The organism is Dactylosporangium sp. NPDC000244 (assembly GCF_040300725.1).
In the GTDB taxonomy this organism is placed as follows: domain Bacteria; phylum Actinomycetota; class Actinomycetes; order Mycobacteriales; family Micromonosporaceae; genus Dactylosporangium.
On sequence record NZ_JBEPEH010000030.1, the window covers coordinates 87,860 to 145,530 of the forward strand.

General features: G+C 71.3%; 44 protein-coding genes (1 of these 44 cut by a window edge). 14 read left to right on the top strand and 30 right to left on the bottom strand.

Annotated features, from left to right (window positions below):
* Window positions 1-468: 468 nt before the first annotated feature.
* Window positions 469-837, bottom strand: a complete 369-nt coding sequence (locus ABT369_RS36900) for a hypothetical protein (protein WP_350619276.1) — start codon at window positions 835-837, stop codon at window positions 469-471.
* A 374-nt stretch (window positions 838-1,211) separates the two neighbouring features.
* Between ABT369_RS36900 and ABT369_RS36905 the strand changes: the two genes are divergently transcribed.
* The 5 genes from ABT369_RS36905 (at window position 1,212) to ABT369_RS36925 (ending at window position 11,700) form a co-directional block, all read left to right on the top strand.
* Window positions 1,212-2,102 (top strand): ferredoxin reductase domain-containing protein, encoded by an 891-nt coding sequence (locus tag ABT369_RS36905; RefSeq protein WP_350619278.1) that lies wholly within the window; start codon window positions 1,212-1,214, stop codon window positions 2,100-2,102.
* Window positions 2,103-2,756: 654 nt separating this feature from the next.
* Complete coding sequence (locus ABT369_RS36910) at window positions 2,757-3,236, top strand: CAP domain-containing protein (protein ID WP_350619280.1); 480 nt, start codon at window positions 2,757-2,759, stop codon at window positions 3,234-3,236.
* Between the two features lie 1,409 nt (window positions 3,237-4,645).
* Window positions 4,646-5,944, top strand: a complete 1,299-nt coding sequence (locus tag ABT369_RS36915) for a glutamate-cysteine ligase family protein (RefSeq protein WP_350619282.1) — start codon at window positions 4,646-4,648, stop codon at window positions 5,942-5,944.
* Window positions 5,945-5,973: 29 nt separating this feature from the next.
* The gene (locus tag ABT369_RS36920; protein WP_350619284.1) at window positions 5,974-6,912 is read left to right on the top strand and encodes a ribose-phosphate diphosphokinase; all 939 of its coding nucleotides are present in this window, start codon (window positions 5,974-5,976) and stop codon (window positions 6,910-6,912) included.
* Between the two features lie 813 nt (window positions 6,913-7,725).
* A complete protein-coding gene (locus tag ABT369_RS36925) occupies window positions 7,726-11,700 on the top strand; it encodes an ATP-binding protein (RefSeq protein WP_350619286.1) in 3,975 nt (1,324 codons plus the stop codon).
* Between the two features lie 613 nt (window positions 11,701-12,313).
* Here ABT369_RS36925 and ABT369_RS36930 read toward each other — a convergent pair.
* Window positions 12,314-12,961: a hemerythrin domain-containing protein gene (locus tag ABT369_RS36930; RefSeq protein ID WP_350619288.1), complete on the bottom strand. Its 648-nt coding sequence runs from the start codon at window positions 12,959-12,961 to the stop codon at window positions 12,314-12,316.
* A gap of 518 nt (window positions 12,962-13,479) precedes the next feature.
* Window positions 13,480-13,875 carry an SRPBCC family protein gene (locus ABT369_RS36935; RefSeq protein WP_350619290.1) on the bottom strand — a complete coding sequence of 132 codons (396 nt, stop codon included), beginning with the start codon at window positions 13,873-13,875 and terminating at the stop codon, window positions 13,480-13,482.
* A gap of 69 nt (window positions 13,876-13,944) precedes the next feature.
* On the opposite strand from ABT369_RS36935, the gene ABT369_RS36940 reads away from it, so the two are divergent.
* Window positions 13,945-15,126, top strand: a complete 1,182-nt coding sequence (locus tag ABT369_RS36940; RefSeq protein ID WP_350619292.1) for a cytochrome P450 family protein — start codon at window positions 13,945-13,947, stop codon at window positions 15,124-15,126.
* A gap of 513 nt (window positions 15,127-15,639) precedes the next feature.
* Here the strand turns inward: ABT369_RS36940 and ABT369_RS36945 are convergent.
* From ABT369_RS36945 to ABT369_RS36960, 4 genes are all read right to left on the bottom strand, one after another.
* Window positions 15,640-16,239, bottom strand: coding sequence for a hypothetical protein (locus ABT369_RS36945; RefSeq protein ID WP_350619294.1), 600 nt, complete (start codon window positions 16,237-16,239; stop codon window positions 15,640-15,642).
* A gap of 89 nt (window positions 16,240-16,328) precedes the next feature.
* Window positions 16,329-16,685, bottom strand: a complete 357-nt coding sequence (locus tag ABT369_RS36950) for a tetratricopeptide repeat protein (RefSeq protein ID WP_350619296.1) — start codon at window positions 16,683-16,685, stop codon at window positions 16,329-16,331.
* Window positions 16,686-16,720: 35 nt separating this feature from the next.
* The gene (locus tag ABT369_RS36955) at window positions 16,721-17,551 is read right to left on the bottom strand and encodes an alpha/beta hydrolase (RefSeq protein ID WP_350619298.1); all 831 of its coding nucleotides are present in this window, start codon (window positions 17,549-17,551) and stop codon (window positions 16,721-16,723) included.
* A 790-nt stretch (window positions 17,552-18,341) separates the two neighbouring features.
* On the bottom strand, window positions 18,342-18,728 hold the full coding sequence (locus ABT369_RS36960; protein ID WP_350619300.1) for a VOC family protein: 387 nt from the start codon (window positions 18,726-18,728) through the stop codon (window positions 18,342-18,344).
* Window positions 18,729-18,778: 50 nt separating this feature from the next.
* Here ABT369_RS36960 and ABT369_RS36965 point away from each other — a divergent pair, with 50 nt between their 5' ends.
* Both ABT369_RS36965 and ABT369_RS36970 read left to right on the top strand, forming a co-directional pair.
* Window positions 18,779-21,139 (top strand): hypothetical protein, encoded by a 2,361-nt coding sequence (locus ABT369_RS36965; protein ID WP_350619302.1) that lies wholly within the window; start codon window positions 18,779-18,781, stop codon window positions 21,137-21,139.
* Between the two features lie 782 nt (window positions 21,140-21,921).
* Window positions 21,922-22,410: a hypothetical protein gene (locus tag ABT369_RS36970; RefSeq protein WP_350619304.1), complete on the top strand. Its 489-nt coding sequence runs from the start codon at window positions 21,922-21,924 to the stop codon at window positions 22,408-22,410.
* Between the two features lie 505 nt (window positions 22,411-22,915).
* On the opposite strand, the gene araA is transcribed toward ABT369_RS36970, so the two are convergent.
* The 7 genes from araA to ABT369_RS37005 are packed head-to-tail and all read right to left on the bottom strand — an operon-like array spanning window position 22,916 to window position 31,224.
* On the bottom strand, window positions 22,916-24,397 hold the full coding sequence (gene araA, locus ABT369_RS36975) for an L-arabinose isomerase (RefSeq protein WP_350619306.1): 1,482 nt from the start codon (window positions 24,395-24,397) through the stop codon (window positions 22,916-22,918).
* Window positions 24,394-25,059 (bottom strand): L-ribulose-5-phosphate 4-epimerase, encoded by a 666-nt coding sequence (locus ABT369_RS36980; protein WP_350619308.1) that lies wholly within the window; start codon window positions 25,057-25,059, stop codon window positions 24,394-24,396. Before ABT369_RS36980 ends, araA begins: the two co-directional genes overlap by 4 nt.
* The gene (locus ABT369_RS36985; protein WP_350619310.1) at window positions 25,056-26,669 is read right to left on the bottom strand and encodes a ribulokinase; all 1,614 of its coding nucleotides are present in this window, start codon (window positions 26,667-26,669) and stop codon (window positions 25,056-25,058) included. The genes ABT369_RS36980 and ABT369_RS36985 overlap by 4 nt, the downstream gene beginning before the upstream one ends.
* Entirely contained in the window at window positions 26,666-27,670 is a 1,005-nt protein-coding gene (gene yjfF / locus ABT369_RS36990; RefSeq protein WP_502891863.1) for a galactofuranose ABC transporter, permease protein YjfF, read from the bottom strand. Before yjfF ends, ABT369_RS36985 begins: the two co-directional genes overlap by 4 nt.
* Window positions 27,667-28,704: an ABC transporter permease gene (locus tag ABT369_RS36995; protein WP_350619312.1), complete on the bottom strand. Its 1,038-nt coding sequence runs from the start codon at window positions 28,702-28,704 to the stop codon at window positions 27,667-27,669. Before ABT369_RS36995 ends, yjfF begins: the two co-directional genes overlap by 4 nt.
* Window positions 28,701-30,206, bottom strand: a complete 1,506-nt coding sequence (locus ABT369_RS37000) for a sugar ABC transporter ATP-binding protein (RefSeq protein ID WP_350619314.1) — start codon at window positions 30,204-30,206, stop codon at window positions 28,701-28,703. Before ABT369_RS37000 ends, ABT369_RS36995 begins: the two co-directional genes overlap by 4 nt.
* Before the next feature lie 22 nt (window positions 30,207-30,228).
* Complete coding sequence (locus ABT369_RS37005) at window positions 30,229-31,224, bottom strand: ABC transporter substrate-binding protein (protein WP_350619316.1); 996 nt, start codon at window positions 31,222-31,224, stop codon at window positions 30,229-30,231.
* 306 nt (window positions 31,225-31,530) lie between these two features.
* Between ABT369_RS37005 and ABT369_RS37010 the strand changes: the two genes are divergently transcribed.
* The gene (locus tag ABT369_RS37010; RefSeq protein WP_502891866.1) at window positions 31,531-32,517 is read left to right on the top strand and encodes a LacI family DNA-binding transcriptional regulator; all 987 of its coding nucleotides are present in this window, start codon (window positions 31,531-31,533) and stop codon (window positions 32,515-32,517) included.
* Between the two features lie 105 nt (window positions 32,518-32,622).
* Here ABT369_RS37010 and ABT369_RS37015 read toward each other — a convergent pair whose 3' ends face one another.
* Complete coding sequence (locus tag ABT369_RS37015; protein WP_350619320.1) at window positions 32,623-33,663, bottom strand: LacI family DNA-binding transcriptional regulator; 1,041 nt, start codon at window positions 33,661-33,663, stop codon at window positions 32,623-32,625.
* Window positions 33,664-33,964: 301 nt separating this feature from the next.
* Here ABT369_RS37015 and ABT369_RS37020 point away from each other — a divergent pair, with 301 nt between their 5' ends.
* Entirely contained in the window at window positions 33,965-35,251 is a 1,287-nt protein-coding gene (locus ABT369_RS37020; protein WP_350619322.1) for a hypothetical protein, read from the top strand.
* 20 nt (window positions 35,252-35,271) lie between these two features.
* Here ABT369_RS37020 and ABT369_RS37025 read toward each other — a convergent pair whose 3' ends face one another.
* The 9 genes from ABT369_RS37025 to ABT369_RS37065 all read right to left on the bottom strand — a co-directional run bounded on the left by ABT369_RS37025 (window position 35,272) and on the right by ABT369_RS37065 (window position 44,677).
* Window positions 35,272-35,862: an HIT family protein gene (locus tag ABT369_RS37025; protein ID WP_350619324.1), complete on the bottom strand. Its 591-nt coding sequence runs from the start codon at window positions 35,860-35,862 to the stop codon at window positions 35,272-35,274.
* A gap of 8 nt (window positions 35,863-35,870) precedes the next feature.
* Window positions 35,871-36,785, bottom strand: a complete 915-nt coding sequence (locus ABT369_RS37030) for a formylglycine-generating enzyme family protein (protein ID WP_350619326.1) — start codon at window positions 36,783-36,785, stop codon at window positions 35,871-35,873.
* A gap of 2 nt (window positions 36,786-36,787) precedes the next feature.
* Window positions 36,788-38,185 carry a sulfatase family protein gene (locus ABT369_RS37035; RefSeq protein WP_350619328.1) on the bottom strand — a complete coding sequence of 466 codons (1,398 nt, stop codon included), beginning with the start codon at window positions 38,183-38,185 and terminating at the stop codon, window positions 36,788-36,790.
* A 1-nt stretch (window position 38,186) separates the two neighbouring features.
* Window positions 38,187-39,776 (bottom strand): sulfatase family protein, encoded by a 1,590-nt coding sequence (locus ABT369_RS37040; RefSeq protein WP_502891864.1) that lies wholly within the window; start codon window positions 39,774-39,776, stop codon window positions 38,187-38,189.
* Complete coding sequence (locus ABT369_RS37045) at window positions 39,671-40,657, bottom strand: aliphatic sulfonate ABC transporter substrate-binding protein (protein ID WP_350619332.1); 987 nt, start codon at window positions 40,655-40,657, stop codon at window positions 39,671-39,673. Before ABT369_RS37045 ends, ABT369_RS37040 begins: the two co-directional genes overlap by 106 nt.
* Entirely contained in the window at window positions 40,654-41,427 is a 774-nt protein-coding gene (locus tag ABT369_RS37050; RefSeq protein ID WP_350619334.1) for an ABC transporter ATP-binding protein, read from the bottom strand. The genes ABT369_RS37045 and ABT369_RS37050 overlap by 4 nt, the downstream gene beginning before the upstream one ends.
* Complete coding sequence (locus ABT369_RS37055) at window positions 41,424-42,185, bottom strand: ABC transporter permease (RefSeq protein ID WP_350619336.1); 762 nt, start codon at window positions 42,183-42,185, stop codon at window positions 41,424-41,426. Before ABT369_RS37055 ends, ABT369_RS37050 begins: the two co-directional genes overlap by 4 nt.
* A 33-nt stretch (window positions 42,186-42,218) precedes the next feature.
* The gene (locus ABT369_RS37060; protein WP_350619338.1) at window positions 42,219-43,364 is read right to left on the bottom strand and encodes an ROK family transcriptional regulator; all 1,146 of its coding nucleotides are present in this window, start codon (window positions 43,362-43,364) and stop codon (window positions 42,219-42,221) included.
* A 152-nt stretch (window positions 43,365-43,516) separates the two neighbouring features.
* Entirely contained in the window at window positions 43,517-44,677 is a 1,161-nt protein-coding gene (locus ABT369_RS37065; RefSeq protein ID WP_350619340.1) for an LCP family protein, read from the bottom strand.
* A 537-nt stretch (window positions 44,678-45,214) separates the two neighbouring features.
* Between ABT369_RS37065 and ABT369_RS37070 the strand changes: the two genes are divergently transcribed.
* Window positions 45,215-45,889, top strand: a complete 675-nt coding sequence (locus tag ABT369_RS37070) for an FHA domain-containing protein (RefSeq protein ID WP_350619342.1) — start codon at window positions 45,215-45,217, stop codon at window positions 45,887-45,889.
* Window positions 45,890-46,067: 178 nt separating this feature from the next.
* On the opposite strand, the gene ABT369_RS37075 is transcribed toward ABT369_RS37070, so the two are convergent.
* Window positions 46,068-47,357 (bottom strand): M20/M25/M40 family metallo-hydrolase, encoded by a 1,290-nt coding sequence (locus ABT369_RS37075; RefSeq protein WP_350619344.1) that lies wholly within the window; start codon window positions 47,355-47,357, stop codon window positions 46,068-46,070.
* A 307-nt stretch (window positions 47,358-47,664) separates the two neighbouring features.
* Between ABT369_RS37075 and ABT369_RS37080 the strand changes: the two genes are divergently transcribed.
* Entirely contained in the window at window positions 47,665-48,639 is a 975-nt protein-coding gene (locus ABT369_RS37080) for a hypothetical protein (RefSeq protein WP_350619346.1), read from the top strand.
* 440 nt (window positions 48,640-49,079) lie between these two features.
* Here ABT369_RS37080 and ABT369_RS37085 read toward each other — a convergent pair whose 3' ends face one another.
* The 5 genes from ABT369_RS37085 to ABT369_RS37105 form a co-directional block, all read right to left on the bottom strand.
* Window positions 49,080-49,214, bottom strand: coding sequence for a hypothetical protein (locus tag ABT369_RS37085; protein WP_350619348.1), 135 nt, complete (start codon window positions 49,212-49,214; stop codon window positions 49,080-49,082).
* On the bottom strand, window positions 49,178-50,560 hold the full coding sequence (locus tag ABT369_RS37090) for a sensor histidine kinase (RefSeq protein ID WP_350619350.1): 1,383 nt from the start codon (window positions 50,558-50,560) through the stop codon (window positions 49,178-49,180). Before ABT369_RS37090 ends, ABT369_RS37085 begins: the two co-directional genes overlap by 37 nt.
* Window positions 50,561-51,065: 505 nt before the next feature.
* Entirely contained in the window at window positions 51,066-52,181 is a 1,116-nt protein-coding gene (locus tag ABT369_RS37095) for a cellulose-binding domain-containing protein (protein WP_350619352.1), read from the bottom strand.
* Between the two features lie 516 nt (window positions 52,182-52,697).
* Window positions 52,698-52,847 (bottom strand): hypothetical protein, encoded by a 150-nt coding sequence (locus tag ABT369_RS37100; protein WP_350619354.1) that lies wholly within the window; start codon window positions 52,845-52,847, stop codon window positions 52,698-52,700.
* Window positions 52,844-53,650, bottom strand: coding sequence for an SAM-dependent methyltransferase (locus ABT369_RS37105; RefSeq protein WP_350619356.1), 807 nt, complete (start codon window positions 53,648-53,650; stop codon window positions 52,844-52,846). The genes ABT369_RS37100 and ABT369_RS37105 overlap by 4 nt, the downstream gene beginning before the upstream one ends.
* Window positions 53,651-54,023: 373 nt before the next feature.
* Here ABT369_RS37105 and ABT369_RS37110 point away from each other — a divergent pair, with 373 nt between their 5' ends.
* Both ABT369_RS37110 and ABT369_RS37115 read left to right on the top strand, forming a co-directional pair.
* Window positions 54,024-54,932, top strand: coding sequence for an EcsC family protein (locus tag ABT369_RS37110; RefSeq protein ID WP_350619358.1), 909 nt, complete (start codon window positions 54,024-54,026; stop codon window positions 54,930-54,932).
* Between the two features lie 208 nt (window positions 54,933-55,140).
* A protein-coding gene (locus ABT369_RS37115) for a tetratricopeptide repeat protein (RefSeq protein WP_350619360.1) crosses the window boundary here: on the top strand, window positions 55,141-57,671 show its 5' portion. It continues 1,045 nt past the right edge of the window; only the first 2,531 of its 3,576 coding nucleotides appear in the window; the start codon lies at window positions 55,141-55,143; its stop codon lies off the right edge, out of view.

Sequence of the window (57,671 nt, forward strand, 5' to 3'; positions counted from 1 at the left end):
CCGACGCCGACTCGTACCGCTTGGGACAGCAGGGTCTTGTGGCGGCAGCCTGCCGCCCCGGCAACTTCTGCGCCGCGACGCCTGGGTTGCGCCCTTTCCCTCGTCTTCCCGCGTCGCCGAAGATCGCGGCGCCGCAGACTCAGAGGGTGACCAAGATCGGCCCAACGGCAGGCCCGCCCGACTCTGCAGGCCCGGCCCATTCGATCACCGCAGGCCCTTCGGGCGCGTCGGGCCCCTCCGCCACCACGGGCCCCTCTGCTCCTGCTGCCCCCGCCCCTACGGCGGTTTCAGCAGACGGCTTCAGCACGGGGATCCCAACCACCGCAGCAACGTTGCAGCACGTCCTGACCGATCTCCTGGTTCGCTCAAACCAGGCCATGGATGCGGCATTGACCCAAATCCTAGCGAAATTGACGACACTTCAACGCAGTCCGCGCCAGCCCCCAACTCCACCACCGCCTCCCCCACTCACCCCACAGTCACCCAACACTGCTCCACCGTCACCACTTCCACCCGCCACCTCCACACCTTCCCCGCTCGCACCCACCGTTTCTTCACCGTCACCGTTCCCACCCGCCACTTCCCCACCGTCATCACTCGCACCCGCCGCTTCTCCACGGCCGCCGCTCCCAGCCACCGGTTCTCCACCGTCACCCGTTCCAGCCACCGCCTCCCCACCGTCACCACTCCCACAGCCTCCGCCGCCAGACCTGCCTTCATCCACGCAGCAGCCGGCTCCACCACCATGGCCGCGACCACCTTCATCACCGGCTCAGCCGCCCCCATCGCCATTCCGGCCGCCATCCGCCTTCGGACCGTCGGCACCTCCACCGACACCCGCCGCGGCGCCACCCACACCAGCCACCACCGATCCGCCCCGGACCCCCAACATCCAGTGGTCACCCTCCGCACCCACGTCAGCACCAGGAGTCCCCCAGACGGCCGATCCACGCCTGTCACGGTTGTCGGCACCCTGGGTAGGCATCGGCACTACGGATCGAACAACCACCCCGCCCACCCTCACCGCCGATCGGCCCCCAACCTCGACCGGCGTCGACCTGCCACCCACCCCCGCCCGCAACAGCCAGCCGACACGCACCTGGGAATCCATCGGCGGCCTGGCGGCACCGAGCGAACGGCACGCCCTCGACGACCTCCACGCCCTGTTACCAACCGACCCCGCAGCTCGCCGCGAAACGATCCGCGAGGCGGTGACCTGGCTGGTCGACAACCTCGGCAACCCCGGCATGGTCGCCGCCCGCTGCTCCGACCTGGGCCCGGCGATCACCGCCCTCGGCATACCACCCCAGCGCCTCGATGCCCTGGCGATCCTGCTCATCGACGCCCTGCGTGCCAACCCGCCCGCACCCCCGCTCCGCGCCGACGAGGAGGCGGCCCTGCGCGACGCCGGACGACTCGCCGCCCGCTGGACGGCAAGCGGCGCGGCCGGCGCGGCCCACGAGCCGGTCCGCTGGAGCGCGGTCGTGACCAGCCACGACCGCCTCCGAGCCGACCTCGCGGTGCTACGACTCCGGACCTACCTGCCGTACCCGTGTCCACCCGGCACACGCGCCGTGGCCGAGGTCCGCCGCCTCCCCGGCCGCCGGCGCGAGTGCTGGGTGGGCAACCTGCCCGACACGGACCGTACGGTCGAGCTGCACATCCCCCTCTACCGCGACGATCCCGTAGGCGCCGAACTGGTGGAGCGCACCGCACCCGGCGACCGAGTCACCTTGCACCTCCCGGTCGGCGACCCGGCACCGCTGGACGATCACCGTCCGCTGCTCCTGATCGCCGACCGCGACGCCATCGCCCCGATCCGGGCCACCCTGATCGCACTACGCACCGCGCTACCCGCCGGCACCGAGCGCAACGTGATCGTGCACTGGCCGTCGCCGATCGAACGCGACGTGTACCGCCTGGCCGACCTCGCCCCGCCCGGCACCGTCGTCATCCGCGACCACTTCACCGACGACGGCCGCGACTGGTCCGAGCACATCGCGTTCGTTGCCGGCACGGCGGCCTCGACCGCCACGGACGCAGCCCGGCTGCGCGATGCCGGCGTGCCCATGGAGCGCATCGTGACCGCCGTGGTCGGCTGATCGCGTTACCGGCGCGGCGGCTCGGCTACCGCTGACGCATCCGCGGCTGCGCGATGCCGACACGACCCGGCAGCGCATCGTGACCGCCGTGGTCGGCTGATCGCGTTACCGGCACGGCGGCTCGGCTACCGCTGACGCATCCGCGGCTGCGCGATGCCGACACGACCCGGCAGCGCATCGTGACCGCCACCGACGGCTGATCGCCGCCTCGGCCTCGATTGCCGGCTGTGCGCGCTACGCATCTGAATACTCAGCCGGTCCCGGGCTCGGGCGCGGCCGATCGCCTGACGTCGGGCATCTTCCGCTCTTCCTGCCCTACACCTGCGTTCGGACAGCCTCTCACCCACGCCCGGCTGTCGGCCTGTTGCACGCGTTCCCGTCGTGGGGTGCACAGCCGACCACGGGGATGCCTAATTGCCGCAACATAGCCGCCACGCACCGTGCTCGCGGCGGGCCCAGCAATCGGCCGAAGTTAGGGCTACCTGTCGTGGTCGGCCCGTCACCCTGGCGAGTGAATTCCGCAGGGCGCCGCGAGGGGTTCGCAAGCGTTCCGTAGCGCATCAAAGGTGCAGAAGCGGCATTTCGGCAAGATTCAGTACGGAAAGCCGAGTCCTGCTTACTTTCAGGCCATCTGCGCTACTTCGTGGAGGTGAGATGGGATTCCGGAAGGGTGTCGCCGTGACGCTCGTCGCGGGTGCGGTCGCGGCGGGTGCGGCGGTTCAAGCCGGGCCGGCGTTCGCTGGCGACTACGGCATGGTTCGTGGAGTCATCGCCCTGACCAACAGCGTGCGCGCACGGGCCGGGTGCGGGCCGGTGACCTCGAGCCCACGCCTGAGTTCCGCCGCGTGGTCGCACTCGCGGGACATGGCCGGACGTGGCTACTTCTCGCACGGGTCGCCTGGTGGCGGCTCACCCGGCAGCCGGGTCAGGGCCGCCGGGTATCGCTGGTCCTCCTACGGCGAGAACATCGCCTGGGGCCAGCGGGACGCACGGACCGTCATGAACGCGTGGATGAACAGCCCCGGCCATCGGGCCAACATCCTCAACTGCCGGTTCCGTAACGTCGGCGTCGCCGTGGTGTACAACGCCAGCGGCGTGCCCTTCTGGACCCAGGACTTCGCCAGTCCCTGGTAGTGCACACGGGCCCGGCCCCGGAGGACACCACCCACGGGGCCGGGCAGCGGGCGAAATTTTCCGCGACGGGAATGTGTCGACGGAGTGTAGTGAGGGAAGTACCGGCTGAAACACGTCGGCGAATTGCCGGTCGCTCAAATTCTCAACACGATCAGTAGTTTGTTGACTACTACATGAAGCGATGGTCGTTACCCGTGCGGTCGACCAGATCTCGGACGGTGACACCTTCGGCACCGCGGGACGATCACGCCGGGTGACGGTCGCACGAGCACGGCCAGCAGCCCGCGGCGACCGGGACGGGCCACACGCATGGCGCCAGCAACCGGCCGAGGACCAGCCGGGATGCGAACACGTCGAGCCGCGACGGCCAGCGGGATCCGGGCCGGCCTCGCCTCGACAGCCCGGGGGCGAAGGCGAGTCGGGGCACAGATCGGCCGGGACCAGATCCGCCGAAGCGCACCCATCACTCGCAGCGACCAGCGGGAGCGACCAGCGGGAGCGACCAGCGGGAGCGACCAGCGGGAGCGACCAGCGGGAGCGACCAGCGGGAGCGACCAGCTCGCACCGCGCGGCGCCGCGATCGCGAGTTGCCGACCGAAGACCGGCCGCGATCCAGGCACGCGACACCAGAGCCGCACTGGTCGAGAGGCCAGGCGGATCCCGTCGCAATGCTGGCCACCAAGGGGCGTCGCACCGTCCGCGGAAGGAACCGGCCGCACCGGCGACACGCCGCCGAGGACGCGGCGCACGACTGGAGCATCACGGACAGCGAGGGTACGCACGACAGGCGCGACAGGGGGTGCACGAACGCCTGACGTACCGGGATCGACACGCTCCGCAATGCTCGCCGAAAATGTCGTTCTGGAATGCATCCAAATGCGTCTGCCGAGAAATTGCGCGCCGTGAATTTCAGGCCGGGCCGCTGATGGGGATGCGCAGCGGCGGTACCAGAGGAAACGCTTTCACGGGCGGCCTGGAAATCGATTCTTTTGACCGATGAACATCGATCAACCGCGGGCAGGTGTGACGAAATTGCGGTCGTCGCAAGATCTCGCGCAGCCGCGGGCACGGACCACAGATCTTGCCGACTTCCAGCGGCTTCCCATCCAGAGTTCATCGCGCGTTGTCCTCGACCGCTGGACAGAACGCCCGAATGACCCCCTAATTGAATGCACCTCGCCCGGCACCCCGCCGCCGGTCGGGTTCGTCGCCGCACCCTGCACCGCCCGCCGCTTTACCGCTCCAACCCGCCCGCTTCGCGCGCAGCACACCGCCGCATACCAAGTGCACCACCGCACCGCCTTACCAAGTGCGACGCCCCGCCGCCTGGCTGGTCGCACCTGAACGATCACTTACCTCATCCGTAACACCACCCTGGGTAGCACGCACCCTTCTTCCGGGAGGCCGCCGTGAACGACACGACATCCGCCATCCTCCTCACGGAGACCACCGCCTCCGCGTACGTCGCCGCCGCCGGGTTCCGGGTCGGGCCGGTCGGGCGCGTCGGGGTGGAACTCGAGTACTGCGTGCGTGATCCGCGTCGGCCGCTGCATCGCCCGGCGCCGGCCCGGCTGCTCGGGCTGGTGGCGCATCTGGGCAACCCGCTGCCGGGCGGCAGCGCGGTGACGATCGAGCCGGGCGGCCAGCTGGAGCTGTCCAGCGGGGTGGGGGCGTCGCTGACGGAGTGCCTGAGCGCGCTCGCGGGCGACCTGGCGCTGGTGCGGGCGGCGCTGGCCGAGCACGGGCTGCACCTCGACGGGACCGGCCTCGACATGCTGCGCCGGCCGCGGTTGGTGACGAATCATCCACGCTATGTGGCGCTGGCCGAGTACCACGACCGGTCGGGCACACGAGGACGCACCGTGATGACCAATTCCGCCTCGATCCAGGTGTGCCTCGACTCCGGTACCGATGGATCGGGCGCCGACGCCGACGACTGGTCGCACTTCGCGCGGCGCTGGTGGCTCGCGGACGCCATCGGGCCGGTCATGATGGCCGCCTTCGCGAACTCCCCGCACGTCACCCGGGCCGGCCGCCGCTGGGCCTCCTACCGCCAGGCGCTGCGATTCGGCACCGACGCCAGCCGCACCCGCGCGCCGCGGCGCACCGACGACCCGCGCAAGGCCTGGGCCCGCTACGCGCTCGCCGCGAAGGTCGCGATGGTCGCGCCGGCCGAGGACGACCCGGCCGCCGGGCCGGGCGAGCGCTGGCACGTGCCCAGCGGGCTGACGATGCGTGACTGGCTGCGCGGACACGGCCCACGCCCGGTGACGCTCACCGACCTGGAGCGCCACCTCGGCACCCTGGTACCGCCGGTGCGACCGCGCGGCTACCTGGAGTTGCGGATGATCGACCAGCAGGCCGGCGACGACTGGGTGGTACCCGCGGCGGTGGTCACCGCACTCCTCGACGACCCCGAGGGTTCCCAGGCCGCGGCCGACGCCACCGAGCACCTGCGCTCGCCGCTGCGCCGGCACCGCGACTGGCTCGCCGCCGCCCGCGACGGGCTCGCCGACCCGGCGACGGCGGCCGCCGCGCTCGCGTGTTTCACCGCGGCCCAGTCGGTGCTCGCCCGCAGTGGCGCGCCCCTTCCGGTGCGTGACGCCGTGGCCCAGTTCGTCGACCGTTACGTACTGCGAGGACGCTGCCCCGCCGACGATGCGCCGCAGGAGCGAACGCGCCGAATGGGTGTGGTATCAACGGGATGACCAGGCCCCGGCTTCGAGGAGTCCCGCCCGTGCGCGACATCGCCGTGTTCAGTGGCAGCGCGCACCCCGAGCTCGCGGAGGAGATCTGCGCGCAGCTCGAGGTGCCGCTGCTACCCGTCCGGGTAGATCGTTTCGCCAATGACTGTCTTGAGGTACAACTGCAGGCCAACTGCCGCGAGCGGGATGTGTTCCTGATCCAGCCGCTGGTGCCGCCGGTGCAGGAGCACCTCGTCGAACTGCTGCTCATGCTCGACGCCGCACGCGGCGCGTCGGCGGCGCGGACCACGGTGGTCATGTCGCACTACGCGTACGCCCGATCCGACAAAAAGGATGAACCGCGCATCTCGATCGGCGGACGCCTCGTCGCCGACCTGCTCACGGCCGCCGGCGCGAGCCGCGTGCTCACGCTGACCCTGCACTCGCCGCAGGTCCACGGCTTCTTCTCGGTCCCGGTCGACCACCTGCACGCGCTGCGCGAGCTGGCAGGCCACTTCCGCGGGCACGACCTGTCCAACGCCGTCGTCGTGTCACCGGACCTCGGGAACGCGAAACCTGCTTCTGCATTTGCGCGAATGTTGTCGGTACCGGTTGCAGCCGGCGCCAAACAGCGCTTCTCCGACGATCGTGTGGTCATCAGCACCGTGATCGGCGACATCGAGGGCCGCGACGTGATCGTCCTGGACGACGAGATCGCCCGCGGCAGCACGGTGTTCGAGCTCATCGACCGGCTCCGCGAGCGGGGCGTGGCGAGCATCCGGGTGGCGTGTACGCACGGTCTCTTCACCGCTGACGCTCTGCAACGCTTGCAGGCCGAGGAGGACGTCCTGGAGATCGTGTGCACGAACAGCGTCCCGTTGCCGAAGGACAAGTGGGTCCCGAAGCTCCGTGTGCTGTCGATCGCGCCGGCGATGGCCGAGGCGATGCGCCGCATCCACAACGGCGAGTCGGTCAGTTCGCTGTTCCACTGAGCCGCGCTGCTCCGCCCAGCCGCACCGTTCCACTGCGCCCCGCTGCTCCACTGCGCCGCGCTGATCCACCCAGCCCCGCCGTTCCACCCAGCCGCATTGATCCACCGAGCCGCGCTGTTCTTGAGCCGGCGCCCAGCCGGACCGGATGGTCGCCACGGGCGGTTACGGCGCCACTGCTGGGCGGACGTTTTTGATTCCGCACGAGCCGTTCACCCGTCCCGCACCCACGGTGCACATCCGCCACACCAGCCTCGACATCACCACCGCTGCCCACCAGAACCTCGGGCCGGTCGATGACGAAGCACTTGCCGGCCGGGCTCCATCACCCGGACACGGACGGGTGAACGCCGGCCGCACCAACGGGTGATCGGTCCGTGGATGGCACCGCACGGCCCGATGCGTTACCCGGACTCGGCTTCCGCAGCGAGTCCGGGTTTCGCGTCTCGGCAAGCACGCTCCGTCTTCATCCGCATCCCAGCGCACGCACACCGTGCTCCCGGAATCCCGGCCCGCGCCACCTCACTCCGCGTCACACATCACGCGCTGCGGGTGGTCACGCCCGGCCACTCGCGCCCCGCTGGACGATCCGAATCTGCGCTCGCCGGGCCAAAGCGGGTGTCCGATCTCCGCAGATCGGTTGTCCACGGGGTGTGACCATGATCGGATGCCGTGAGATACCTGTTTCTGGCGCCGACGGTAAGTGAGCCCCGATGTTCGTGACGTTCCGTGACTGATGCGGCACGCGGCGGTGACCGCTATGACGGATCGGCCGCGGCTTCCGGTCGAGCGGCGGGGAGTAACCGGACGCCGACCGTGCGCGCCGACGTACTGGGGCCGCTGCGGATCGAGGTCGGCGGCAACCCGGCCGACGCGGGCGGGCCGCGGCAGCGGGCGGTGCTGGCGCGGCTGGTCGCCGCGGGCGGGCACGTCGTGCCGACGGATCGCTTCATCGACGACCTGTGGCAGGGCGAGCCGCCGCCGAAGGCCCTCGCGGCGCTGCAGGTGTACGTCTCGAACCTCCGCCGGGCGCTCGAACCCGGACGGGCCCCGCGCACGCCCGCAACGGTCGTGGTGTCGATGGCGCCCGGGTACGCGCTGCGGTTGCCGGACGAGCAGGTCGACGCGTGGCGGTTCGAGTCGCTGCTACGGCGCGGGAGCGAGCTGAGCGAGTCCGACCCGCGGGAGGCGGACCGGCTGCTGCGGGCGGCGCTCGACGCGTGGGCCGGTCCCGCGTACGCCGAGTTCGCCGACGAGAGCTGGGCGACCCCCGAGGCCGCGCGCCTCGAGGAGCTGCGCCTCGCCTGCGTGGAGGCGGCCGGGCGGGTCGCCCTGCGGCTCGGGCGCGCGGCCCTCGTCGTGCCGGAGCTCGACCGGCACGTGCAGGAGCACCCACTGCGCGAGGAAGCCGTGCACGTGCTGGCCACCGCGCTGTACCGGGCGGGACGGCAGGCCGAGGCCCTCGCCGCGCTGCGGCAGGCCCGCGACCGGCTCGCCGACGAGCTGGGCGTCGACCCCGGCCCGGCGCTCCGCGCCCTCGAGGCGGACGTCCTCGCACACGCCGAGCACCTGTCCGCCGACACTCCGCCACCGCCGTCCGCTCCGGCCGCGGATCGGCGGCCGAACGACACGATCGGCACCGAGCGCGAGCCGTTGGGCACACGGAGCGATCCCGGCGGGCGGGACACCGCGATCACCGTCCACGGCCAGACGCCGGACTCGCCGCAGGGCGCCGAGGCCGTCGGACGCGACTCGGAGCTCGCGGCGCTCGGCGCGGCCGCGGAGGCGGTGCAGCGGGACGGCCTGCGGATCGTGTGGCTGGGCGGAGAGGCGGGCGCCGGGAAGTCCACGCTGGTCCGGACCTTCTCGGCGGCGATGGCGGAGCGTGGTTGGCAGGTCGCATGGGGTCGCTGCCCCGAGGTCGATGGGGCGCCGCCGGCCTGGGCCTGGACCGAGGTGCTCGCCGGCTGGGAGTCGGATGCCCCGGCCGGGGTGGGCGACGAGCGGCTCTCACCACTGCTGGAGGGCCGCACGGGCGCGGCCCAGCCCGGTCTCGCTTCGAAGCCGGCCGGAGACGCCACGGCGGACCCGTTCCGACCCGCATCGCCGCCGAGCGGACACGCGGTTGTGGGCCGGCTGCCGGCCGCTCCGACGCACGGTGACCGCACCCAGGCCCGTCGCTCGCCATCGCACCCCGCGGACGCGTTGCGCGTGGCCTCCCCGTCCGACGGGCACACCGCAGCGGGCCGGTTCGAGGCCGCAACAACGCCGGGCGTACGCGCCGCAGCGGATCAGTTCCAGCTCGCACAGGCCGTCGGTGAGCGGCTCGGGACCGGCGGGGCGTTGCTCGTCGTGCTCGACGATGTACATCGCGCCGATGGCGAGACGCTGCAGGTGCTGCGGCATGTCGCCGTCGCCCTGGCGGGGCGCTCCGTGCTCATCGTCGCCACGTTCCGCACCGGGGAGGACCATCCGCAGCTCGGAGCCGCCCGCGCCGCGCTGGCTGGGCCGCGGTCGATGGAGCTGCTGCTCGGCGGGCTCGGGGCGGACGCGGCGGCACGGGTGCTGGCCGGGCATCTCGGTGCGCCGGTCGATGCCGAGGTCGCGGCGGTCGTGCACGAGCGCACCGGCGGGAACCCGCTGTTCCTGGCGGAGACGGCACGGTTGATCTCCGCGGAGGGAGCGGGCAGCGCCGTACGGGCGATTCCGGCCGGGATCGGGCACGTGCTGCGGCGAAGGCTGGCTCGGCTGCCGGCGGCGGCGCAGACGGTACTGCGGCATGCCTCGATCCTCGGGCGCGACGTCGACATCGACGTGCTGGCGGAGGCGTTCACCGAGGACGAGGACGCTGTGCTCGACGGCCTCGAGGCCGGGGTGCTGGCCGGGCTGCTGGAGGAGCCCGCGCCCGGCCGGGTACGGTTCGGTCACGCACTGCTACGAGATGTGCTGTACGACGACATGCCGCAGCTTCGTCGCCGACGGTTGCATGAGCGCGTCCTGAACGTGCTGGAGCGGACCAATCCCGGCGACGTCGCGGCGCTCGGCCACCACGCGCTCGCCGCGGCGACCCCGGCTTCGGCGGTGCGCGCCGCCCGGCACGGATCGGCGGCGGCGCGGCAGGCGGCGGCGTACTTCGCACATCGCGAGGCGGCCCAGTTGTATGCGGCGGCGCTGGATGCGCTCGGGCTGCAACGGCCGGGGTCGGGTGACCAGGGCACCGACACGGCGTCGCTGCGCCTGGATCTGTTGTGCGGGCTGACGTCCGCTCGTGCGAACTCCGGTGATGCGATCGGGGCCCGCACGGTGCGATGGGACGCGGTGCTGGCGGCGGCCGCGGTGGCGGGCATCGAACCCCGCGGCGTCGTCGGCTTGACCGCCGGGAGCGGCGCCGCGAGTCCAGGTGCCGGGCTCGGTGGAGCTGGAGATCCGGGTACAGGGCGCGGTGGGGCCGGGGATCTGGGCGCCGGGCTCGGTGGGGCCGGGCTCGGTGGGGCCGGGCTCGGTGGGGTTAGGGATCTGGGTGCCGGGCGCGGCGGGGGTCATCGGCGTGCACGGGCCGCGAGCGACGCCGATTTTCCGGCCGCTGGGCCGGCCGCCGCGGAGGCGGCCGCGCAGCGGTGGAACAGCGGCGGCGAACCGGATGTGCACGCACGGTCATCGGCCGACCTCGCCGGGTCGGAGTCGTTCGTCCAGGCATTGGCCGCGGTTGCGGATGTCGAACCGCTCGCTCGTGCGCTCGCGGCGTTCGACGCGCCCGTCGCGTGGTCGATTCGCATTGCCCGGGCCATCGACCGGCCGCTCGTCGAGCTGCTCGAGCGGACCCTTGCCCGCGACGACCTTCCCGCCGGGCTGCGCGCGCGGATGCTCGTGACGCTGGTGTACGAGCTCGAGGGCGACGAGGTCGAGCGGTGTGCCGAGGCCAGCGCGGAGGCGTTGCGCATCGCCAGGAGCGAGGGTGACGCTCTGGTGCTGTGTCAGGCACTGAATGCACGGTACTTCGCGGTGCTCAATCCGCAGCGGCGGCACGAACTCCCCGCGGTCGGGACGGAACTCCTCGCGGTCGCCGAGCAGGCAGGGCTGCTCGGGTTCCAGGCGCAGGCGCATCACGTGCTGTACCAGGCGGCGCTGGAGCGCAACGATCTGCGGCTCGCGCAGGAGCACCTCGATCGGGCGCTCGAAAAGTCGACCGCCGGCCAGCTGGGCGTGACACTCTCCGTGATGGCGATCCTCGGTGCGATCCGGGCCGTGCTCGCCGGTGACCACGCGACCGCGGAGCGGATCTACACCGAACTCGGGGAGCGGATCGAGGCGGCCGGGCAGCCGAACGCGTACCTGGTCAGCATCATCGGCGTCTTCTTCGTCCGGCTGACGCAGGGGCTCGGGCACACCTACCTGCCTGTGCTCGAACCGCTACGGACGCTGTCGACCGCGGAGTCCGAGGCCGGGGAATTCCTCGCCCGGGCATACGTCGACGCCGGGCGGCTCGATGAGGCGCGGGCGGTGTGGAGGCCGGACACGCCGGTGCGGGAGGACTACTACTGGCTGGCCATGATGGGACTGCGCGGGGAGAACGCGGCCGCCCTCGGTGACCTCGCCGTGGCGGCTGATTGCTACGCACAGTTACTGCCGTGGGCCGGGCAGTTCGTGGGTCTGGCCAGCGGGACGGTGCCGGGGCCGCCGGTCGATCTCGTGCTCGGCAAACTCGCGGTCGCGCTCGGCAGGCCCGCCGATGCGCACTTCGAGGCCGCGAAGGAGCTGGCGGCTCGCACCGGCGCGACGCCCTGGATGTGACCCTCTGGGTGTGACGTTCTGCATGTGACGGCCTGGATGTGACGGCCTGGATGTGACGGCCTGGATGTGACGCAGACGAACATGTTCGGTGCGCCGGTTCGTGGCCGCCCCGAGCGCGTTCGTCACGCTCCCCACATACGAGGCGTGACCATGCGCTGACACGGTGCCCCGCGTGCCCGGCCCTCGTGCGACTCGCCGGTCGATGCTCGGAAGGTGTTGATCGGCTGGCGCGGCCTTCATGTGGCCACCCCGTCGTCAACCACAGACGTCAACCACAGACGTCTGACGCGGCCCTCATGCGGCCACGCCATCGTCAACCGCAGATCGTCCGGCGGGCCTCATGCGGCCACGCCGCCGACAACCACAGATCGGCTGGCGCGGCGTTCATGCGGGGCACGAGGTCGTCAACCGCAGCTCGGCTTCTCGCGGCTGAGTGCAGCCCGATCGCGCCGACACGCGATCCGAAGGCCGACGACCGGCTTTGGGCCGGTCGTCTCGGACGGCTGCCGATGCCGGCCGCTGTGGAGAAAGCCCCGGAGCCCGTTGGCTTTCCCCCGGTCGGCGGCCGGACGGTGTCAGTCGTGTGGCGCGGGACGGTGCGGCCGCGAAGGCGTCAGCCGAAGATCGCCTTCTCGCGGCGGAGGAAGCCGGGGCGGACGGTCGCCAGGATCAGACGCAGGACCGGGCCGGCCTCGCGGAGGAGCTCGGCGAGCTCTTCGGCGGTGGCGTAGCGCTCGATGCGCGGCAGCTCGAAGCCGATCTTGCCGCCCTTGCGGACACCGGCCTCGACTCGCTGCCACTGCTCGCCGGAGACGTAGCGGCGAATGACGGGGAAGATCGTGCGCTCCTCGTCCTCGATGTGCTCGTCCAGGAGGTCACGCAGCGTGGCCAGCGAGTCCGCGAGCCTTGCGGCGGTATCGCGGTCACCGGGCGTGGCGGCGAGGGCAGCGGACTGTGTGCGGATGCGGTCGAGCAGCGGGTCGAGCTGGGCGTGGTCGTCGGTGAGCTCGGCGAGGTCGATCTCGGCGCCGGCGGTGGCCTGCAGCACCGGCCACAGGATGTCGTCCTCGGCCTGGTGGTGGTGGTGGATGCCGGTGCAGAGCGTGGTCAGGTACTGGTGGATGGCCTTGGCACGAGCGGGAGTCGCGGGAACCCGGCCCTCCGCGATACCGCGCGTGACGTCGGCGAAACGGCGGGCGTCGCCGCGCATCGAGCGGTGGTTGATGGTGATGCCGAGGAGATTGGGCGCGGATTGCTTCATGCCGTACAGCAGACGGCCCAACGGTTGGCGATCACTTAATGGCGGCTTGGTGGGTGTCCCGCACGCTCGACAAGTGCGAGCCGGGGCCGATGGGCTTCAGGACTGCGAGCGGGCGGGATCGGGGTGGACTTCGCTCGTTTCGGCGCATCGAATGCGCGAAAGCAGCGGTCAGTTCAGCGCCACGTGCGCCAGACCAGCAGTCAGCTCGACACGACCTCCGCAAACCACCGGTGGCTCGGCGCGACGTGCGCGAACAGGGGTCAGTTCAGCACGACGTGCGCAAACCGCGGCCGGTTCGGGGCGACGTGCGCAAAAACCAGCGCTGAGTTCGGCACGACGTGCGCAAAAACCAGCGCTGAGTTCGGCACGACGTGCGCAAAGGCGGGGGTCGGTTAGGCGCGACTTGCGCACAAGCGGCGGCAAGTCCAGCCCGTGGTGCGCGTGTGAGTCGCGGCCAGCGCGATTCGCCACGGACAAAAGCGCTGATCAGCGTGGCGCGAGATGCGGCTGAAGTGCGGTCAGCGCGACTCGACGATTCGCTTCAGGGCTTCCAGGTCGGCCAATACCAGAGCGCTGTCACGGGCGAAGTCCGCGTCGGACATGTCGGGCTGGCGGCGCAGCGTGAAGGTGAGCTCGCTGCCGTCGTCGTGCGGGACCACCCTGACCGGGTTGCGGAAGACCTCGCCGGTCGGGAGGTGGACGTCGTGGTCGAGCACGCCGAACGGGTTGTCCGTGGCGAACGTCAGCTCGATGCGGCTGTCGCCCGACACCGCGAACCAGCGGTCGCCCTCGCGCTCGACGGCGCTGCACAGGCCCGGCGCCCATTCCGGCAGGTGAGCCGGATTCTTGGCGTATTCGTAGACCTCGCCGGGAGCGCGAGCGATGTGGACGCTGATGTGTTTCGACTCGCTCACCACCCGCCCATCCTGCCACGATCGAGTCGGTAACTCCCGGTCCCGGCTCGGATTGGTTACCGTTGATGTGTGACGACGCCAGTGCAGTTCACGCAGGAATTCTGGAACAACCCCCATCCCGTGTACGCGCAGTTGCGGCAGGAAGCGCCGGTGCACCCGGTGACGTTGCCGAACGGGTTCGAGGTCTGGCTCGTCACGCGGTACACGGACTGCAAGGCGGCGCTGACCGACCCGCGGCTGTCGAAGCGCCAAGGGGCCGGGGACAACGCCCGGCAGCTCAGAGCGTCGACGAGTACGCCGCTGACCAAGCATCTGCTCGCGTACGATCCGCCCGATCACACTCGGTTGCGGCGGCTGGTGTCGAAGGCCTTCACCGCTCGGCGCATCGAGGAGTTGCGGCCTCGTGTCGGAGAGTTGAGCGCGGCGCTGATCGAGGCGCTCCGGGGCCGGGACGGCGCGGATCTGGTCGAGGATTACGCGGTACACCTGCCGATTCAGGTCATCTGTGAGCTGCTCGGGGTGCCGATCGAGGATCAGGCCGCCTTCCGGCGGTGGACCTCGGTGCTGGTCTCGGCGTCGGCCGGCGGGCCGGGTGTGCCCGAGGCGGCGGCCGCGTTCCTCGGATACATCCTGGGGCTCATCGAGCGTAAGCGGGCGACTCCGGCGGGTGACCTGCTCAGTGCGCTGATCGCGACCCGGGACGAAGGTGACCGGCTCAACGAGGACGAGCTCACGTCGATGGCGTTCCTGCTGCTGCTCGCGGGGCACGAGACGACGATGAACCTGATCAGCAACGGGATGTTCACGCTGCTGACGCATCCGGAGGCGCACCGGCGGCTGCGGGAGGATCCCTCGCTCGTGCCGGCGGCGGTGGAGGAGTTCCTGCGGCTGGAGAGCCCGGTCGAGACCGCAACGACACGGACCGCGACGGAGCCGGTCACGTTTGGTGGCGTCACGATTCCGGCCGGGGCGATGGTGGCGATCTCACTCCTTGCTGCGGATCGTGACCCAGAGCGATTCCGGGAGCCGGGCGCGTTCGTGCTCGACCGCGGGGACAACCAGCATCTGGCGTTCGGGCACGGGATTCACTACTGCCTCGGTGCGCCGCTCGCTCGGTTGGAGGCGCAGATCGCGTTCACGGATCTGCTCGCGGCGTTTCCGGGGATGCGGCTCGCGGTGGCGCCCCAGGAGGTGGTGTGGCGGACGGGCATCCTCATCCACGGTCCGGCCGCGCTGCCGGTGACGCTCTGAGTAGTCGCGGCGGGGCTCTGCGGTACGGGCGGGGAGCCGTCCAGCGTTGCAGTGAGGCCTGCACGAGCAGTGAGGGCCGCACTCCCCCGTCCAGCCTTGCAATGAGACCAGCACGTCGCCGGGCTGGCACGAGCCGGCCGTCCGGGTCGGGACCGCCGCCGATGGCGAACGGCCCGGCCGGCCGTGACGGCCAAGGCGGGGACGGATAGCGGGAGAGCCTGAGCCCGAGAACGGTCGCGACGAGCCAGGCCGATGGGCCGCTCGCGCTCAGTCAGTCGAGCGTCGGCGTCGGTGAACCGCTGCGGCGGGAACGGTCGCGACGAGCCAGGCCGACGGGCCGCTCGCGCTCAGTCAGTCGAGCGTCGGCGTCGGTGAACCGCTGCGGCGGGAACGGTCGCGACGAGCCAGGCCGATGGGCCGCTTGCGCCCAGTCAGTCGAGCGTCGGCGTCGGTGAACCGCTGCGGCGGGAACGGTCGCGACAGGCCGGGCCGAAGGTGGCGGGAACCGGCCGGTCAGTCCTCCGGCATGTGGCCGCCGGCGCCCAGGAGCAACGCGGCCAGGCCCAGCACGGCCACGATCAGGGCGGCCAGCTTGGTGAAGCGGCCGGTCGGGTCGGCCACCGTGACGTTGAACCAGCCGCGGGGGTCTTTGCGGACGCGTACGGTGTCGCCGACCTTCGGCTCGGTGTCGAGGAACCGCAGGCGGCCAAGGTTCTCGCCCGTTGTACGGTCCGCGACCTGGTAGGCCGGGAAGCGCTTCTCGGACACGCTGCTCACGGCTCGCACGACCTGCGTGACCTGCGCGTCGGTGGGGACGCCCTCGCGGGACATGTAGACGGGCAGGACGAGTACGGTGCCCAGGACCGAGGCGGCGATCAAGGCCAGGAACATCACGACGCGGTTGCCGGCCGAGTGGTCGGGGGCGCCGACGCGGTAGAGCAGGTATCCGGGCACGGCCGCGAACAGCGACAGGAACAGGCCGGCCGCGAGCAGCTTGAAGCTCGGGCCGCCGGCCAGGATCCCGGCGATGATGACGAACGCCGTCGTCACGACGACGGCGACGAGCGTCCGCCAGATGCCCTTGAGCAACGAGCGCCACGGATAGTGCCTCACGAGTGAGCACCGTAGGCGATCTACGGGCACGGCGCTGCCCCCGGGTTGGCCGCACTCGTTCGAGCTGGCCAAACTCCGGGGGCTACGCGTCAGATCGTGCCGGCTACCCGCTGTACCGCGGCCGAATAGTCGGGAACCGAGGACATCGCGGCGGCCAGGCGCAGGAACGGCAGGGCCTCGCGCGGACGGCTCTGCCGCTCCAGGGTGCGGCCCAGCAGATGGCACGCGTAGTGATCGGTCGGGTCGCGGTCGACCAGCGCGCGCAGGTGCGTCTCGGCGCGGTTGAGCTGCGCGGACGCGAAGTAGGCGCGGGCCAGCCACAGCCGCACCTCGGCGTTGCCCGGCTCCTCGTCCAGCACGGTGGAGAGGATCTTGGCGGCCTCGATGGGGTCACCGGCGTCGAAGTAGAGGACTCCCCTGCGGTACTCGGCGATCATGTCGTTCATGGCACCGTTAACGCACGGGAGGTACGAAACCTTCCTCAATGGGCTTTGAGCCACCCGATCAGGTCATTGAGCACGCGGTCCTGCTCGGGCTCGTTGTAGACCTCGTGGTGCAGGCCCTCGTAAATGTGCAGCGTCAGGTCGTCCGCGCCCGCGCGCTCGGCGATCAGGCGGCTCGACTCGGCGTCGACCAGCCCGTCCTCGGAGCCGTGCAGCACGAGCGTGGGCAGCGTCAGCTCGGGCAGGCGGCGCTGGAAGACGGCCATCTGCGTGAGCATCGCGCCGCCGAGGCCGGCCGGGACCTTGCCGTGGTGCACGAGCGGGTCCGCGTCGTACTTCGCGACCACCGCCGGGTCCTTCGAGATCAGCTTCGAGGGCAGCGTCTGCACCGGCGCGCCGGGCGCGACGCGGCCGAGGACCTTCGCGACCGCGATGGCGGGCTTCGGAATGCCCTTGCCCGGCAGTACGGGCGTGCCGGACAGCACCAGCCCGCGCAGGTCAGCCTGGTGGTCCAGCGCGTACGCGAGCGCGATCATGGCGCCCATGCTGTGCCCGATCAGGAACGGCACCTGCCCGGGATGACGGCCCCGCACCTCGTCGAAGAGCACATGCAGATCCCGTGTGTACTCGCTGATGCTGCGCGCCAGCAGCCTCTTGCCCTCGGAGCGTCCGTGCCCACGGTGATCGGGCGCGTACACGGCGAGTCCGATGTCCCCGAGCCGCTCCACGACGTGGTCGTACCGGCGTGCGTGCTCCCCCATCCCGTGGGCGAGCACCACGACTCCGGTCGCGCCGGCTTCGGGCAACCACGCGTCGTACACGATCCGGACGCCGCCACCGCCGGTGAGGGCGAGTTCATCGCGTTGCATGGCAGCATGGTCCGCCGCTCGTGCGCGCATCGCAAGCACGCGGCGCGATATGTCGTGGCCAACTGGTCACCGTGCGCTTGGTCCACGGCTGGCGTCTTGGCTCGTGGTTGTCGTCACCGTGAGTCGCCGGGTCGCCGCGCCGTGGGGCTCCTTCGCCCGGTCAGGTTGGGCGCGGGGCAGCCTGCTCACGTCGCCGGCTGCCGATGTCGCCGCTGCTTGCGCGCCGATGACTGCCGGCTCGCGGGCGTCGCGACTCGCAAGCGACGCTGCTCGTGACCGCCGCGGCCCGCAGGCGTCACGGCCCGCAGCCGTCACAGGCCGCAGGCGTCACAGGCGTCTCTGCCCGCAGCCGACGCGACTCTTGCAGGCGACGCGACTCTTGCAGGCGACGCGGCCCGCGGGCGACGCGGCCCGCGGCCGTCGCGGCCCGCGGGCGTCACGACTCACAGCTGTCGCGACTCGCGGGCGTCGCGACTCGCGGGCGGGGCCGAGCAAGGCGGCGTCGGCTATGTGCCGCCGATCGCGTCATGGCCGGTTGGCGGCAACGATCGGCGACGGCCCGCACACTGCCGGACACCCGCGCGCCGGTGACCATTTGCACAGCGCGGGCCACGCCACAGTCGCCGTGGCTGGGCGCCCTTGTCACACAGACGGCCGGCCGGTAGTCGCACACGGCAACGGTCACTCCCGGACGGGCCCGCAACCCGGGTGACGCGGCCATCGCCTAACGTGACCGAAGTGCGGCTTCACTGCGTGGCGACGGGCGCGTGAGTCCGGAGTGACTCGAGCACTACTCTGCGCGCTCGGTGGCGGAGCGCTCAATGCAGAACTCGTTGCCCTCAGGATCAGCGACCGTGACCCAGCCGGTACCGTCTGGACGTCTGAAATCGTCGACTTGAGAGGCGCCCAGGGCAAGCACGCGCTCCACCTCCTCGTCGCGGCTCGCGTCCAGCGGCTGCACATCGAAGTGGATGCGGTTCTTGACGCTCTTGGGCTCGGGGACGCGAATGAACAGCAGGCCGGCAGAGCCGTCCGGGGCGAGGATGAGCGCCTGATCATGCGTGGGCAGATTGGGATCGTTCGGAGCTTCTTGATATCCGGTGACCGCGCTCCAGAAGAGGGACAAGCGGTACGGATCGGCGCAGTCGATCGTGATGTGCCTGATGCGGACGGTCATTCCGTCAAGGTATATGTGACAACGGTGTTGCCGCCGAAGGGAGCCGAAGGTTGCTGACAGCTGGCCCGGCGTGGACGGCCTCGGCCGACAGCCCGCAGACGCCCGCACCGCTGCTGAGCGGCGCCGAAGAGGTACTCGTCCTGACCGGCTCGGCGGATCTCGACTTCGCCGAGGCCTGCCTGCGGCACGCGCGAGCGGCCGGCGCCCGGACCACCGTGCTGTTCGACGCGCGCGCGGGGGCCACGGTGGGTGACGGAGTGGCGGCGGTACGCGAGGTGCTGCCCGTCCCCGTGGTGTGCCGCTCCGGGGGCACCTTCCGTGCGCGGATCATCATCGCGGCGTCACCGGGCGCGGCCACCGTGTCGATCGGCTCCGGCGACGCCACGGCCGGCGGCTGGGGGCGCGATGCGGAGGTGTGGACGCATCTGGTGGCGGACGGCGCGACGGTACCGACGCTGATCACGGATCTCGCGGACTGGTTGCGGCGCCTGCCCGGCCTGCTGTGGATCGAGCCCGTCGGGGCGGAGCGCCTCGAGGCGGTCGCGGCGCTGCTCACGGCCCGGCCGCACGCCGCCGAGGCCGACGAGCCGCTGCTGCTCACCAACGACCAGGTGCCGATCGTGGAGCAGCTGCCGTTCGCGGCGGGCGCGGACCGGCTCGGCATCGCGGCGAACGCGTTCGACCCGGCCGGGCGCGCGTTCGGCGAGATCGCCCGCGCGGTGCGCGCGTTGCAGGTGCGCCTGCTGGTGCCGTCCGGGGTGCGGTGCGACACGGCGGGGCTGACCGGCGCGCTGGACGAGGTCGGCGGCTTCGACGAGACCGGCGAGGTGCTGCTGGAGACGTCGACGGACCGGCGGTACCGCGGCGCCGGGGTTGTCGAGTGGTGGACCGGCGACAGCGGCGTGCTCGTCACCGGCGGCCTGGAGTGCACGCCGGAGTCCCTGCTGGTGACGGCGGCCGACCCGGGCGGCAACTGCGAGCTCGCATTGCTGCTGGAGGTGACCGAGTCCCTGCTGGACGGGCAGGAGACGCGCGACGTCACCCTCAGTGACACCTCGCTTGCCGTGCGCCCACCCGAAGCGGTCCCGCCCGCCACAACCCGCGTGCTCGCGCTGCGTGTGCACGCCGATCGGGTCGAGGCGAGCCTGGTCGCGGCCGGCTCGACGGCGCCCGACGGGCTGGTGGTCACCGTGGGTGAGACGTCGGTGAAGCTGCCGTGGACGGGGGCGGAGGGGCGGCTGCACACGTACGTGGCGGAGGGCGCCCGGCTCGCCGGCCGGTCGGCGCAGGTCCGGGCCGCGGACGGCACGCAGCTCGGGACCGCCGTGGTCAGCGACGTCGCCGTGGCCGTGACCCGCTACACGCACCCGTCGCCGCTGGAGATGCGGGACCTGGCGAACGTGTTCGGCGACGCCGCGGACCTCGAGTCACTCTTCGCGGCGGTCGCGCAGCTCGCCTCCGGCCGTACTCCGCGTCACGGCGTGCCCACGGCCGAGCGCCGCGCCGCCGAGGAGGAGCGGCTGCGCGCCATCGTCGGCCCCGCGCTGCTCGACTTCGCGTTCGGGCGGGCGGCCGTCGACGCCGCCGACGAGCTCGCTCTTGCGGTCATGGGCATGGACTCCGGGCAGATCGAGCGCCTGCGGCAGCAGGTACTGCGGCTCGGCGGGGCCGCCGCGGGCTGGCCGTTGCCGCCGCGGCTGGCCGCGTTCCGGATCGTGCTCGTGCTCGCCGCGGCCGGGCTGTGGCCCGCGCCGCAGGACTGGACGCCGCTCGTGGCGGCCGGCCTGGACTCGCTCATCGCCGCCGACGACGAGGCGTTCGCGGGCGAGCAGGCTGCGCTCGCGACGGTGGGCATCGCAGCGGTACATCACGGTCACCTGCTGTCACCGCTCGGCGGTTTTGAGGAGCTGCGCGCGCAGGTGCGGCTCGACTCCGACCCGCCGGCCGAGCTCGTCGCGCGCTACGCCGTCGGCCTCGCGGGCGACGTGCTCGGCACCGAGTTCAGCGCGGAGGGGATCGCCGCCGACGCCGGGGAGCTGCTCGTGCGCTCCGCGTTCGATGACGCGGTCGATGCGATTCCGGAGTCGGTCGGTACCGTCCAGCGCTCCGACGCGGGCGGCGTGCTCGTAGACACGTCGAAGGACCCGCGGCGTACCGCGCTGCTCGTGCTCGACCTCCTGCGCGACTTCCCCGACACGCACGTGACGGTCCGTGGCGCTGCCGGCACCGAGACGCACGGCTGGTGGAACGGTCGCCGGCTCGTGCTGCTGCAGCCGTTCGGCGGGCGGTGGCGGGGGTCGCTGTGGCCGGGGCTGATGACGGGTATTGCCACGTACGCGAAGGGGGCGTCGCAGCTGCCGACCGCGGCTCGCACCTGGATCACCGAGGTCGCCGAGATGGGCGAGGAGTAGCGCGCGCCGGCGGCTGGATTGGCGAATTACCGAATTACTGATTACCTGCAATCACCCGACGCTAATTCGGGCCTCGACTCCGCTCAGTGACGGCTGTGGCGGGCGGCCTGCGGATCGGCGGGATCGGGCGGTGTCGCCGGCACGACGTTGCGCAGCGCGGCGAGCAGCTCCGCAGCGTTCGCGGCGGTGAGCGAACCCTCAGCGTCCGAGGCGAGCAGCGCCCCCGGCGTCCGAGGCGTGCAGCTCCGCAGCGTTCGCGGCGAGCAGCTCCGCAGCGTTCGCGGCGGTGAGTAAACCCTCGGCGTCCGTGGCAAGCAGCGCCCTCAGCATCCGTGGCGAGCAGCGCCCCCCGGCGCTCGTGGCGAGCGCGGCCATGAGCGCCGGCGGCAACGGGCGGTGAGCGGCTACGGCAGATAGCGGCCACAAGCGGCGCGACGGCCATTGCAGACGACGACGCCGTAACAAAACGGCAGCCGTTAGCGGAACGACAGCCACGGCGAAGGGCAGCCACTGCCCGGCAGCCGATATCGAGGGGTCCGTGCACTGTCGGTGACCGTCGGATGCGCGGACGCGGCCGGCCCGTGGGAATCGCAGCTGTTGTGGGATCCAGCCCTCGGTGGATCAGCTCCACAGGGATGCCCGGCGCGCGCGGAGGGCACGGTTCCTCTCAGAGAATCCGGAGGTCTTGCGCCTGCCGTCCTGTATCGCACGATCGCCACAAGCGGGTACGCTTCGGCACCATGTCAGGGCAGAAGCCCGGTTTTCCGCAGCGGTCGGCGCTCATGCACGTCGTCGACCGGGAGTACGGCGGCAACGTCGTGCAGGGCCGCTACAAGCTGACCCGCTTCCACGCGTTCCCGATCAAGGTGCGCCGGCCGCCCCGTGGCAGCATCGTGGCTGAACAGAAGTGCGGGGCGTGCGGCGAGAAGTTGCCGCTCAGCGTCGCCAGCGTTGGGCGGCGCATGCTGGTCCGGGCGGCCGCGGCGGTCATCGCGGTCGCGGCGCTTGCCGCGTTCATCGCCACGGTGGTGTATTTCGTCAATGCGCCCGTCCGTGACGAGTCCATCCCCTCGAGTTTGGAGGGGCCGCCGGGCTGGCTGCTGTTCCTGGGCACGATCGGTGCCCCGCTCGTGCTCATCGTCGCGTGGTCGTTCTTCGTGACGTATGACGGGGTGCGCATCAAGGGCGCGTTCCGCCGCCAGCATGTGGTTACCGCGAAGGCACGGCACGTCAACGCGGCCCGACAGGCGAAGCGCAGCACTGACGGTTAGGTGCCGAGCGCGAACAGTGCAAGCGAGGCCGGCAATGCAGTGAGTCGGCGACTGCATGCACCGCGGGGCCGCATCAAGCGTCCGGCCATGGGATACGCGGCCGGACCGGAACCGGAGGCCGCAGAGGCCCGAGGAGGCCGCCCAGCCAAAGGGTGCACGGAGGCCCGGGAGGGCCGTCCGGCCGGAGGGAGCCTGTCGGCCGCGGACGCCGAGGAGGCCGAAGAACCACCGGCCGGACGGGATCCCGGCGGCTGCGTGCGCCGCCGGGCCACGTAAGAAAGTCCGGCCACCCGAAAACCCTGCGGCCAAGCACGCCGCCCGGCCGCGTGAGAAAGTCCGGCCACCCGAAAACCCTGCGGCCAAGCACGCCGCCCGGCCGCGTGAGAAAGTCCGGCCACCCGAGAACCCTCCGGCAAAAGTACGCCGCCGGGCCACGTAAGAACGCCCGGCCACGTGGGACGACGGAGGCCGTCCTAGGTGACACCGGCGACGCAGCCAGCCTCGCTCAGAAGCCCCGAGCCAGCCGGTAGTACGCCGCGTTCCACCGGACCTCCTTGGCGAACTGCCGCGGCGTAGTGTCCCCGTCGATCACCAGCAGCTCGGTGCCGACCATCTCCGCGAGGTCGTGCAGCTCCTCCACCCCCACGGCCTGCGACAGCACCGTGTGGTGCGGGCCGCCCGCCGTCAGCCACGACTCCGCCGACGTCGCCAGGTCCGGGGCCGGCTTCCACACCGCACGGGCCACCGGCAGCTTCGGCAGCGGCGCCGAAGGCGGGACGACCTCGATCTCGTTGGCCACGAGGCGGAACCGTTCGCCCAGGTCGGCCAGGCCCAGCACGACCGCGGGGCCCGCGGCCGCGTCGAAGACGAGGCGGACCGGGTCCTCGCGGCCGCCGATGCCGAGCGGGTGGATCTCGCACGACGGGGTGTCGGCGGCGATCGACGGGCAGACCTCGAGCATGTGCGCGCCGAGGATGACCTCGTTGCCGGGCGTGAGGTCGTACGTGTAGTCCTCCATGAACGACGTCCCGCCGCCGGGGGCCATCGCCTTGAGGGTGCGCACGAGCACGGAGGTCTTCCAGTCGCCCTCGCCGCCGAAGCCGTAGCCGTCGGCCATCAGGCGCTGCACGGCCAGGCCCGGCAGCTGCCGCAGGCCGCCGAGGTCCTCGAAGTTCGTTGTGAAGGCCTTGTACCCGCCGGCCTCGAGGAACGCGCGCAGGCCGAGCTCGATGCGGGCGGCGTAGCGCAGCGCGTCCGCACGGTCGCCGAGCAGGGCTGAGGCGACGCGGTAGGTGTCGGCGTACTCCTTCACGAGCCGGTCGACGTCGGCGTCCAGGGTGGCCTCGACCGCCGCGACGAGGTCGTTGACGCCGTAGGTGTTCACGGAGACGCCGAAGCGCAGCTGGGCCTCGACCTTGTCGCCCTCGGTCACGGCCACGTCGCGCATGTTGTCGCCGAAGCGGACGAGCTTGAGCGAGCGCATCTCGGCGTAGCCGGTCGCGGCCCGGGCCCAGGCCCCGATGCGCTGGGCCACGCGCGGGTCGGACACGTGCCCGGCCACGGTCTTGCGGGCGACGCCGAGGCGGGACTGGATGTACCCGAACTCGCGGTCGCCGTGCGCGGCCTGGTTGAGGTTCATGAAGTCCATGTCGATGTCGGCCCAGGGCAGCGCGACATTGGCCTGGGTGTGCAGGTGCAGCAGCGGGGTGCGCAGCGCGTCGAGGCCGGCGATCCACATCTTCGCCGGGGAGAACGTGTGCATCCACGCGACGACGCCGACCACGTTCGGGTCGGAGCCGGCCTCCAGGCACACCCGCAGGATGTCGCCGGCCGAGGTGAGCACCGGCTTCCACACCACCCGCGGGCCGATGGCCGGCGACTCGTCTAGGGCCGCGGCGATCTGGCGCGACTGCGACGCCACCTGCTCCAGGGTCTCCGGTCCGTAGAGTCCCTGGCTGCCGGTGAGGAACCAAATCTCGTGCGTCATCGTGCGCCTTTCTGGCCGTATACGTTCTGGTAGCGGTCGTACAGGGAGTCCACGGCCTGCGCGGGCAGCCGCTCGACCTCCCCGAGCTGCCGGGCGAAGTGCATGGTGCGGGCCACGTCTTCGCACATGACGGCCGCCTTGACGGCGGCCTTGGCGGTCTTGCCGATGGTGAACGGCCCGTGCTGGCGCATCAGGACCGCCGGCGAGCGGTGCCCCTGCAGGGTCTCGACGATGCCGCGGCCGATGGCGTCGGAGCCGATGAGCGCGAACGGCCCGACGGGGATGTCGCCGCCGAACTCGTCGCCCATCGCGGTGATGGAGCACGGGATCGGCTCACCGCGGGCGGCCCAGGCGGTCGCGTAGGGGCTGTGGGTGTGCACCACTCCCCCGACCTCGGGCATGTTGCGGTAGACGTACGCGTGCGCCTCGGTGTCCGACGACGGCGCGTGCTCGCCCTCGACCAGCTTGCCCTTGAGGTCGCACACGACCATGGTGGCCGGGGTCAGCTCGTCGTAGGAGACGCCGGAGGGCTTGATGACGAGCAGGTCCTCCCCCGGCACGCGGGCCGAGACGTTGCCCGCGGTCCAGGTCACCAGGCCCCAGCGGGTGAGCTCGGCGTGCAGGGCGCACACCTGCGCCCGCAGCGCGTCGACCGTGCTCACCGGGCGACCTCTTCCCGCAGCGTCCGCAGCCGGTGCAGCACGTCGTTGGTTCCCCTTCCGAAGTAGTCGTGCAGAGCCAGGTACTCGGCGTAGAGCCGGTCGTAGACGTCGGCGGCGGCCTCGTCGGGCACGTACACGTCCCGCTCGACCTTGCCCATCGCCTCGGCCGCGGCCCGGATGTCCGGGTACACGCCCGCGGCGACGGCGGCGTGCATGGCGGAGCCGAGCGCCGGGCCCTGCTCCGAGGCGATGACGGAGATCGGCCGGCGCAGCACGTCGGAGTACACCTGCATGAGAAAACGGTTCTTGAGCAGCCCGCCGGCGGCGATGAACTCGGTCACCGGGACCCCGCCCGCGTCCAGCGCCATGACGATCGTGCGCGTGCCGAAGGCGGTGGCCTCGACCAGCGCCCGGTAGACGTCCTCGGGCCGGGTGTGCAGCGTCTGGCCGACGATGACCCCGGACAGGCCGTGGTCGACGAGGACCGAGCGGTTGCCGTTGTGCCAGTCGAGGGCCACGAGCCCGTGCTCGCCGGGGCGCTGGGCGGCGGCGCGGTCGGTGAGCTGCTCGTGGGTGAACGCGCCGCCGAGGAGCGTCTCGACGTACCAGCCGAAAATGTCGCCGACGCCGGACTGGCCGGCCTCGTAGCCCCATAGGCCGGGGATGATGCCGTCCTGCACGACGCCGCACATGCCGGGAACGTCGGCAAGCTCGGCGCCGCTCATCACGTGGCAGGTCGAGGTGCCCATGATGGCGACCAACTGGCCGGGCTCGACGGCCTTGGCGGCCGGCGCGGTCACGTGCGCGTCGACGTTGCCCACGGCGACCGCGATCCCGGCCGGCAGCCCGGTCCAGGCCGCGGCCTGCTCGGTGAGCGAGCCGGCCCGGCCGCCGATCGGGGCGAGCGGACCGTCCACCTTGGACACCCAGTCGCCGAACCCGGGGTGCAGCGCCTCGAGGAACGCCTTCGACGGGTAGGCGCCGTCCTGGTGGACGCCCTTGTACCCGGCCAGGCCCGCGTTGCGCGTCTCGACCCCGGCGAGCTGCCAGACGATCCAGTCCGTGGCCTCGATGAACCGCTCGGCGCGCGCGTAGATCTCCGGCGCCTCCTCCAGCGTCTGCAGCGCCTTGGCCAGCTGCCACTCCGAGGAGAGCTTGCCGCCGTAGCGGCCGATCCAGGGCTCGGCGCGCTCGTGCGCGAGCGCGTTGATGCGATCGGCCTGGCCCTGCGCCGCGTGGTGCTTCCACAGCTTCGGATAGGCGTGCCGCTCGTCCGGCAGCACCTCGCACAGCGGCGTGCCGTCGGCGAGCACGGGCAGGAAGGTGCACGCGGTGAAGTCGGTCGCGATGCCGACGACGTCGCCGGGGTCGATGCCGGCCGCGGCGACCGCCTCCGGCACGGCGGTGCGCAGCACGTCGACCCAGTCCGACGGCATCTGCAGTGCCCAATGTGGAGGGAGGGGGTCCCCGGTCGCCGGCAGCGTGCGCTCCATGGCGCCGTGGCGGTACTCGTGGACGGCCGTGGCGATCTCGGCCCCATCGTCCGCCCGGACCACGAGGGCGCGCCCGGACAGGGTGCCGAAGTCGACGCCGACTACGTATTGGGTCATCTGGTTCTCCGCGCGCTCTGTTTCCTGGTCACCGTCCGCTGCAGCACGATGAAGACGAAGAGCAGCGCACCGATGACGATCTTGGTCCACCAGGAGCTGAGGGTGCCCTGGAACGTGATGATGGTCTGGATGAGGCCGAGGACGCCGACGCCGAGCACCGTGCCGAGCACGAAGCCGGAGCCGCCGGTGAGCACGGTGCCGCCGATGACGACCGCGGCGATCGCGTCGAGCTCCATGCCCAGTGCGTTGAGGCCGTAGCCGGACGGGGTGTAGAAGGTGAGCAGCACGCCGCCGAGGGCGGAGCACAGCCCGCTGATGGTGTAGACGCCGATCCGGGTGCGCCCGACGGGCAGGCCCATGAGCAGCGCCGACTGCTGGTTGCCGCCGAGGGCGTAGACGTTGCGCCCGAAGCGGGTGTACGCCAGGACGTACGCGGCGACCGCGACCACCAGCGCGGAGACGACGACGCTCCAGCCGATGTGGAAACCACCGAAGCGCAGCTTGTCCGAGGCGACACTGTTCCACCACTCGTTGGTGATGGGGATCGAGTCGGTGCTGATGACGTAGCAGGTGCCGCGGGCCAGGAACATGCCGGCGAGGGTGGCGATGAACGGCTGGATGTCGAAGAAGTGGATGATCGCGCCCATGCCGAGGCCGATGGTGCCGCCGACGGCGAGTACGACCAGGATCACGAGGCCGGGGTTGATGCCCTTCTCCAGCAGCGACGCGGCGATCATCGTGGTGAGGGCGACGACCGCGCCGACGGACAGGTCGATGCCGCCGGTGAGGATCACGAACGTCATGCCGACCGCGACCACGAGCAGGAACGCGTTGTCGATGAAGACGTTGAGCACGATCTGGGTGTCGTCGAAGCCGTCGTAGCGCACCACGCCCGCGCCGTACATGACGCACAGCAGGATCGCCGTCGCCATCACCGGTTTGCGCAGCCAGTTGCCCGCGATCCGGGTGATCGAGCGTCCGGGGGTGTCCACAGTGGTCATGCGCGGACCTGCACCTTCTCGTCGGCCCGCGCCGCGACCGGGACCGGGCGGCGGCGCCGGTACCCGGCCTTGAACACTGTGCGGAACTTCGCCGACTGCGCCAGGCACAGCACGATGACGACGATCGCCTTGAACAGCAGCGTCACCTCGGGCGGCACGCCGATGGTGTAGATGGTGATGTCGAGGGTCTTGATGATGACGGCGCCGAGGACCGTGCCGGCGATGGAGAACCGGCCGCCGGACAGCGACGTGCCGCCGATGACCACGGCGAGGATGGCGTCGAGCTCGATGAGCAGGCCGGCGTTGTTGCCGTCGGCGCTGGACACGTTGGAGCTGATCATCAGCCCGGCGACGGCGGCGCAGACCGCGGCGAAGACGTACACGCCGAGGATCAGCCAGCGGGACTTGATGCCCGCCAGCCGGGACGCCTCGGCGTTGCCGCCGACCGCCTCCAGCAGCATGCCGAGCGCGGAGCGGCGCACGAGCACGGCGGCCAGGGCGATGACCGCGGCGGCGATGAGCACGCACAGCGGCAGGGAGAGCCAGTAGCCGGCGCCGATCATCTTGTACGGCCCGCTGTTGACGGTGATGATCTGCCCGTCGGTGATGAGCTGGGCGAGGCCGCGCCCGGCGACCATGAGGATCAGGGTGGCGATGATCGGCTGGATGCCGATGGTCGCGACCAGGAACCCGTTCCACACCCCGAGCACCAGGGCGAGCGCGATCGCGACGCCGACCGCACCGAGCACCCCCGCGACGCTGCCCTGGTCGCCGAGGCCGCTGATGCGCAGGCACGCGATGGCGCCGGCGATGGCCACGACGGCACCGACGGACAGGTCGATGCCGCCGGTGGCGATGACGAGGGTCATGCCGAGCGCGACCAGGGCCAGCGGGGCGGAGGAGCGCAGGATGTCGATGAGGCTGCCGTACAGGTGCCCGCCCCGCAGCTCGACGCTGAAGAACGTGTGCGTGTGGATGACGTTCGTGACGAGCAGCACGACGAGGACGGCGAGCGGCCAGATGAAGCGCTTCATGCGGTACCACCTCCTCCTTCGGCGATGGCGGCCATCAGGCGGTCGGTGTCGACGTCGTCGGTGTTGGGCAGCTCCGCCACCACCTTCCGGTCGCGCAGGACCGCGATCTTGTGGCTCAGGCGGAGCACCTCCTCGAGCTCGGCCGAGATGAACAGCACCGCCATGCCCCCGTCGGACAGCTCGGTGACCAGGCGCTGGATCTCGGTCTTGGCGCCGACGTCGATGCCGCGGGTGGGCTCGTCGAGGATGAGCAGCCGCGGCTCCGTGATGAGCCAGCGGGCCAGCAGCACCTTCTGCTGGTTGCCGCCGCTGAGGTTCCGCACGGGCAGGTCGGGGTTGGCCGGGCGGATGTCGAGGGCCTTGACGTACTTGTCCACGAGCTCGTCCTTGCGCTGTTTGGACAGCGGGCGGGACCAGCCGCGCGCCGCCTGCAGGGCCAGGACGATGTTCTCGCGGACGGACAACTCCTCGACCAGGCCCTCGGCGCGGCGGTTCTCCGAGCAGAAGGCGATGTCGTGCTGCATGGCGGTGCGCGGCCCGTGCATGGCGACCGGCTTGCCGTCGATGGTGAGCGTGCCGCTGTCGGCCTTGTCGGCGCCGAAGAACAGCCGGGCGGCCTCGGTGCGCCCGGAGCCGAGCAGCCCGGCGAGCCCGACGACCTCTCCCTTGTGGACGGTCAGGCTGAAGGGCGCGATGGCCCCGGCCCGGCCCAGGTTCTCGGCCTCGACGACCGGCTCCGCGTTGTCGAGGCGGCGCTTGGGCTGGTCCTCGAGGCGCTCGAGGATCGCCAGGTCCTTGCCGATCATGAGGCTGACGAGCTCGAGCTGGGGCAGGTCGGCCACGACGTGCTCCCCGACCAGCCGCCCGTTGCGCAGGATCGTCATCCGGTCGCAGATCTCGTAGATCTGGTCGAGGAAGTGCGACACGAACACGATCGCCATGCCCTGGCCCTTGAGCTGGCGCATGACCCGGAACAGCTGGTTGACCTCGCCGGCGTCGAGGCTGGAGGTGGGCTCGTCCAGCACGAGGACCTTGGCCTCGACGTCGATGGCGCGGGCGATGGCGACCATCTGCTGCACCGCGATCGAGTACTCGGACAGCGGCGCCGAGACGTCGATGTCGAGCTCGAGGCGGTGCAGCAGGTCGGTCGCCCGCCGGCGCATCTCGCGCCAGCGGATGTGGCCGAAGGTGCGGGGTTCCCGGCCGATGAAGATGTTCTCGGCGACCGAGAGGTTGGGGCAGAGGTTGACCTCCTGGTAGACCGTGCTGATGCCGGCCTGGGTGGCCTGCAGCGGCCCGGTGAAGCTCACCGGGGTGCCGTCGAGGACGATCTCGCCCGCGTCGTTGCTGTAGACCCCCGTGAGCACCTTGATCAGGGTGGACTTCCCGGCGCCGTTCTCGCCCATGAGGGCGTGGACCTCGCCTGGCAACAGGCGGAAGTCCACGTCCTGCAGGGCCATGACACCCGGGAACTGCTTGGTGATGCCGGTCATGGTCAGCATGGTTCAGTCAGCGCTCTTTTGGTCAGTACTTGCGGTCGGGGAGAGCGGCCTTGGCCTGCTCGGGCGTGAACTCGGTCTCCACCGTGAGGATGCGCGGCTCGACCGTCTCGCCCGCGACGACCTTCTTGGCCAGGTCCATGAGCTGAGGGCCAAGCAGCGGGGAGCACTCGACGATGTGGCTGATCTTCCCGGCGGCCAGGGCGGTCATGCCGTCCTTCACCGCGTCGACCGAGATGATCTTGATGTCGGTGCCGGGCTTCTTGCCGGCCGCCTCGATCGCCTCGATCGCACCCAGGGCCATGTCGTCGTTGTGGGCGTACAGCACGTCGATCTTCGGGTTGGCCTTCAGGAAGGCCTCCATGACCTCCTTGCCCTTGGCCCGGGTGAAGTCACCGGTCTGCGACGCGATGATCTTCATGTTCGGCGCCGCCTTGATCGCGTCGGCGAAGCCCGACTTGCGGTCGTTGGCCGGGGCCGAGCCCGTCGTGCCCTGCAGCTCGACGATGTTCACCGGGTCGGTCTTGCCCTGGTACTCCTTGACCAGCCAGTCGCCGGCCTTCTTGCCCTCGACGACGAAGTCCGAGCCCAGGAACGTCTTGTACAGCGAGGTGTCCTTGGAGTCCACCGCGCGGTCGGTCAGGATGACCGGGATCTTCGCGTCCTTGGCCTCCTTGAGCACCGTGTCCCAGCCCGACTCCACGACCGGCGAGAACGCGATGACGTCGACCTTCTGCGCGATGTAGGTGCGGATGGCCTTGATCTGGTTCTCCTGCTTCTGCTGCGCGTCGGAGAACTTCAGCTCGATGCCCGCGGCCGCGGCGGCTTCCTGGACCGACTTGGTGTTCGCCGTGCGCCACCCGCTCTCGGCGCCGACCTGCGCGAAGCCCATCACGATCTTCTTGTCGCCCTTGGGCGCGCTGCCGGTGCCGGCATCGTCGCTCTTCTCCCCGCCGCACGCACCGAGCGCGCCGAGCAGGAGTACGCCGCCGACCACGGCAGCGGACCATCTCTTCAGCACTGCGTCTGTCCCTTCGGAGATAGCGTTAACGTTCACATCTACAGGCAGATGGCCACACGCCTGGGGTGTTCGGCGGTGACCTGAGCCCGCGTGCGGCCCGATTGCATTGGCCGTCGCGGTTGTATTTCGAGAGTGTTAGCGTTCTCATCCCGGGCGTCAAGTAGCGGCGGCCGAGATGTTGCCGGAAGGAGACACTCCGTGGCTGCAGCTGTCATCGGGCCGGACCGTGGTCGGCCCGGCCCTGTCGCGCACTCTCACCTGGGGCTGGAGGTGGACGCCGTGGAGGCGCCACTGCGCAAGGTCGGCATGCGGGACGTGGCCCGGCTGGCGGGCGTGTCGCATCAGACCGTGTCGCGGGTCCTGAACGACCTGCCGAATGTGAGCGCGTCGACGCGGGAGCGGGTGCTGGACGCCGTGCGGGTGCTCAACTACCGCCGCAATCTGGCCGCGCGCACGCTGGTCACGTCCCGTTCACGCACCATCGGCCTGATCGGCTTCGAGACGACCCTGGCCGGCCCGGCATCGATGATCTACGGCATCGAGAAGGCCGCGCGCGAGGCCGGGTACTACGTGAGCATCGCGACGGTCCGCTCCCTCGAACGCCATGCGGTGCTCGACGCGGTCGAGCAGCTGTGCGCGCAGGCGGTCGAGGGGATCATCGCGATCGCGCCGAAGAACTCCGTCGCCGACGCGTTGACGCAGGTGCCGGTGGGGACGCCGGCGGTGGGGGTGGGCGGCGCGGACGACGGGTTCGTGCCGATGCTGCGCGTGGACAACGTGCGCGGGGCGTGCATGGCCACGAGCCATCTGCTCGATCTCGGGCACGAGACCGTGCATCACGTGCCGGGGCCGGCGGACTGGCCCGAGGCGCGGGATCGCATCGACGGGTGGCGGCAGACCCTGCACGCGGCGGCGGCGCCGGTGCCGCCGATCGAGGCGGGCGACTGGAGCGCGCGGTCCGGGTACCTCCGGGGGCAGCACCTGGCCGCGGACGCCCGGGTGACCGCGGTGTTCTGTGGGAACGATCACATCGCGCTGGGGGTGCTGCGGGCGTTCCACGAGGCCGGGCGGCCCGTGCCGGCCCGGGTCAGCGTCGTCGGGTTCGACGACACGCCCGAGTCCGGGTTCTTCCTGCCGCCGCTGACGACGATCCACCAGGACTTCGCGGAGCTGGGGCGGCGCAGCGTGGAGCTGCTCGTCGCACAGCTGACCGGGGCGGCGGTCGCGAACCCCGGGCCCGTGCACCTTTCACCACATCTCGTCGTGCGAGCCTCGGCCAACGCGGCGCCGTGAGTGAGACCATGGCGCAACCCCGGCTCCGGTGGCGTTCCGCTTGATTCACCGTACACCATGCGACCTAACCGATCTCGGCCGGAAACACGGTGTGCGGTCGGCCGGTTACCGTCCGGCTCGCGGGGCCGCCGTGCTGGCTCGGACGATCAGGGTCGGGGCCACGCGCGGGTCCGGGGACGGGCGGTCCGGGCCCTCCGGCAGGTCGGCCTCGATCACGCGCAGCAGCGCGGCGATGCAGCGCCGGCCCACCTCGTCGAAGTCCTGGCGGATCGTGGTCAGCGGCGGGGAGAGGAACTCGGCCTCCGGAATGTCGTCGAAGCCCACGATGCTCACGTCGTCGGGGACCCGGATCCCACGCTCGTGAAACGCCCGCATCAGGCCCAGCGCCATCTGGTCGTTGCCGGCGAAGACCGCGGTCACGTCGTCGCGGGAGGCGAGCTCCAGGCCCGCGGCGTATCCGGACCGCGCGCTCCAGTCGCCCGTCATCAGTGGCGGCGCGGGCAGTCCCGCCTCCTCGAGGGTCGTGCGCCAGCCCTCGATGCGGCCGTGGGTCTCGAGCCAGTCGCGCGGGCCGGACAGGTGCCAGACCTTCTCGTGGCCGAGCTCGATCAGGTGCCGCACGGCCATCCGGGCCCCGGTCACCTGGTCCACGGAGATCGCCGGCACCTCGCCGCCGACCGCGGACTCCACGGCGACGGCGGCCATGCCCAGCGGCATGTTGTGCAGGGCGGCGGCCGCGGCGGTCTGCGGCGCGATGACCACGACCCCGGCCACCGACTGGTCGGCGAGCGCGTTGAGCGCGGACACCATGCCCGTGTGGTCGACTCGCTCGAGGGTCACGATGCTGACGCCGTAGCCGGCGGCCCGCGCGGCGTGCTCGATGCCGAGCAGGGTCGAGGCGGGCCCGTAGAGGATGGTGTCGAACGAGACGACACCGACGACCCGGGAGCGGCGCCCGGCCAGGCCGCGGGCCATCGCGTTCGGGCGGTAGTTGAGCTGCCGCACGGCCTCGAGCACCCGTTCCCGGGTGGCCGGGCTGACGCTCGGATGGTCGTTGAGGACGCGCGACACCGTCTGATGTGAGACGCCCGCGAGCCGCGCTACGTCGTTCATCACGGCGGCCCGGTTGTGGCTGGTTGCGCGCATGTCCCTCCCCCGATGTTGATGTTAGCGCTGCCACGATATGCCCGTGCGACACGGTCCGCGTGGTGCCGGTCACGGGTCTGCCCGTTCGGTTGATGCGGCCCCACCGCGGCACACACCACCCACCGGAACGCCACAAAAACCAACACGCGGCCGGTAACGCTCCCAGCGCCGAAAACTTTTCGTACGTGTAAGGTTCATCGATGCCCAAGTCATCGGCGCTGAGCTGCGCACATCGATCCTTGACAATCGCGCAGCGCGCTGCCAGGGTCCCGAAAAGGTTTTCGACAGGAAGGGGCTATCCATGCGACTGCGCAGACTCGCGGTCGTCGCCGGGGCGATGGCACTGCTCGTCGGCACGCCCGTCGTCGCGCACGCGGCGCCGGGGCAGAGCGACAACCTCGCCCGGTCGGCGACGGCGACGGCGTCGTACACCTCCCCCTGGGAGAGCGTCGCCGCGGTCAACGACGGCATCGACCCGAGCACGTCCAACGACACCGTGAACCGCCGCTGGGGCACCTGGCCGAACACGGGCGAGCAGTGGGTGCTGCTGACCTGGTCCGGCGCGCAGACCCTGCGCTCGGCCGACGTCTACTTCTTCGACGACAACGGCGGCGTCCGTGTCCCGGCCTCGTGGCGCCTGCAGTACTGGACCGGCTCCGCCTACGCCGACGTGCCGGGCGCGAGCGGCTACCCGGCCGCGGCGAACCAGTACAACGCCGTGAACTTCACCCAGGTCAGCACCAGCCGCCTGCGCGTGGTGCTGCAGAGCGGGGCCGCGTCCGTGGGCCTGCTCGAGGTGCGCGCCTACGCCTCGGCGATCGGCACGGGCAACCCCGGCAACCCGTCGGGCTGGAACCCGCCGGCGAGCCTCGTGCAGCCCCTGAGCGAGGTGTGGACGCATCAGGAGCAGACCTACAACAACCTGTACGGCTTCCGGAACTACGCGTGGGACCAGATCTTCGCCAACGGCGGCACGGGCATCAACTACTGCGTGCGCTGGGACTCGAGCGCGAGCGTGAGCGCCGCGCTGCGCGACCGCATCCAGGCGACCCTGCAGCGGCAGTTCAAGAAGTGGATCGACGTGATGGCGGGCCACAACGGCTGGCCGTACCAGCAGGTGCCCGTCAAGGTCGTCGGCTGGGCCGTGCGCGACCGGGCCCAGCTGCAGTGGACGGACAGCTCGGTCGACATCTACGTCAACAACATCCGCGAGAACGCGCCACAGTGCGGCGAGCCGTGCGGCCGCTTCTTCAACCAGAGCGGCAACTACCCGAACTGCCCGGGCGGCGCGTCGCACCACTACGACATGTCGCTGTGGCTCACGTCGGGCTTCGGCGGCGGCGCGGGCGGCGACTGGGGCCAGCGCATCGGCAGCGAGTACTACGTCGGCGCCCTCGACGCCGACAACGTCCACATCCTGCTGCACGAGATGGGCCACAGCTTCGGCCTGGACGACTTCTACGACTGGACGCCGACGGGCCAGTGCTGCTTCCTCATGAAGGCGGGGTCGGCCACGCAGATCACCGACTTCGACGCGTGGATGCTGCGCGACTGGTGGCGCCACTTGAAGAACCGCTGGGGGTACTGATCCGCCCGGGGGCACGTTCCCTAGTGGACCGTGCCCCCGTCCGCGGCGAGGTGCGTCGCGAGCTCCCGCAGGACCGCGTGCCACTGCTCGAGCGGCTGGCGGGGCAGGATGTCGTCCCACATCACCAGGCAGGAGCCGCGCAGCTGGGTGAGGCCCTCGGGGCGGGCGATGAACCACCAGTGCAGGTGCCGCGCCCCGTCGCCGATCTTCTCGATGTGCACGCGGGCGACGCCGCCAAGGGCGTGGATGGCGCGTTCGATGCGCTGCTGGAGCGGGACCAGCTCGGCGGCGAGGCCGGCGGGCAGCTCGACGAAGTCGTAGTGCTCGCGCGGGCAGAGCAGGACCACGACCGGCACGGCGCTGGGCTCGGCGGTGCGGCGCAGCAGCCAGCGCTCGTCCGACCAGATCGTCTGGGCGTCGGGGTCCTGGCAGATGAAGCAGTCCCCGGGGCCGTCCTCGCCGTTGCGGGGCGGCTCGGGCACGACCGGCGGGTCGAGGGTCTTGACCCGCAGATCCCCCTCGAACGGGAAGATCTCCCAGCCGGGCATGCCGCCGTCGAACGGCACGGGCGGCTCACCGACGGGCAGGTGCGCGAGAAATCGATCGGCCATGCCCGAGATCATGCCACCGTGCGGAACCCCGCGTTGCCCATGGACGAGTCGGGCGTGTTCGAGGAGCGGGCGGCGTTGCGGTACCGGTTGCAGTAGGAGTCGTGACACAGGTAGGAGCCGCCGCGCAGCACCCGGGCCGTGCCCTGTTCGGGTCCCCGCGGGTCGTGGCGCGGGGAGCGGGCGTAGTAGCCGGGATCGAACCAGTCGGCGCACCACTCCCACACGTTGCCGACCGGCTGCCACAGCCCGTAGGCGTTCGGGGCGTAGGTGCGCACCGGGGAGGTGGCCGCGAAGCCGTCCTCGGCGGTGTTCACCAACGGAAACGTGCCCTGCCAGATGTTGCACCGGCCCGCGTCGACGGTGTCGCCCCACGGGTAGCGCAGCCCGGCCAGGCCGCCGCGGGCCGCGCACTCCCACTCGGCCTCGGTCGGCAGCCGGCGGCCGGTCCACGCGCAGTAGGCCCGGGCGTCGTTCCACGACACGTGCACGACCGGGTGGTCCTCGAACCCCTCCACAGTGGACGACGGGCCGAACGGGTGCGCCCAGTCGGCCCCGCGCACGCCCAGCCACCACGGCGTCTGCGGCGGCCGGCCCAGCACGTCGTCCGCGCCGGCCGCGAGGAACAGGTGGAACACCGCCGAGTAGCCGAACGTCTCGGCCTCCGTGCGGTAGCCGGTCGCGGCCGCGAACCGCGCGAAGTCGGCCACGGTCACCGCGGTCGCGTCGATGCTGAACGCGTCCAGCTCCACCGGGTGCACCGGGGTCTCGCCGTCGGGCCGCACGCCGTCGCCGTGCGCGTCGCCCATCGCGAACGTCTGCGCCGGGACGAACACCTGCTCGATCCCGTGCGCCCCGCCGCCGGGCACCGCGGCCGGCACCGACTCGCGGCCGGGGCCGGACGGCGGGCAGCACGACGACGACATCGTCACACCCCCGCGGGCCGCGGCTGGCTCGGGTGCGGGGCGTCGCCGAGGCGGGCCTGCTCGCGCCACATCGCCGCGGTCAGCTCCTCGCGCACGGCCCGGTAGGCGGGGTCGCGGTACACGTTGTTCGTCTCCGAAGGGTCGGCGACGAGGTCGTACAGCTCCCACTCCGGCGGATAGGTGAACGCCCCGGTGCCGGGCAGCCCGAGCCCGTCGTTGTAGAAGTAGATGAGCTTGTGCGTGGCGGTGCGGTAGCCGTAGTGCGCGGGGGCCTTGTGGAACACGTCGTCGTGCTCCCAGTAGCGGTAGTACATCCCGCTCGCCGGGGGCGCCGCCGGGGTGCCGAGCAGGTCCGGCCAGAAGCTGCGGCCCTGCATCCGCGGGTGGTGCCCGACGCCGGCCGCGTCCAGGATCGTCTGCGCCCAGTCCACGTTGGTCACGATATCGCCGAAGACCCCGCCTGCGGCCAGGCGGCGCGGGTAGGACAGCACCAGCGGCATCCGCAGGGACTCCTCGTACATGAACCGCTTGTCGAACCATCCGTGCTCGCCCAGGAAGAAGCCCTGGTCGGAGGCGTACATGAGCAGCGTGTCGGCGAACCGCCCGCGCTCGCGCAGCCAGTCGACGACCCGGCCGACGTTGGCGTCCACGGACGCGACGCAGGCGAGATAGTCCGCCATGAAGCGTTGGTACTTCCACAGCGCCTCGTCCTCGTAGGACAGCCCCGGCGGCGGGTCGGTCTTGAGGTCCTCGCGGCTGAGGTGCTCGGCGATGCGCATCGCGGCCCGCCGCGCCGACGACGAGCGCGTGGCGTAGTCGTCGAAGAAGGTCGCCGGCACCGCCACCTGGCCCGCGGCGACCTCGCCCGGCGGCTCCCAGGGCCGGTGCGGGGCCTTGTGGTAGATGAGCACGCACACGGGTCCGTCCACCGTGGACATCCAGTCCAGCGCCAGGTCGGTGACGATGTCGGTGGCGTAGCCCTCGACCGTGCGCAGCCCGTCGCGGGACAGCAGCCGCGGGTTGTGGTACTCCCCCTGCTCGATGAACACGTCCCAGTAGTCGAAGTGCTCGGGGTCGTGGCCCGGCCCGTCGCCCATGTGCCACTTGCCGATCATCGCCGTGCGGTAGCCCGCCTCCTTGAGCTGCCGCACGAACGTCGGCTGGCTCGCGTCGATCGGGGTCACGAGCGTGGTGACCCCGTTGACGTGGCTGTAGGTGCCGGTGAGGATCGACGCCCGGCTCGGCGAGCACAGCGCGTTGGTGGCGAAACAGTGCTCGAAGCGCCAGCCGAGCCGGGCGATCTCGTCGATGCGCGGGGTGGTGTTGACGACCGAGCCGTACGCGCCGATCGCGTGCGCGGCGTGGTCGTCGGTCAGGATCATGACGATGTCGGGCCGCACGTCAGTTCCCGGCGTAGGTGGACTCGTCCAGCCCGCTCAGCGTCGGGTCGTAGTTCAGGTCGCCGACGTCGTACATCGAGGCCATCCAATGGTGGAAGTTGTCGCCGCGGTCGCGCAGCAGCGAGTACAGCCGCCGCAGCAGGGCCGAGCGCAGCGCCGCGTGCTCGGGCAGCTCGTAGACGTTGAGCAGCTCGTCCGGGTCCAGCTGCAGGTCGTAGAGCTCGTTGGTCGAGTCGGGGTTCACCACCAGCTTGTAGCGGTCGGTGCGCAGCATGCGCTGCGGATACGGGAAGTGGTGCCCGTGGAACTCGGCGACCACGTCGGGCTGCCAGTCCGGCTCCTCGCCGCGCACCAGCGGCAGCAGGGAGCGGGAGTCGACCGGCTCGTCGGCGGGGATCCCGGCCAGCTGCATGATGGTCGCGGTGCAGTCGGTGAGGCTGACGAACTCGCGGCGCACCTGGCCGGCCGGGGCGCCCGGGACCCGGATGATGCCCGGGGTGCGGTAGATGTCCTCGTACATCGCCGGGCCCTTGTCGTGCAGGCGGTGGGCGCCGGTGAACTCGCCGTGGTCGCAGGTGAAGAACACCGAGGTGTCGTCGGTGAGCCCGAGCTCGGCCAGGGCCGCGAGGACCCGGCCGAGCTGCTCGTCGATCAGCGTGACGTAGCCCCAGTAGACGGCGATGAGCTTGCGGGTCACCTCGATCGGCATGGTGTCGAACGTCCAGTGGGCGCTGTAGTTGCGCTGCACCGGCGGCTTGCCGTGGAACGTCTCGGCGACCGAGCGCGGCAGCTCCACTGTGGACGGGTCGACCATGTCGAAGTAGGCGTCGGGAACGATGTAGGGCAGGTGCGGGCCGAAGAAGTGCAGCGCGAGGAAGAACGGGTCGCCCTGCTCGGCGTACGACCGCAGCATTTCGATCGTTCTCGTGGCCAGGTAGTGCTCGAAGGTGGCCTCGACCGGCTGGTGCAGCCGCGCGGCGAGCAGGTTCCCCGGCTGGCCGTTGGGCAGGGTGCCGCGGATGCGGTCGCTGATCTCGTAGGGCGGCAGTCCCCGCTCGGCGAGGTAGGCGAGGTAGTCCGGGTGGTCGACGGGGTTGTGCCAGCCCGGCAGGTGTACGCCGTCCAGGCCGTAGTCCGCGGGCGTCTTCTCGGTGCCGGCGTGCCACTTGCCGACGAGCCCGCAGTTGTACCCGCGCGAGCGCAGCGCCTGCGGGAACGTCCACGTGCCGTCGGGCAGGTCCTCGGAGTAGCCGACGTTGCGCTCCTGGTTGGCCAGCAGCTTGTGGCGGAACGGGGCCTGCCCGGTGAGCAGGCTGGCCCGCGCCGGGGTGCAGATGGCGGTCGGGGTGTACCACCGGTCGAACCGGGTCCCGGTCCGGGCGAGCTCGTCCAGCACCGGGGTCCGCGCGAGCGGGTTGCCGTAGGCGCCGAGCGTGTCCACCCGGTGCTGGTCGGTCATGAGGAACAGGATGTTGCGGGGGGAACTCACTTCGCGGCCGTCCACTGGTCGCCCAGGTAGTACGTCTTCGGGTCGACCTTCTCCTTGAGCTTGCCGGCGCCGACGAAGAAGTCGCCCATCCCGGTGAGCCACTTCGCGATGGTGCCGTCGGCGGTCTGCTGGTCCAGCTCCTGCGTGCTCATCGCCTTGTTCAGGGACGCGTCGGCCTTCACCGCGTCGGCGGGCTGCTTGGTGAGCTCGGAGACGGCCGCCACGGCCTCGTCCGGGTGCTGCACCCGGTAGTCGGTGGCCTCGCGCAGCACCTGGATCACCTTCTTGAGGACGTCGGGCTTGTCGGTGACGGCCTTGTTCCCGGCGATGTAGGCGTTGGGGAACTGCACCTTGTCCTTGAACGTGTCGTCGTCGGCCAGCTCGACGAGGTTCGGCACGGTCTTCTTGATGGCGGAGATCGCCGGGTACCAGAAGCCGGCCCCGTCGATCTGCTTGGAGGCGAACGCGGAGGTGAGGGTGGCCGCGTCCATCGGGGTGCGCTGGATGTCCTTGTTCGTCATGCCCGCGGCCTGCAGGGCGAGGGTGAGGATCATGTCGCCGGAGGTGCCCTCGGGCACGCCGACCTTCTTGCCGCGCAGCTGCTCGATGGACGTGATGCCGGGCTGGGCGATGACCCGGTCGGCGCCGCCGAGGGTGTTGATCGCGATGATCTTCGCCTGGCCGGACGCCGGGAGCCAGAACGCTCCAGGACCGATGTACCCGAAGTCGAGGTCGCCGGTCTGCATCGCCTGGATCTGCACCGGGCCGGTCGTGAAGACCTTCAGCGTGGCGTCGAGGCCGTGCTTCTCCCAGAGCTTGAGCTTGTTGGCGATGGCGGGCAGGCTGCTGCCGTTGTAGTCGCCGATGTACCCGAAGGTGATCTTGGCGCTGCCGGCCGTGCTCTGATCGTCTTTTCCACACCCGGCCAAGGTGGCGACGGCGCTGCCGGCGAGCAGGCCCAGGAGTGCGCGGCGGGACGTCATGCTGGGGTTCCTTCCTGATGGTGTACCGCGCTCCACACGCGGTTGCGCAACGCGGTGAACTCCGCCCCGAGGCGGACGTCCTCGGTGCGCGGATAGGGCAGGTCCACGTCGATGATCTCGACGATCCGGCCCGGGTTGGCGGCCATGACCACGACGCGGTTGGCGAGGAACACGGCCTCGTCGACGTCGTGGGTGATGAACATGACGGTGCGCTGGTCCTGGCTCCACGTCTGCAGCAGCTGCTCCTGCAGCCGGACCCGGGTGAGGGAGTCCAGCGCGCCGAACGGCTCGTCCATGAGCAGGATCTGCGGGTCGACGGCGTAGGCGCGGGCGATGGCGCAGCGCTGCTTCATGCCGCCCGAGAGCGTCTTGGGCAGCGCGTCGGCGAACCGGCTGAGCCCGACGAGCTCGATGAAGTGCTCGGCCCGGGCCCGCCGCTGCGCCTTCGGCACGCCCGCGGTGCGCAGCCCGAACTCGACGTTCTTGCGCACGGTGAGCCACGGGAAGAGCGCGAACTGCTGGAAGATGACGCCACGGTCGGGCCCGGGGCCGGTGACCACGTCCCCGCCGACCCGCGCCTCGCCGCTGGTCGGGTGCTCCAGCCCGGCGACGATGTTGAGCAGCGTGCTCTTGCCGCAGCCGGACGGCCCGACGATCGCGACGAACTCGCTGGCGCTGATGTCCAGCGAGACGTCGTCGAGCGCGGTGAACCGGCCGTCCTTGAGCGGGAAGATCTTGGCGACCCCGCGGATCGCGATGTCCTTGCTCATCGGCGCTCCTGCCAGGACGTGGCCCGCCGCTCCACCAGCAGCAGCACCCGGTCCATGAGCAGGCCGAGAATGCCGATGCAGATGAGCGCGGCGAAGATGGTGGGCCGGTCGACGTAGATCTGGGCGTTCTGCATCCGGTACCCGAGGCCCTCCTGCGCGGCGACCAGCTCGGCGGCGACGAGGGTGCCCCATGCCGAGCCGAGCCCGACGCGCATGCCGACGAGGATGTACGGCATGGAGGCCGGCACGACCACCCGGGCGAAGATGGTCCGGGTCGGCGCACCGAGCACCCGGGCCGCATTGAGCAGGGTCCGGTCCACGTCGACGACGCCCTGGAAGGTCGCGATGACACAGGACAGGAACGCGGCCACGTAGATGACGAAGATCTTCGGCTCCTCGCCGATGCCCAGCAGCACCACGACGAGCGGGATCAGCGCCAGCGGCGGTACGGTGCGGAAGAACTGCACCCAGGGCTCGAACACGGCTCGGGCCACGGCGTACCAGCCCATGAGGAAGCCGACCGGGATCGCCACGGCACAGCCGAGCGCGAAGCCGATCAGCACCCGCTGGAGGCTGGCGAGGATGTCGGCCTCGAGGGTGCCGTCGGCGAAGAGCTCGCCCATGCGCCGGGCGACCTCCACCGGGGTCGGCACGTTCTCCCCCGTCACCGACCAGATCCACCACACGCCGAGGCCGGCGATGGCCGAGGCGATGTTCAGCGCGAGCAGCGCGGGTTTTCGCTTTTTGGGCGCGATCATCTGACTCCTTGCCGGCGGGGGGTGTTTGCCGCCTCAGCGGACGGGCTCGGGGTAGCCGTCCAACAACGGCGACTGGCGGAACAGGGCGGCGATGGCGCCGAGCGCGCCGTCGTCGTCGCCGAGGCGGGCGGCCCGGACCGCGGGCCGGGCGCCGCCGACGGGACACAGCTCGCCGGCGAGGATCTCCTCGACGCGGCGGACGAACGCGGGCGCGCTCTGCGGCAGGCGGCCGCCGATGACGACCTGGGCGGGGTCGAGCACGAGCGCGGCGGTGGCCACGACCCGCCCGACCGCGGCGGCGGCCTCGTCGAGCACGGCGGCGGCGACGGTATCGCCGCGGCCCAGGGCGGCCTCGAACTCGTCGATGGTGGCCACCGGGACGCCGCGGCGGGTGCAGCTGCGCAGGACCGCCGGGATGGACGCGACCGTCTCCAGGCAGCCCCGCTTGCCGCACCGGCACGGGTCGCCGCCGGGCTGCGCGGTGACGTGCCCGAACTCGCCGGCCACCCCGTCCGCGCCGGCGACGAGCCGCCCGCCGACGACGAGGCCGCCGCCGATGCCGTCGGAGAGGCGGATGTACAGCACGTCGTGCACGTCGGGCCCGTCGGTCATGGCCTCGGCCAGCCCGGCGAAGCGCGTGTTGTTGTCGACGACGACGGGCGCGGCGAACCGCTCCCCGAACGGCTGCGCGAGCCCGGGCGCCGCGGCCCGGGGGCCGGCCACGCCGACGCCGACGCCCTGCAGCGCCCGGAAGCTCACCCCGGTGCGGGCCGCGACCCGGTCGATGAGCGCGAACGCCGCGGCGAGGCGCTCCTCCCAGCTCGACTCGGCCGGGTAGGCGGCGTGCCCGGCCGCGATGATGTCGTGCGCGGCGTCGGCGACGGCGATGCGGACCCGGGTGTGGCCGAGGTCGACGCCGAGGAACTGCCCCGAGCTAGGGTCGAGCGTCAGCAGCTCCGCCGGGCGGCCGGAGCCGGCGCGCTTGGCCGCGTCGGTGTCGACGACGACCACGGCGCCCCGGGAGAGCAGGTCGCCGGTGATCTCCGACAGCGTGGTGCGGGACAGGCCGACCTTGATGGCGATCTGGCCGCGGCTCAGGGCGCCGTGCTCACGCAGCACGCGCAGGACGCGGGCCTCGTGCGTGCGCCTGACCAGCGCATGGACTCCCAGAACGGACACGCAGACACGGTAGGCACCGGCCAATTTTTCCGTCAACAGTCCGACAGAATTATTCTCTGCTAATGAGATAGGTAATGCAGGATTTGAGCCCCCTCCGCAAACACGGCGGCGGCCCCGCTCCCCTGGTCAGGAGCGGGGCCGCCGTGGTGTCGCTACTTGTTCGAGGGCGCCGTCGCCGGGGTGGCCGCGTCGTTGGCGACCATCTCCGGATGGGCCGCGACGAACGGGCCGACGCTGTCGCTGCCGTAGGCCTTGAGCAGGTCCAGCGCCGCCTGATCGAGGACCTCGAAGGACTGCCCGTTGATGATCTCGGTCTTGAACTGCCCGTTGTTCGTGCGCAGGGTCATCATGCCGTCGGGGTTGATGCCCTTCAGCGTGAACATCCAGTCGGCGAGCGAGACGTCGTTGTTGTAGAACGACACCGCCTTGCCGACCGAGTTCAGCACCTCGTTGACCTTGATCGGGTTGGCCAGCACGCCGGCGCTCATCGCCTTCTTGGCCATGGCCTTGATGAACTGCTGCTGGTGGCGCTGGCGGCCGTAGTCGCCGTCGCCGTTGGCGAGCTTGTCGCGCTGGCGCACGTAGTCCAGCGCCTCCCACGCGGCGAAGTCCCGGCAGCCGACCTCGTAGATCATCGGGCGCATGTTCGGCCTCAGGCTCGTCGGGATGCCGTCGGCGTTGAAGTTGTACGGCACGCCCTCGGCCCCGGTCTTGGTGTTCCACCCGGTGTGGATCGACGTGACCTTCTCGTCGACGCACATGTAGACGCCGTCGAGGGCCTTCACCAGCCCCGAGAACCCGTCGAAGTTCACGATCGCGGCGCCGTTGAACTTCAGTCCCCCGCCGGCCATCGCGCTCACCGTCTCGGCCAGCAGCGCCAGCCCGCCGTCGCGCCCGCCGCCGTTCTGGTAGCCGAACTGGAACGCGGCATTGATCTTGTCGGTGCCGCCGTTGTACTTGGTCTTCTTGTTCGCCGGGATCGCCGCCTTGGTGTCCCGGGGAATCGACATCAGGTAGATCGCGTCGTGCGACGCCGGCACGTGGGCGACGATGATCGAGTCGGCCCGCGCCCCCATCTCCTCCTGGTTCACCCGCTCGTCGATGCCGACGAGGAGCAGGTTGATCGGCCCGTCGATGGTCGCGCCCGACGCCGCCTCACCGAGGCCGCCCTCATGGGTGATCTGGTCGCTGTAGTGATTCAGCAACAGATTGCCACCGACGAGGGAGCCTCCGCTGAGCAGCAGCAGGAATGCCCCTCCGACCAGGGACAACCGCGCCCACAACGGGTCCTTCTTCCCACGCTTCTTCGCCATACCACTCCCCGGCACCAGGTGTCCCTCGGCGGGCCACAATATCCCCCCGAAGTGTGCGACCGTGTTTCGTCCCTGAAGACGGATTCAGGACAGCGGTTGGTTGCAGTTTCAGCCGTTTCTCAGAATTCTGGCCGTTTCGCCTGCCGCTGCCCTCGGCCATGCGCCTTGTCTTCGCTGCTCAGCGCCCGTGCTACCACCGCGTCTCGCGCACCCCTTGCCGGCCTCCTGCGCCGCGTCGGTTCACAGGTAGTACACGGCCCGCCCCTGTCGGTTGCCCACCACTCGGCTTCGCCGGCGTTGCCGTAATGACCTGATGCAGAACGACGTCCGTCGTATTGACGTTCGATGCCGCCGTGAACAGCGCAATCCCGTGCTGCGGCCCGTTTTCCGGGAGTCGCCGGTGTAGTTGCCGCTCTGCGATGGCATAGGTCAACGGAATGATCTCCGTCACGGACGCGAGGCTCGTCGTGCTCGCGACTGCGTTGGTACCACCGGCGTGATACACAGTTTCTGCCGGTCACGTTGAAGGGGGACGAGTTGGGCGCGCTGCAGCGGTTCGAGAAGCGGCTGGAAGGCATGGTGGAGGGCACCTTCGCCAAGGTCTTCAAGGGCGTCGTCCACCCGGTCGAGATCCTCAACGCGATGCAGGGCGAGGCCAACGCCAATCAGACCCAGATGACGGGCGGGCGGATCCTCGTGCCCAACCGGTACCTGATCGCCCTCGCGCCCGCCGACCACACGCGGCTCGCACCGTTCGCGGCCGCCCTGGCCCAGGAGCTCGCGCAGTCGCAGGCCGAGTACGTCGGGGAGCAGGGCTGGGCCGTCTACGGCGACATCGTGGTCGAGATCACCCGCGGTGACGACCTCGACACCGGTCTGTTCCGGGTGAGCGCGCAGGTCTACACCGGCGGCGAGGTTGCTCCGGGTGAGGGCCACGGCGTACGCCTCGTGACCGAGGACGGCCAGAACTACCCGCTCGCGCAGGGCGCGACGATCATCGGCCGCGGCGAGCAGGCGTCGTTGCGCCTCGCCGACGTGGGCGCTTCGCGGCAGCACGCGCGCGTCGAGTACGACGGCAACCGCGCGGTGTTCACCGACCTCGGCTCGGCCAACGGCTCGATCGTCAACGGCCGCCGCGTGGACACGACCGTCATCCTGCACCCGGGCGACGAGATCGTCATCGGGACCACCCGGCTGTCGTTCCGGGTCTGACGCGACAACCGCGGACGCGGCCGACCAGCCGCGTCCGCCTGTTCGTCCAAGCGGCCGAACGCACCGGACGCGATGTCCGTTCGTGGATTCGAAGCCGCTCCGGCGCCGGCCGCAGCCGACAACGCCGACCAGAAGTCACCTTGACGCGCACCTGCGGGCAGCAACCCGCCGAGCTCGGTCAGCAGGTGCGCAGCAGGCGCTCGAGGACGCGTTCGCCGAACTCGAGGCCGTCCACCGGCACGCGTTCGTCGATGCCGTGGAACAGTGCGGTGAAGTCCAGGCCGGGCGGCAGGCGCAGCGGGGCGAAGCCGAAGTGGCGGATGCCCAGGCGCTGGAAGGACTTGGCGTCGGTGCCGGCCGAGAGCATGTACGGCAGCAGGCGCGCGCCCGGGTCCTCGGCGTCGATCGCGGCCGCCATCGCGTCGACGAGCCGGCCGTCGAACGTGGTCTCGACCGGGGGCAGCAGATCCCAGTCCATCTCGACGTCGGGGCCGAGGACCTCGGCCAGCTCCCGCTCGAACGCGCGCTCACGGCCGGGCAGCATCCGGCCGTCCACCGTGGCCTCGGCGATCGACGGCACCACATTGGCCTTGTACCCGGCCTTCAGCATCGTCGTGTTCGCGGTGTCACGCAGCGTGGCCCCGATCATCCGTGACAGCGAGCCGAGGCGGGCGATCGCGGACTGCGGGTCGTCGGCGTCGAAGGGTACGCCGGTCAGCTCGCTCACCCCGGAGAGGAACTCCCGCACGGCCGGGTGCAGGACCGTCGGGAACTCGTGCGCCTCGAGGCGGGCCAGGGCCGTGGTCAGCTTCGCCACGGGGTTGTCCGTGTGCAGCATCGAGCCGTGCCCGGGCGTGCCGCGGACCTTGAGCCGCAGCCACATGACGCCCTTCTCCGCGGTCTCGACGAGGTAGGCGCGCACGTCGTCGCGGACGGTGTACGAGAAGCCGCCGACCTCGCTGATCGCCTCGGTGACACCGTCGAAGAGCTCGCGGTGCTGATCGACGAGGAAGCCCGCGCCCTGCCGCCCGCCCGCCTCCTCGTCGGCGACGAACGCGAACACGATGTCGCGGGGCGGTACCACATTGTCACGCTTGAACTTCCGCGCGACCGACAGCGCCATGGCCACCATGTGCTTCATGTCGATCGCGCCGCGTCCCCACAGGTAGCCGTCGCGGATCTCGCCGGCGAAGGGCGGCACGGACCACTCGGACGCGTCGGCCGGCACCACATCGAGGTGACCGTGCACGAGTAGCGCGCCACGCTCCGGGTCGGCGCCGGGCAGGCGCACGACGACGTTGCCGCGCTTGGGCGCCGGCTCGAGGTACACCGGCTGGAATCCGGCGTCGGCGAGGCGCTCGGCCACGAACTCCGCCGCGGCCCGCTCGTTCCCGCTGGCTCCGTCGTCGCTGGTGTTCGTGGTGTCGTACCGCACCAATGCCCGCGCCAGCTCCACGACCTCACTCATGATCACCACGGTAGTGCCGAATTGTGAATTCACAGTGACCTGCCAGGTGTGTGGGATTGCGGTGCCAGCTCCACCGTGCACGGTCGTCAGGACAGGTCCGACTTCTCCGCAGGAGTTACGCGCGATGAGCTCAGCCCACGACGACCAGGCTTCTTCGCCCGCCGCCGACCCGGCACCCGCTTCCGCTGCCGCTCCGGCACCGGATGCGACCCCGGCCGGACCGCAGTCGCCGCTCCCTCCCGCCGCCGACCCGGCGTCCGCTTCCGCCGCTGCTCCGGCATCGGGCGAGACCCCGGCCGGACCGCAGGTGCCGCTCCCTCCCGCGACGACCCCGGCCTGGGCCGGGACGGACCCCGCACAGCCGTCCGCCCCGCCGGCTCACCCGGCGGCTGAGACGACCGCCCCCACGGCGGCCAGGCAACCGGGCGCCCCTCCCACCTGGGCCGAAGGGGCGGCGCAGGCCGAGCCGACCACCCCCAGCCCGGCCGCGCAACCGGTCGCCGGTCAGCCCGATCCCGCAACGACTCCCATCTGGGCCGAAAAGGCGCCCGCGCAGCCCGTTTCCGGCCCGCCCGGCTACGGGGCGGCGCCGATCTGGGCCTCGGGTGCGCCGTCCGGCCCGGCGGCCGCCGGCGCGGGTTCCCCGGCCGCCCCGCAGCGTTCGTCGCGGCTCAAGCTGGGCATCGTGGCCGCCGTCTCCGCCGTCATCGTCATCGGCGGCGGGGTGGCCGTGGCGCAGGCCGCGAGTGACAGCAACGCCACGCAGAGCCAGGGCCCGGGCGGCGGTCGCGGACCCGGCGGCCAGGGCTTCCCCGGCGGCGGTGGCCAGGGCTTCCCGGGTGGTCAGGGCAATCAGAACGGCCAGAACGCGCGGGGCAACCAGGGCGGCGGCTTCGGCGCGCAGGGCGGCGGCTTCGGCCGTGGCGGGATGACCACACTCGGTGGGGCGCTGCACGGGGACTTCGTGGTGAGGGGGAGCAACGGACAGTACGTCACGGAGCGCCTCCAGACGGGCACCGTCACGGCGGTGAGCGCCACCTCGATCACGGCCAAGAGCGAGGACGGCTACTCCTCCACGTTCGTGGTCAGCGACGCCACGAAGGTCAACAACGGCGCGTCCACGATCGCCGACGTGAAGACCGGCGCCACCGTCACCGTGATCGGCACCGTCTCCGGGAACACCGCCACGGCCACGGAGGTCACGGACGTGAGCCTGCTGCGGCAGGGAAATGGCGGTAACGGTCAGCGTCCGGCGAGCCCTCGCCCCACCAAGACCACCTGACGCGCACCGCACGGGCGGGCCGGCCCGATGGTGCCGCCGGCCCCGCCCGCGGTCGGGCCCGGTGATGTCGTCGAGCCGCCTGCGGTCGGGTTCGTGGTCCCGTCGGGCCGCCTGGGCGAGCCGGCCCGACGATGCCGCCGGCCCCGCCCGCGGTCGTGCCCAGTGATGTCGTCGAGCCGCCTGCGGTCGGGTCCGATGGTCCCGTCGGGCCGCCTCCGGTCGGGCTATGGCCGGTGGCAGCATGGTTGGTCCTGGCGGTCTCGGACCCTGCTGGAACCATCGTAGTGGGGGCCACGACGGAGGAGCGGCCCGCGTCGGATTGCGGGATTACGGATTATTGGATTACCGGTAATCGTAAATCCGGTAATTCGGCGGCGGTCACTGGGAGTGACACCGGCCCGCCATCACCGCCCCGGGACGTTGTGCTGCGGGACCCGGGCTCAGGAAGTCGCGAGGCTGGACGGGGACGGAAGGTCCGTGCGGTGCAACGGCAGACGCACCTCGAACCGGGCGCCCTCCCCCAGCGCGGTCTCCAGCGTTACACGGCCGCCGTGCGCCTGGACGATCGACGCCACGATGGCCAGGCCCAGACCCGAACCGCCGGCGGCGCGCGCGGGTCCGGGCGGTAGAACCGTTCGAAGACGCGTTCGGCGTCCTCCTGCGTCATGCCGGGGCCGTCGTCGCTGACCGTCAGCACCGCCTCCTCGTTGCGCACGGCGACCGACACCGTGACTCGAGTGCCGGGCGGGGTGTGCGTGTACGCGTTGGCGAGGAGGTTGGTCAGGACCTGGCGGAGCTTGCCGTCATCGCCGAGTACGATCGGCGCCTCGACGTCCGACGTCTCCGAGACATCCGAGACGTGCAGGCGCACCGTGTGGGACGGGGCCGTGACCCGGGCGTCGAGGACCGCGTCGGTGGCCAGGCCCAGCAGGTCCACGGACTGCAGTTCGAGGGGGCGTTCCTGGTCCAGGCGGGCCAGCAACAGCAATTCCTCGACGAGCAGGCCCATTCGTGCGGCGTGCTGCTCGATGCGTCCCAGGACTGCGGTCGCTGCCTCGTCCGAGCCGCCTCGCTGGCGGTACAGCTCGGCGAAGCCCCGGATTGCCGTCAGCGGCGTGCGCAGTTCGTGGGAGGCGTCGCCGACGAAGCGGCGCATGCGCAGCTCGGAGTCGCGCGCCTCGGCCTCGGAGGCGCGCTGGGCGGCGAACGCGTCCTCGAGGCGGCCGAGCATCGTGTTCAGGGCCGTGGACAGGCGGCCGACCTCGGTGTCCGGGTGCGCGACCGGGATGCGCGTGGACAGGGTGCCCGCCGCGATGCCGGAGGCGGTCTGCTCCACCTGGACGAGGCCGCGCAGGCTCGAGCGGATCAGGACCAGCGCGACGACGACGAGGACTACGAGGAGTGCGGCCGCGATCACGGACTCCAGCTTGACCAGGCGGTCGACGGTGGCGTCGACCTCGTTGAGGCTCACCGCGACCGTGATCTCACCGTCGGTACTGCGGACCGTCATGGCCCGCCATCCGCTCCCGCCGCCGTCGGGGTCGACGTCGAAGAGGCGGCCCACCGGAGTTGTTCCGGCGCTCGCGAGCCGGGGCCGGGCCTGGCCTGCGGGCGCGCCGTTGCGTTCGAAGAGGATCTGCGGCTTGCTGTTGTTCGGCGTGTACCGCACGTAGAACGCGTTCGCCAGCTCCGGCCCCCGGTTCGGGCCGCGCGGGGCCGCGTCCAGGGAACCGTTGTCCGCGATACGCATGGCGGTGAGCCTGGCCGTGTCGGTGACCTGGCCGTCGATGCGCTTCATGAGGTACTGGCGCAGGGCAAGCGTCGTGGCGACACAGATGCCGGCCAGGGCGAGGGCGACCATGGCCAGCACCGCGGCGAGCAGCTTTGTCCGCAGGCTCCAACCGGCTGGTCCGCGCCCCATCACCCCATCGTGGAGGAAGCGGGCCTCGGTGCGCCGCGACTTGGCCAACCTCGCAGCGATCACCCAGCGATGGCGCACGTCGACGAGCAATCACTTCGCCGAGTTGCAAGGCGGCCAGGTCACGCTGGTGAACAGCACAGCTGGGCCACGCGAGTGAGCATGGGGCCTCACAGCCGATAGTGAAGCGGTCCGCACGGTCAGCCGGGCGAACCTCAGGCAGTGGCGGCAAAAGGGAGAGACAGCCCGCAAGAGCGTGAGGCCGCCCGCGAGGGTCAACGGCCACGGCCAGCATGCGAGGCCGGTCGCGGGCGCGGCCGCGGGCACCGGGTGATCTGGTGGCCGCGGCCGCGCGGGCGGGTCAGGAGCAGGCGCATTCAGGACCGACGCGTCAGAACCCGGCACGTCAGAACCCGGCACGTCAGAACCCGGCACGTCAGGACCGGGCAGGTCCCAGGCGCGTCAGAAGCAGGCGCGTCAGAAGCAGACACGGCCAGGAGTAGGCGGGTCAGGTGAGGAAGCTGCCGTACGGGCCGGCCAGGATCGCGTTCTTCTGCGCCTGGCTGAAGTGGGTGTTCGGGTAGTTGTAGAACGACGCCGACATCGGGGTGCCGTCCGTCGACGATGCGTCGGGCAGGCCGAAGCCGTGGCCGAGCTCGTGGACCATGCCGCCGTACCAGCGGTTCATCGGACCGTTGATGCCCGCCGCGCCGTCGGCGTCGTGGCCGCTCAGGATGACCCAGCCTGGGCCGCCTCCGCCGCCGGACTTGCCCGCCTCCTCGGCGCTGATCTCGCCCACGCACAGCCAACGACTGTCCTGGTTCGAGATGCCGAAGCGGCGCGTCAATTCGGCCTGCATGTTCTCGACCACGCACCAGTAGTGGTCGCTGGTGTTGCAGTTCGTGGTGATGTACCACTGCGCGTTGTGCTCGCCGTTGACCACCTCGACGACGGTGGTGTTGAGCGTGAAGGTCTTGCCCAGCTCCTGCTTGTAGTACCGCTGGGCCTCGCGCATCACGCTCGCGATGCCGTCGGGGTAGCGCTGGTCGAAGGCGACGTCGGTCGGCTTCAGCCAGAAGACCCGCACGGTCTTCAGCGCCGGGCCGGTGGAGCCGGTGCTGGTCGGCGTCGGCGAGGCGGATCGGGTGCTGCTCGGCGTCGGCGAAGGCGATCGGCTGCCGCTCGGCGACGGTGAAGCGGATCGGCTCGGGGACGCGCTCGTGGTGGGCTCGACGGTGCCGGTGCAGGCGACGTTGTTGAGCCGGAAGGCGGTCGGCACCGCGTTGGTGCCGTTCCACGCGCCGTTGAAGCCGAACGACGTGCTCGCCCCCGTGGCCAGGGCGCCGTTGTACGACACGTTCGTGGCCGACACGGACGCGCCACTCTGCGTCACCGTGGCGTTCCAGGCCTGGGTGATCGTCTGGCCGTTGGTGAAGCTCCAGGTCAGCGTCCAGCCGTTGATCTGGTCGCCGAGGTTGGTGATCGCCACGCTGGCGCCGAAGCCGCCCTGCCACTGCGAGCTGATCGTGTACGACACGCGGCAGCCGGCGGTGGCGGCACTGGCCATCGTCGTGGCGACGGCCGTCCCGGCTGCGGCGAGTCCGACGGTGGCGGCAACCGCCACGAGGCTACGGATCTGATGACGGCGCAACGCTCATCTCCCTTCATTCGTGTATGCGGATAAGTCACTGTGTTGTCCGAAAACCTTTTCGGCAAGGTAGGAGCAGCAATCCGAAAACATCTGGAGCGGGATCTGCGAAAGTTTCAAGCACTCACTGAAGGTGATCGCCCGGTCACCGTTCGCTGACGCCGGAACACCGGGCGCAGCACGCGCGGCACAGCAACGCAGCGCAACACGACGCAGCGCAGCGGATGAGGGCAACCGCGACGACGAGCGCACCCAGGACCATCGGGCAGCCGGCCGCACTCGGTCCGAGGGCGCCGGCGGGTGAGGTCCCGTGGACGAGCGCATACAGGACCGTTGGGTGTCACTGTCCGTTCGCGGCCCGGCGGTCCGCTCAGGGTCGCGGCGGTTCAGTCAGGGGCGCGGCGGTCCGCACAGGGGGCGCGGCGGTTCAGTCAGGGTCGCGGCAGTCCACTCAGGGGGCGCGGCGGTCCCGCCAGAGTCGCGGCGGTTCGGTCAGTTCCAGTTCGCCTCGACGTCCGGGGACTCCCAGAAATTGAGCCCAAGGTGCCCTGGCAAGACCGCGAAGCCATTACCCGACAGATCGAGCTCGCCGCGCTCCGAGTTCCGCGCCAGCTCGATCGCCTCGTCGACCGTCAGGCTCACTCGGGCTTGCGGCCGACCGCGCCCAGGACCGAACGCTGCTCGTGCTCCGCGGGCTCCTCCGGGTCGGGGTGCCAGCTGGTGATCGGCACGACGCCGGGCTCGACCAGTTCCAGGCCGGCCAGAATGCCGGCCACCTGCTTCGGGTTGCGGGTCCGCACCGAGGTGGGCGTGCGGTCGTACAACTTCGTCACCTGCTCGTGCTCGTGCCCGAGATCGTCGACGGCGGTGAAGTGGGAGACGGCGACGTAGCTGCCGGGGACGAGCGCCTCGGTGAGCTCGCGCACCAGCTTCGGCGGGTCGTCCTCGTCGCCGAGGAAGTGCAGAACCGCGACCAGGAGCACCGCGACCGGGCGGTCGAAGTCGATCAGGGCACGGACCCGCTCGTGGCCGAGGATGCCCGCCGGGTGGCGCAGGTCGCCGCCGATGGCCGCGGCGTACCGGTTGCCCGCGAGGATCGCCTGGCCGTGGGAGACGGCGACGTCGTCGACATCGACGTACACCACCCTCGCGTCGGGGTCGATCGCCTGCACGACCTCGTGGACGTTGCCCCGCGTGGGGATGCCCGAGCCGATGTCGAGGAACTGCCGCACGCCCTGCGCCGCGAGCCAGCGCACCACGCGGCCCAGGTAGGCCCGGTTCGTGTGCGCGACCTGCAGGATGCCGGGCCAGGCCGAGATGAGCTGCTCGGCGAACTCCCGGTCGACGGCGAAGTTGTGGTAGCCGCCCAGTCCGTAGTCGTAAACGCGGGCGGCGTTGGGGACCGTGACATCGACGCCGTCGGGCGCCCATTCCGGCAGACTCACGCGATCAGCGTACCCGTCGTTGTAAATGTCACGGTCTTGTGGCGATCGGGATCCGGACTCCATGACGTGGCACGTTGTAATTACCGTTGGGCGGGTGACCGAGCCGTCCTTCACCGCGCCCGCCGCATCCCCGACTCCCCCGGCGTCGCCCGGCACGCACGTGTCCGGCGCGCCGATGTGGCCCGACTCGGTGCCGCCGCCGGTGTCAGCGCCCACGGCCGATGGGCCGGTCCCGCCGCCGGTGTCAGCGCCCACGGCCGATGGGCCGGTCCCGCCGCCGGTGTCAGCGCCCACGGCCGATGGGCCGGTCCCGCCGCCGGTGTCAACGCCCACGGCCGATGGGCCGGTCCCGCCGGGCCAGATGGCGCCGCCAGTGTCCGCGGTGCCGGTTGCGCCGGCAACCGACGCACCGACTCCAGAGGCGCCGGTTTTCGCGGTGCCGGCTTCGCCGGCTGATGACCTAACGGCTCCCGAAGCGCCGGCTTCCGGAGCGCCGGTCACGTCCGACCCGGCGGCCGAGAGCACGGCCGAGGGCGAAGGGCTCAGCGACCCCGGCGCGCCGAAGGTCGAGGGGCCGCCGCCAGGGCTGTGGGCGAAGATGAAGGCGGACCCGGAGTACGCCCCCGAGCACCTTGCTCTCGAAGCCGTCACGCGACTCGGCCCCAGAATGACCGTCGAACTGGTGAAGCTCAAAGGCCAGAACCCAGGTGCCCACGCCGACGCGCTCGCGGACATGATCATCTATCGGTACGTGAACCAGTCGCGGCTCTCCGGGGCCGTCGGCGGGGCGGTGCCGGTCGCGGGCACCCTGCTCGACGTCGGGGTGCTGGCCTGGACGCAGGCGCGGATGGTGCTCATGCTCGCCGCCAACTACGGCGTCGATCCCGCGCACCCCGATCGGGCCGTGGATCTCCTGGTGCTGCAGGGGATTCACAAGTACACGCAGACGGCCCGCACCGCGCTCGCCGTCGCGCGGGGGCGGGAGAGCGTCGACGCCCTGCTGCCCGCCGACCGTCCCGAGATGCGCAAGGTGCTCATGCGGCTCGGGCTCAAGCTCGCGCAGATGGCGGGTGTGCGGGCGGTGAAGAAGATGGCGGCCAAGGTCATTCCGGGGCTCGGGATCATCCTCGGCGGCGTCACCAACGGCAACGCTACGCGTGCGCTCGGTGGCCGGGCGATCACCATGTACCGCCGGCCGCCCATGCTCACCCATCCGCACCCCATGCTCACGCATCCGCACATGGCCCATCACCCGCCGCGCCAACTCCCGCCCGCTCGCTGATCCGCCCCCAATCCTCGCCTCCGCCCCCAATCCGCGCCTCCGCCCCGATCTCCGCCGCCGCCGCAAAAAGGGCAACGCGGACCGCATTGGCGTGCATCGCTCAAAGCAGCGGTAGTCGCAAGCGGGTCGACATTGACCGTCATCTCCGGCACAATTTTGGGCCAGGCATTCCGGGGGAAGAATGCCGGACGGGGGACGGTTCGGTGTCATGGACCCGAGCGACGCGTTAGGACCGGGCGGGCGCCTGCGCCGGCACCGGCTGCGAGCCGGCGTCGACCAGCGGGAACTCGCCCGCCGAGCCGGGATCAGCGTCCGCGGCCTGCGCGACATCGAGCAGGGGCGGGTCAGACGGCCGCGCGCCGAATCGGTCGAGCGGCTCGCCGACGCTCTGGAACTTTCCGTCACCGAACGGCAGGCATTGGGGTTCACGGCGGCCGGTGAACAACCGGCCCGTGAACAACTGGCCGGTGAACAACCGGCCCGTGAACAATCCGCTCAAGGCGCCAGTGAGGGCACCGGCCGGGAAGCCGATGACGCGAAGGCGGCGGTGCACGTCGGGGTGCTGGGCACGCTCTCCATGCGGCTCGGCGACGCGGCCGTCGAGGTCCGCTCGCCCATGCTCCGGGGACTCCTGGGACTGCTGGCCCTGCACCCGCGGCAGGCGGTCTCCCGCGACGAGATCGTCGACGTGCTGTGGGACAGCCCGCCGCGGACATGCCTCAACCTGGTGCACGTGTACGTCGGGCAGCTGCGTCGCCTGCTCGAGCCCGACCGGCGGCAGCGCCGGCCCTCGGGGACGATACGGCTGGCGGCGGGCGGCTACCGGCTCGACCTCGACGCGAGCGGGCTCGACGTCGTGCGCTTCGACGAGCTGCTGGCCCGGGCGCGCCGGGACATGGGCGACGCGGCGGCCCGGGAACACCTCGGGCAGGCGCTGGACTGCTGGCGCGGGCCGGTGCTGGCCGGGGCCGACCCGCGGCTGCGCGAGCACCGCAGCGCCGCCGCCCTGAGCCGGCAGCGGGTGGACGCGGCGATGGCGTACGCCGACCTCGCCCTCGCCGCCGACGAGCCGGCGACGGCAAGCATGGTCGCGGTGCGCCGGCTGCTGGCGATCGTGCCCGACGAGCCGCTGCACGAGGGCCTGCACGCGCGGCTCGCGCGGTTGCTGGCCCGCACCGAGCGCGCCGGGGCGTTGCGCCTGCTGGCCGACGTCCGCGCGCGCCTGACCGAGGAGCTCGGCGTCCAGCCCGGCGAGGAGCTGCAGGCCGCCCAGCTCCACGTGCTGCGCCAGGAGGCGGGCGGGGAGCCTGCACCGCGCGGTACGACGGCCGCGAATGTCGTCGTGCCGGGGCAGCTACTCGCCGACGTGGCCACCTTCACCGGGCGCGCCGACGCGCTGCGGCGCCTGGACGCGCTCGTCGACGGGCGCGAGGCGCGCCGGCCGCCGGGCGCGACCGTGGTGGCGATCGCCGGGACCGCGGGCATCGGGAAGACCGCCCTGGCGATGCACTGGGCGCACCGGGTCAAGGACCGGTTCCCCGACGGCCAGCTCTACGTCAACCTGCGCGGCTACGCCCAGGGATCGCCGCTGCGGCCGATCGAGGCGCTCGCCCGGTTCGTGCACGCGCTGGGCACGCCGCCGGACGAGGTGCCGCTCGACGTCGACGAGGCCGCGGCCGTCTACCGGACACTGCTCGCGCAGCGGCGCATCCTGGTCGTGCTCGACAACGCGCGCGACGCCGAGCAGGTGCGGCCGTTGCTGCCCGGCGGCGTGGGCTGTCTCGCTATCGTGACCAGCCGGGATCGCCTCGCCGGGCTGGTCGCGCGGGAGGGTGCGCAGCCGCTCGCGCTCGACGTGCTCGGCGCGCAGGAGGCCCGCGCGCTGCTCGGGCGGCTCCTCGGGGCCGAGCGGATGGGCGAGCCGGCGGCCGCCGACGAGCTGGTCGGGCTCTGTGGCGCGCTGCCGCTGGCCCTGCGCATCGCCGCCGCCAACCTGCTGTGCGAGCCGCACCAGACGATCGGCGGGTACGTGCGCAGGCTGCGCGACGGCGACCGGCTCACCGCGCTGAGCATCGACGGCGACCGGCAGACGGCCGTCGGCGCCGCGCTCGACCTGTCGTATGCCGCGCTGCCGGACGACGCCCGGCGGGTGTTCCGGCTGCTCGGCCTGGTGCCAGGCCCCGACTTCACAGCCGGCGCCGTGACCGCGCTGAACGGCCAAAAACCAACAAGCGCCGCGGCCACGCTGAACAGCCACGAAACAACCGGCCACGAAACAACAAGCGCCGCGGCGTCGAAGCTGGAGCGGCTGGCCCGCGCGCACCTGATCGAGGAGTCGGCGCCCGGCCGGTACGCGTTCCACGACCTGCTGCGCCTCTACGCCCAGGCCCGCGGCGAGGCCGAGGACGACGAGGCCGACCGCCGCGCCGCCCGGCAGCGGCTGCTCGACCACTACCTGTCGGGGCTCGACGCGGCGGCCCGCCTGCTGTATCCGGAGAAGCTCCGGATGCCGTTGCCGCCGCGGGCGTCCCGGATCGGGTTCGCCGACCACGCGCAGGCCCTGGCCTGGATCGACGCGGAGCACCCGAACCTGGTCGCGGCCGTGCAGCAGCCGGAGCCGGGCGCGACGACGTGGCTGCTCGCCGATGCCCTGCGCGGGTACTACCACCTGCGCGTCCACACCATCGACTGGCTCACCGCCGCCCACGCCAGCCTCGCCGCCGCGCTCGAGGCCGGGGA

Excerpts from the sequence above, each read along its gene's own strand:
- ABT369_RS37000 (WP_350619314.1), bottom strand. The coding sequence starts at position 30,206 with ATGCTGACCATGACCGGCATCACCAAGCAGTTCCCGGGTGTCATGGCC.
- ABT369_RS37090 (WP_350619350.1), bottom strand. The coding sequence starts at position 50,560 with ATGGGGCGCGGACCAGCCGGTTGGAGCCTGCGGACAAAGCTGCTCGCC.
- ABT369_RS36960 (WP_350619300.1), bottom strand. The coding sequence starts at position 18,728 with ATGACCGTCCGCATCAGGCACATCACGATCGACTGCGCCGATCCGTAC.
- ABT369_RS37050 (WP_350619334.1), bottom strand. The coding sequence starts at position 41,427 with ATGAGCAAGGACATCGCGATCCGCGGGGTCGCCAAGATCTTCCCGCTC.
- ABT369_RS36910 (WP_350619280.1), top strand. The coding sequence starts at position 2,757 with ATGGGATTCCGGAAGGGTGTCGCCGTGACGCTCGTCGCGGGTGCGGTC.
- yjfF (WP_502891863.1), bottom strand. The coding sequence starts at position 27,670 with ATGACCACTGTGGACACCCCCGGACGCTCGATCACCCGGATCGCGGGC.
- araA (WP_350619306.1), bottom strand. The coding sequence starts at position 24,397 with ATGACGCACGAGATTTGGTTCCTCACCGGCAGCCAGGGACTCTACGGA.
- ABT369_RS36955 (WP_350619298.1), bottom strand. The coding sequence starts at position 17,551 with ATGCAACGCGATGAACTCGCCCTCACCGGCGGTGGCGGCGTCCGGATC.
- ABT369_RS36950 (WP_350619296.1), bottom strand. The coding sequence starts at position 16,685 with ATGAACGACATGATCGCCGAGTACCGCAGGGGAGTCCTCTACTTCGAC.
- ABT369_RS37015 (WP_350619320.1), bottom strand. The coding sequence starts at position 33,663 with ATGCGCGCAACCAGCCACAACCGGGCCGCCGTGATGAACGACGTAGCG.
- ABT369_RS36995 (WP_350619312.1), bottom strand. The coding sequence starts at position 28,704 with ATGAAGCGCTTCATCTGGCCGCTCGCCGTCCTCGTCGTGCTGCTCGTC.
- ABT369_RS37020 (WP_350619322.1), top strand. The coding sequence starts at position 33,965 with ATGCGACTGCGCAGACTCGCGGTCGTCGCCGGGGCGATGGCACTGCTC.
- ABT369_RS37055 (WP_350619336.1), bottom strand. The coding sequence starts at position 42,185 with ATGATCGCGCCCAAAAAGCGAAAACCCGCGCTGCTCGCGCTGAACATC.
- ABT369_RS37010 (WP_502891866.1), top strand. The coding sequence starts at position 31,531 with ATGCGGGACGTGGCCCGGCTGGCGGGCGTGTCGCATCAGACCGTGTCG.
- ABT369_RS36970 (WP_350619304.1), top strand. The coding sequence starts at position 21,922 with ATGCACGTCGTCGACCGGGAGTACGGCGGCAACGTCGTGCAGGGCCGC.
- ABT369_RS36930 (WP_350619288.1), bottom strand. The coding sequence starts at position 12,961 with ATGAAGCAATCCGCGCCCAATCTCCTCGGCATCACCATCAACCACCGC.
- ABT369_RS37025 (WP_350619324.1), bottom strand. The coding sequence starts at position 35,862 with ATGGCCGATCGATTTCTCGCGCACCTGCCCGTCGGTGAGCCGCCCGTG.
- ABT369_RS37030 (WP_350619326.1), bottom strand. The coding sequence starts at position 36,785 with ATGTCGTCGTCGTGCTGCCCGCCGTCCGGCCCCGGCCGCGAGTCGGTG.
- ABT369_RS36985 (WP_350619310.1), bottom strand. The coding sequence starts at position 26,669 with ATGACCCAATACGTAGTCGGCGTCGACTTCGGCACCCTGTCCGGGCGC.
- ABT369_RS37045 (WP_350619332.1), bottom strand. The coding sequence starts at position 40,657 with ATGACGTCCCGCCGCGCACTCCTGGGCCTGCTCGCCGGCAGCGCCGTC.
- ABT369_RS37075 (WP_350619344.1), bottom strand. The coding sequence starts at position 47,357 with ATGAGTGAGGTCGTGGAGCTGGCGCGGGCATTGGTGCGGTACGACACC.
- ABT369_RS37065 (WP_350619340.1), bottom strand. The coding sequence starts at position 44,677 with ATGGCGAAGAAGCGTGGGAAGAAGGACCCGTTGTGGGCGCGGTTGTCC.